General features: G+C 39.5%; 47 protein-coding genes and 1 tRNA gene (1 of these 48 only partly in view). 33 read left to right on the forward strand and 15 right to left on the reverse strand.

All coding sequences use genetic code 11. The features are described 5' to 3' along the window. Positions 1 to 120: 120 nt before the first annotated feature. The 3 genes from msrA to AC1RJ8_RS14195 all read right to left on the reverse strand — a co-directional run bounded on the left by msrA (position 121) and on the right by AC1RJ8_RS14195 (position 3,320). On the reverse strand, positions 121 to 609 hold the full coding sequence (gene msrA, locus AC1RJ8_RS14185; RefSeq protein WP_492954382.1) for a peptide-methionine (S)-S-oxide reductase MsrA: 489 nt from the start codon (positions 607 to 609) through the stop codon (positions 121 to 123). A gap of 581 nt (positions 610 to 1,190) precedes the next feature. Next, positions 1,191 to 2,069: a hypothetical protein gene (locus AC1RJ8_RS14190; protein ID WP_492954383.1), complete on the reverse strand. Its 879-nt coding sequence runs from the start codon at positions 2,067 to 2,069 to the stop codon at positions 1,191 to 1,193. A 3-nt stretch (positions 2,070 to 2,072) separates the two neighbouring features. Further along, positions 2,073 to 3,320 carry a YdcF family protein gene (locus tag AC1RJ8_RS14195; protein ID WP_492954384.1) on the reverse strand — a complete coding sequence of 416 codons (1,248 nt, stop codon included), beginning with the start codon at positions 3,318 to 3,320 and terminating at the stop codon, positions 2,073 to 2,075. A gap of 317 nt (positions 3,321 to 3,637) precedes the next feature. On the opposite strand from AC1RJ8_RS14195, the gene AC1RJ8_RS14200 reads away from it, so the two are divergent. Together AC1RJ8_RS14200 and AC1RJ8_RS14205 are read left to right on the forward strand one after the other, a co-directional pair. Continuing rightward, on the forward strand, positions 3,638 to 6,910 hold the full coding sequence (locus AC1RJ8_RS14200; RefSeq protein ID WP_492954385.1) for a SusC/RagA family TonB-linked outer membrane protein: 3,273 nt from the start codon (positions 3,638 to 3,640) through the stop codon (positions 6,908 to 6,910). 10 nt (positions 6,911 to 6,920) lie between these two features. Next, positions 6,921 to 8,450 carry a RagB/SusD family nutrient uptake outer membrane protein gene (locus tag AC1RJ8_RS14205; protein WP_492954386.1) on the forward strand — a complete coding sequence of 510 codons (1,530 nt, stop codon included), beginning with the start codon at positions 6,921 to 6,923 and terminating at the stop codon, positions 8,448 to 8,450. A 434-nt stretch (positions 8,451 to 8,884) separates the two neighbouring features. Here the strand turns inward: AC1RJ8_RS14205 and AC1RJ8_RS14210 are convergent, their stop codons facing one another. Next, positions 8,885 to 9,532: a LexA family transcriptional regulator gene (locus AC1RJ8_RS14210; protein ID WP_493008051.1), complete on the reverse strand. Its 648-nt coding sequence runs from the start codon at positions 9,530 to 9,532 to the stop codon at positions 8,885 to 8,887. Between the two features lie 99 nt (positions 9,533 to 9,631). On the opposite strand from AC1RJ8_RS14210, the gene AC1RJ8_RS14215 reads away from it, so the two are divergent. After that, positions 9,632 to 10,807, forward strand: a complete 1,176-nt coding sequence (locus AC1RJ8_RS14215) for a hypothetical protein (RefSeq protein WP_492954388.1) — start codon at positions 9,632 to 9,634, stop codon at positions 10,805 to 10,807. Next, positions 10,782 to 11,657 carry a HEPN domain-containing protein gene (locus AC1RJ8_RS14220; RefSeq protein WP_492954389.1) on the forward strand — a complete coding sequence of 292 codons (876 nt, stop codon included), beginning with the start codon at positions 10,782 to 10,784 and terminating at the stop codon, positions 11,655 to 11,657. Before AC1RJ8_RS14215 ends, AC1RJ8_RS14220 begins: the two co-directional genes overlap by 26 nt. A gap of 811 nt (positions 11,658 to 12,468) precedes the next feature. Here AC1RJ8_RS14220 and AC1RJ8_RS14225 read toward each other — a convergent pair. Further along, on the reverse strand, positions 12,469 to 16,512 hold the full coding sequence (locus AC1RJ8_RS14225; RefSeq protein ID WP_492954390.1) for a hybrid sensor histidine kinase/response regulator transcription factor: 4,044 nt from the start codon (positions 16,510 to 16,512) through the stop codon (positions 12,469 to 12,471). A gap of 200 nt (positions 16,513 to 16,712) precedes the next feature. Here AC1RJ8_RS14225 and AC1RJ8_RS14230 point away from each other — a divergent pair, with 200 nt between their 5' ends. The 9 genes from AC1RJ8_RS14230 to AC1RJ8_RS14270 all read left to right on the forward strand — a co-directional run bounded on the left by AC1RJ8_RS14230 (position 16,713) and on the right by AC1RJ8_RS14270 (position 30,159). Continuing rightward, the gene (locus AC1RJ8_RS14230; RefSeq protein WP_492954391.1) at positions 16,713 to 19,919 is read left to right on the forward strand and encodes a SusC/RagA family TonB-linked outer membrane protein; all 3,207 of its coding nucleotides are present in this window, start codon (positions 16,713 to 16,715) and stop codon (positions 19,917 to 19,919) included. 21 nt (positions 19,920 to 19,940) lie between these two features. Next, entirely contained in the window at positions 19,941 to 21,845 is a 1,905-nt protein-coding gene (locus tag AC1RJ8_RS14235; protein ID WP_492954392.1) for a RagB/SusD family nutrient uptake outer membrane protein, read from the forward strand. Between the two features lie 23 nt (positions 21,846 to 21,868). Next, a complete protein-coding gene (locus AC1RJ8_RS14240; RefSeq protein ID WP_492954393.1) occupies positions 21,869 to 22,792 on the forward strand; it encodes a DUF5017 domain-containing protein in 924 nt (307 codons plus the stop codon). A 59-nt stretch (positions 22,793 to 22,851) separates the two neighbouring features. Then, the gene (locus AC1RJ8_RS14245) at positions 22,852 to 23,655 is read left to right on the forward strand and encodes a glycoside hydrolase family 16 protein (RefSeq protein WP_492954394.1); all 804 of its coding nucleotides are present in this window, start codon (positions 22,852 to 22,854) and stop codon (positions 23,653 to 23,655) included. An 8-nt stretch (positions 23,656 to 23,663) separates the two neighbouring features. Further along, the gene (locus tag AC1RJ8_RS14250) at positions 23,664 to 25,745 is read left to right on the forward strand and encodes a polysaccharide lyase 8 family protein (protein ID WP_492954395.1); all 2,082 of its coding nucleotides are present in this window, start codon (positions 23,664 to 23,666) and stop codon (positions 25,743 to 25,745) included. 18 nt (positions 25,746 to 25,763) lie between these two features. Further along, positions 25,764 to 26,948, forward strand: a complete 1,185-nt coding sequence (locus AC1RJ8_RS14255; RefSeq protein WP_492954396.1) for a glycoside hydrolase family 88 protein — start codon at positions 25,764 to 25,766, stop codon at positions 26,946 to 26,948. Positions 26,949 to 27,161: 213 nt separating this feature from the next. Beyond that, complete coding sequence (locus AC1RJ8_RS14260; RefSeq protein ID WP_492954397.1) at positions 27,162 to 28,385, forward strand: DUF2264 domain-containing protein; 1,224 nt, start codon at positions 27,162 to 27,164, stop codon at positions 28,383 to 28,385. Between the two features lie 86 nt (positions 28,386 to 28,471). Continuing rightward, positions 28,472 to 29,311, forward strand: coding sequence for a 5-dehydro-4-deoxy-D-glucuronate isomerase (gene kduI / locus AC1RJ8_RS14265; protein ID WP_492954398.1), 840 nt, complete (start codon positions 28,472 to 28,474; stop codon positions 29,309 to 29,311). Positions 29,312 to 29,394: 83 nt separating this feature from the next. Continuing rightward, positions 29,395 to 30,159: an SDR family NAD(P)-dependent oxidoreductase gene (locus AC1RJ8_RS14270; RefSeq protein WP_492954399.1), complete on the forward strand. Its 765-nt coding sequence runs from the start codon at positions 29,395 to 29,397 to the stop codon at positions 30,157 to 30,159. A 139-nt stretch (positions 30,160 to 30,298) separates the two neighbouring features. Here the strand turns inward: AC1RJ8_RS14270 and AC1RJ8_RS14275 are convergent, their stop codons facing one another. The 3 genes from AC1RJ8_RS14275 to AC1RJ8_RS14285 all read right to left on the reverse strand — a co-directional run bounded on the left by AC1RJ8_RS14275 (position 30,299) and on the right by AC1RJ8_RS14285 (position 33,058). Beyond that, a complete protein-coding gene (locus tag AC1RJ8_RS14275) occupies positions 30,299 to 30,925 on the reverse strand; it encodes a carbonic anhydrase (RefSeq protein WP_492954400.1) in 627 nt (208 codons plus the stop codon). 563 nt (positions 30,926 to 31,488) lie between these two features. Continuing rightward, positions 31,489 to 32,097, reverse strand: coding sequence for a hypothetical protein (locus tag AC1RJ8_RS14280; protein ID WP_492954401.1), 609 nt, complete (start codon positions 32,095 to 32,097; stop codon positions 31,489 to 31,491). Between the two features lie 319 nt (positions 32,098 to 32,416). Further along, positions 32,417 to 33,058, reverse strand: a complete 642-nt coding sequence (locus AC1RJ8_RS14285; RefSeq protein ID WP_492954402.1) for a Crp/Fnr family transcriptional regulator — start codon at positions 33,056 to 33,058, stop codon at positions 32,417 to 32,419. Positions 33,059 to 33,136: 78 nt separating this feature from the next. Here AC1RJ8_RS14285 and AC1RJ8_RS14290 point away from each other — a divergent pair, with 78 nt between their 5' ends. The 6 genes from AC1RJ8_RS14290 (at position 33,137) to AC1RJ8_RS14315 (ending at position 38,341) form a co-directional block, all read left to right on the forward strand. Further along, complete coding sequence (locus AC1RJ8_RS14290; RefSeq protein WP_492954403.1) at positions 33,137 to 33,832, forward strand: HAD family hydrolase; 696 nt, start codon at positions 33,137 to 33,139, stop codon at positions 33,830 to 33,832. Beyond that, positions 33,829 to 34,473: a CatA-like O-acetyltransferase gene (locus tag AC1RJ8_RS14295; RefSeq protein WP_492954404.1), complete on the forward strand. Its 645-nt coding sequence runs from the start codon at positions 33,829 to 33,831 to the stop codon at positions 34,471 to 34,473. Before AC1RJ8_RS14290 ends, AC1RJ8_RS14295 begins: the two co-directional genes overlap by 4 nt. A 71-nt stretch (positions 34,474 to 34,544) precedes the next feature. After that, positions 34,545 to 34,751 (forward strand): hypothetical protein, encoded by a 207-nt coding sequence (locus AC1RJ8_RS14300; protein WP_492954405.1) that lies wholly within the window; start codon positions 34,545 to 34,547, stop codon positions 34,749 to 34,751. Between the two features lie 123 nt (positions 34,752 to 34,874). Further along, positions 34,875 to 34,948: transfer RNA gene (locus tag AC1RJ8_RS14305), tRNA-Ala, on the forward strand. Between the two features lie 635 nt (positions 34,949 to 35,583). Next, a complete protein-coding gene (locus AC1RJ8_RS14310; RefSeq protein WP_492954406.1) occupies positions 35,584 to 35,907 on the forward strand; it encodes a LytR/AlgR family response regulator transcription factor in 324 nt (107 codons plus the stop codon). Positions 35,908 to 35,968: 61 nt separating this feature from the next. Continuing rightward, positions 35,969 to 38,341 (forward strand): outer membrane beta-barrel protein, encoded by a 2,373-nt coding sequence (locus tag AC1RJ8_RS14315; RefSeq protein WP_492954407.1) that lies wholly within the window; start codon positions 35,969 to 35,971, stop codon positions 38,339 to 38,341. A gap of 8 nt (positions 38,342 to 38,349) precedes the next feature. Here AC1RJ8_RS14315 and AC1RJ8_RS14320 read toward each other — a convergent pair whose 3' ends face one another. Continuing rightward, positions 38,350 to 39,513, reverse strand: coding sequence for a TlpA family protein disulfide reductase (locus tag AC1RJ8_RS14320; RefSeq protein ID WP_492954408.1), 1,164 nt, complete (start codon positions 39,511 to 39,513; stop codon positions 38,350 to 38,352). Positions 39,514 to 39,747: 234 nt separating this feature from the next. Between AC1RJ8_RS14320 and AC1RJ8_RS14325 the strand changes: the two genes are divergently transcribed. From AC1RJ8_RS14325 to AC1RJ8_RS14365, 9 genes are all read left to right on the forward strand, one after another. Beyond that, positions 39,748 to 39,969, forward strand: coding sequence for a hypothetical protein (locus tag AC1RJ8_RS14325; protein WP_492954409.1), 222 nt, complete (start codon positions 39,748 to 39,750; stop codon positions 39,967 to 39,969). 201 nt (positions 39,970 to 40,170) lie between these two features. Then, on the forward strand, positions 40,171 to 40,392 hold the full coding sequence (locus AC1RJ8_RS14330; RefSeq protein ID WP_492954410.1) for a hypothetical protein: 222 nt from the start codon (positions 40,171 to 40,173) through the stop codon (positions 40,390 to 40,392). 80 nt (positions 40,393 to 40,472) lie between these two features. Further along, positions 40,473 to 41,561, forward strand: a complete 1,089-nt coding sequence (locus AC1RJ8_RS14335; protein WP_492954411.1) for a BF3164 family lipoprotein — start codon at positions 40,473 to 40,475, stop codon at positions 41,559 to 41,561. A gap of 10 nt (positions 41,562 to 41,571) precedes the next feature. Beyond that, positions 41,572 to 42,120, forward strand: a complete 549-nt coding sequence (locus tag AC1RJ8_RS14340) for a hypothetical protein (RefSeq protein ID WP_492954412.1) — start codon at positions 41,572 to 41,574, stop codon at positions 42,118 to 42,120. A gap of 32 nt (positions 42,121 to 42,152) precedes the next feature. Then, a complete protein-coding gene (gene lepB, locus AC1RJ8_RS14345) occupies positions 42,153 to 42,869 on the forward strand; it encodes a signal peptidase I (RefSeq protein ID WP_492954490.1) in 717 nt (238 codons plus the stop codon). A gap of 129 nt (positions 42,870 to 42,998) precedes the next feature. After that, positions 42,999 to 43,751 (forward strand): LytR/AlgR family response regulator transcription factor, encoded by a 753-nt coding sequence (locus AC1RJ8_RS14350; RefSeq protein WP_492954413.1) that lies wholly within the window; start codon positions 42,999 to 43,001, stop codon positions 43,749 to 43,751. Positions 43,752 to 43,977: 226 nt separating this feature from the next. Beyond that, entirely contained in the window at positions 43,978 to 44,334 is a 357-nt protein-coding gene (locus tag AC1RJ8_RS14355; RefSeq protein WP_492954414.1) for a hypothetical protein, read from the forward strand. An 81-nt stretch (positions 44,335 to 44,415) separates the two neighbouring features. Then, entirely contained in the window at positions 44,416 to 45,147 is a 732-nt protein-coding gene (locus tag AC1RJ8_RS14360) for a LytR/AlgR family response regulator transcription factor (RefSeq protein WP_492954415.1), read from the forward strand. A gap of 271 nt (positions 45,148 to 45,418) precedes the next feature. After that, positions 45,419 to 46,498: a sensor histidine kinase gene (locus AC1RJ8_RS14365; RefSeq protein WP_492954416.1), complete on the forward strand. Its 1,080-nt coding sequence runs from the start codon at positions 45,419 to 45,421 to the stop codon at positions 46,496 to 46,498. Between the two features lie 330 nt (positions 46,499 to 46,828). On the opposite strand, the gene AC1RJ8_RS14370 is transcribed toward AC1RJ8_RS14365, so the two are convergent. From AC1RJ8_RS14370 to AC1RJ8_RS14380, 3 genes are read right to left on the reverse strand one after another with little or no spacing between them, the layout of a single operon-like run. Continuing rightward, entirely contained in the window at positions 46,829 to 48,484 is a 1,656-nt protein-coding gene (locus AC1RJ8_RS14370; protein ID WP_492954417.1) for a protein-disulfide reductase DsbD family protein, read from the reverse strand. 13 nt (positions 48,485 to 48,497) lie between these two features. Beyond that, complete coding sequence (locus AC1RJ8_RS14375) at positions 48,498 to 48,947, reverse strand: protein-disulfide reductase DsbD domain-containing protein (RefSeq protein WP_492954418.1); 450 nt, start codon at positions 48,945 to 48,947, stop codon at positions 48,498 to 48,500. 28 nt (positions 48,948 to 48,975) lie between these two features. Beyond that, on the reverse strand, positions 48,976 to 50,022 hold the full coding sequence (locus tag AC1RJ8_RS14380) for a PLP-dependent cysteine synthase family protein (protein ID WP_492954419.1): 1,047 nt from the start codon (positions 50,020 to 50,022) through the stop codon (positions 48,976 to 48,978). A gap of 199 nt (positions 50,023 to 50,221) precedes the next feature. On the opposite strand from AC1RJ8_RS14380, the gene AC1RJ8_RS14385 reads away from it, so the two are divergent. Then, on the forward strand, positions 50,222 to 50,689 hold the full coding sequence (locus tag AC1RJ8_RS14385; RefSeq protein ID WP_057933797.1) for an Lrp/AsnC family transcriptional regulator: 468 nt from the start codon (positions 50,222 to 50,224) through the stop codon (positions 50,687 to 50,689). Between the two features lie 166 nt (positions 50,690 to 50,855). On the opposite strand, the gene AC1RJ8_RS14390 is transcribed toward AC1RJ8_RS14385, so the two are convergent. Together AC1RJ8_RS14390 and AC1RJ8_RS14395 are read right to left on the reverse strand one after the other, a co-directional pair. Next, complete coding sequence (locus AC1RJ8_RS14390; protein ID WP_492954420.1) at positions 50,856 to 51,575, reverse strand: response regulator transcription factor; 720 nt, start codon at positions 51,573 to 51,575, stop codon at positions 50,856 to 50,858. 8 nt (positions 51,576 to 51,583) lie between these two features. After that, positions 51,584 to 52,993 (reverse strand): sensor histidine kinase, encoded by a 1,410-nt coding sequence (locus tag AC1RJ8_RS14395; protein ID WP_492954421.1) that lies wholly within the window; start codon positions 52,991 to 52,993, stop codon positions 51,584 to 51,586. Positions 52,994 to 53,152: 159 nt separating this feature from the next. On the opposite strand from AC1RJ8_RS14395, the gene AC1RJ8_RS14400 reads away from it, so the two are divergent. From AC1RJ8_RS14400 to AC1RJ8_RS14410, 3 genes are all read left to right on the forward strand, one after another. Then, on the forward strand, positions 53,153 to 54,064 hold the full coding sequence (locus AC1RJ8_RS14400) for an alpha/beta fold hydrolase (RefSeq protein ID WP_492954422.1): 912 nt from the start codon (positions 53,153 to 53,155) through the stop codon (positions 54,062 to 54,064). Positions 54,065 to 54,228: 164 nt separating this feature from the next. Further along, positions 54,229 to 54,657: a RidA family protein gene (locus tag AC1RJ8_RS14405; protein ID WP_492954423.1), complete on the forward strand. Its 429-nt coding sequence runs from the start codon at positions 54,229 to 54,231 to the stop codon at positions 54,655 to 54,657. Between the two features lie 20 nt (positions 54,658 to 54,677). Further along, positions 54,678 to 55,097, forward strand: a complete 420-nt coding sequence (locus AC1RJ8_RS14410) for a cupin domain-containing protein (protein WP_492954424.1) — start codon at positions 54,678 to 54,680, stop codon at positions 55,095 to 55,097. Positions 55,098 to 55,267: 170 nt separating this feature from the next. Here AC1RJ8_RS14410 and AC1RJ8_RS14415 read toward each other — a convergent pair whose 3' ends face one another. Further along, entirely contained in the window at positions 55,268 to 55,858 is a 591-nt protein-coding gene (locus tag AC1RJ8_RS14415) for a GIN domain-containing protein (protein WP_492954425.1), read from the reverse strand. Between the two features lie 781 nt (positions 55,859 to 56,639). On the opposite strand from AC1RJ8_RS14415, the gene AC1RJ8_RS14420 reads away from it, so the two are divergent. Beyond that, positions 56,640 to 57,671: the 5' portion of a serine/threonine protein kinase gene (locus tag AC1RJ8_RS14420; protein ID WP_492954426.1), read on the forward strand. Its footprint extends 312 nt past the window's final position; only the first 1,032 of its 1,344 coding nucleotides appear in the window; its start codon is at positions 56,640 to 56,642; its stop codon lies off the right edge, out of view.

Consider the following 57,671-nt stretch of genomic DNA (forward strand, 5'->3'; position numbering starts at 1 on the left):
ATGGAAATGGATCTATATCGTCATTTCCTGAAGTGCAACGAAATGGATAAATCTTTTCTATGGACCTAGGTGGTCTGTGGGGACACAGACCACGGGGATTAGTCGAAATGACGATCTTATCTATAATTTCCAGTCTGGCCTTTCGAAGTGGCAGGTATAACCGTAAGGGTTTTTCTGTAAATAGTCCTGGTGTTCTTCTTCAGCATTCCAGAAATCTGTTTCTGGTACTACCTCTGTTACAATTTTGCCGGGCCATTTGCCAGACGCATCTAACTCGGTAATTAATGCATTTGCAGTGTTTTTCTGTGCTTCACTATTATAGAAAATAGCTGAGCGGTACGAGGTGCCCACATCATTGCCCTGTCTGTTGCGCGTGCTTGGATCGTGGATCTGGAAGAAATATTCCAATAATTTACGGTAGGTTAAAACAGCTGGATCAAAGGTAACTTCAATGGCTTCGGCATGTGTGCCATGGTTCCGGTAGGTGGCATTTGGAACATCACCACCGGTATAACCTACCACGGTAGAGGTAACACCCGGGTAATGACGGAGCAGTTCTTCTACTCCCCAAAAGCAGCCGCCTGCAAGAATGGCTTTTTCAGTATTCATATATCTTCCTTTTTTTTGATTAATAAAGATACAACGAAGATGTGTAAAGGGAAAGTAAAGAAGGGTAGTTGTATGGTTTAGTCGGTGAGACACCAACCGATAGGATAAGCCGCTTTTGTCATCCTGAGCGTAGTCGAAGGATCATTCTACTTCATTCGTTCAGACTGACAAATTGGGGCGGCTGCAAGCTTATGTTTTGGAGCGCAAGGCTTCTGTAAGACACTAAATTTCTTCCTGTTTTACGCTTATACGCTTCAACCGGGGCTAATAGGTTAAGACAGTTTTTCATTTGCGAGGTTGCAAAGGGCGCCAACCTTTGTTTATAAACCCGATTGTAATGGAAAGCACGTAGCGAGGAACGAACACGGACTTGTAATGAAAAGCGGGGCTACCAGCGGCCAAGAACCACAAGCCCTCCATTTCCTAATTCTGAATATACAATTTCGGTCGGTGAGAAATCGTCATTCTCGCGCAGGCGGGAACCACGCAGTGCTCAGCGGAGCTAATCTTGAAGCCTAATGCATTAAGATTCCCAATCAAGTTGGGAATGACGACGCGATTAATGAATATCTTATGGAGAACTATTGCTTGCTCCAGCTAAAATCCATAAAACTTACATTGTTTTTGCGCGAAGAACTTACGGCGATCCCTTTATCAGCCTGACCTGTAAAGGTAAACCCTTCCAGTTCATCCGGTTTTTCGGTGTCTATAACTTTGATAACAGATTCCTGACCACTGGCAAGCGATTTTTCCAGATCAAGAAAGGTCAGTCTCCATTTACGTCCTTCCACCTGGTTTTGGATTAAAACGAGTATACCTTTAGCCGCAATATAATGTAAGTTCTGTACCCATGGTGAGCAGGTGAATTTTTTAAAGAGAATTCCCTTTTCACTTGTTTTATCGGCTTTTGATAGGGTTTCGGGATTGTATAACCGTACTTCATTGGCTTTATTGCCATAATCGGCCGTTGCTACGAACCATTTCCCTTTATAATTTACATATTCTGGTCGCGTACCCTGGATACAGGCATCATCTTCAATAGATTTTACCAAATTTTCGTCCAATGTTTTCGTCTTTAAAAACCCTTCCCAGTTGATGCAATTAATTACCGCTTTCCAAATGGTGCCTGCTGCATTTTGCTTTACCGAATTACCCACAAAAGTTGGTAAGCCTTTGTGGTAAGCAATGCCTGTAGGGTGTTTAATGATATTTTCACCTTTAACGGTAAACTTGTATTCCTTATGCTGATAAATCAATGAGTCTTTCTGGAGCTGATATTCGCGCATGATGCCCACTTCTCTATCGCCGTAAAGGAAATACCTTCCGTTTTGGTAAGAAATACCCTGACAGGCACCCAATGAATCAATTGTGGTTGTTTTTGTAATCTCTCCATCGGTTTTATTGTATCTGGACACAAAAAACATCACGATCAGTACTAAAATTGGGTTTAATGTTTTCATCAACTAAGGATCTAAAGGTTCATCGAAATCAATCTGTAAAGAAGCTGTATTTAAGTAAAATTCTGATTCGGTATCACTTAAACGTTTTCCGTTTTTATAAGGATAATAGCCGAGTTCTTTTTTGCAACGCTCAGGGAGCAGATTGGTGATATTATAGCTCTGCGATTTTACGGTACAGGCTAAACCAGGTTTATCTACTGGCATTCCGTACCTAAACATCAGCCTTGCGCAGTTGCGCAGGTTGGTGGTGGTATGGCGGGCATGTGGCTCCATAATAATGGTGCTTTCGGGTATCTGAAGTACTTCCATCAGGAATTTCTTCATTTCGTAGGCTTCGCTGAATTTGGTTTTGTAGGGGTGTACACGTCCGCCCGAAACCACGATAAATGGCGCCATGCCTTTCTGATATTGCAAAGCCGCTAACCTGCAACGGATCATTCCGCCGGGGCTAAGTGCAACATCTTTTTCTTCCGGGCCAGCACCCGGAACCAGGATTACGCTGTAAGGATATTTTTTCCAGTCTGTTTTTTTGATCTGGTTAACCGCGGCAAGGTTTACGCCTTTGGCCATCGGCTCGTAATCGGCGGCCTCATTGCGTTCGTTCAGTTCTAAAGCCTCCAGGGCAAATAACATAGCGGGTTCGAAAAAGAGCTTATTATTGCCCTGCAGGGCTAATAATGCACTTGCTGAAGTAAGTTCTGCAAACGTTTTATCCTTTAAGTTAAAACTGATCGAATCTATTTTGGGGTAGTTGGGCTTGTTTCCTTCTACGTATACACCAATTGCATAATTTATGGCACTGGCATCTTGTTCCCATGCTTTTACTAAAAGGGTTTTGCGTTGTTCTTTGGCAAACATGGCATAACAACCTGATGGGATAAGATGATTTTTTACCAAATTTCCCAATGGATTATTTTCTGCATAAAGCAATGCTAAACGGTTTCCAATACGGGCTATTTCCTCATTGTTGAATTTTAAAGCTTTTGCGTAACAGCTAATATCTGTTTTACAGGTTTTAACGGCTTCATTTACCTGTGTGGTTTTTGATTTATAGATATTGCTGAATGCCGTATCTGTACTCAGCATTTTGCGCAGTTCTGGCAATTGCTCAAAAAGTGTAAGCAGGTAATAATTTTTGTATTGTACTTCGTTCCTGGTCTTAATTAACTGATAAGACTGGCTTGTTAAATCTTGTGCAGATAAGCCCTGCCAAAAAAGGCAGAACACAAAGAAGGTATAAAGGGGTTTCATCAAAGTTTTGGAAGCAAATTTAAAGATTGGTCATTAAAGGAACATTAACAAGATGTTATGCTTTGATGGTTATTAAAACGATTTATTATATATCTAATGTTGCTTAATATTAATTTAAAGTGCCAGTTCTAATTGGTGTATAGAGTTAACATAATAGATACATCGTGTTAAAAGTACACCGTTACTTTTGCCGCTGTAGAACGCTCAAAAATTACTTGTTAACCTTAAAGGATAAGCCTATGTAAATGTGAAATCTACACTTCTACTAAAAAAACAAATCCCAATTATATTTCAAAACCATTACTAAGAACAAAAAGATGACATCATTTTTTTTAACCGCAAGTATAAAAAGTGCTTGCCGGAAATTGCTTTTGCCGTTAGGCTTACTGGCCATCTGTAATTCCAGTGCAACAGCGATTAATCATGAAGTAACTGCTTCGGGCTTTAATTATAGCGCATTTGCCACGGTAAGCGGAACAGTTACCGATCAAAATAACCAACCCTTACCAGGAGTAAGTGTTTTCGAAAAGAAAACAAAAAAAACAACTGTTACCGATTCCAATGGTAAATATTCAATTAATGTAGAAGAAGGTGCAATTTTAGTATTTTCTTATATCGGTTACGATAATCAGGAAGTTGCGGTAAACGGCCGCCAAAATATTAATGTTACTTTAAAAGAAAGTAGCAATACACTAAATGAGGTTGTGGCTATTGGTTACCAGAAAATCAGAAAATCGGATGTAACTGGTGCTATCAGCAGTGTTAAAGCCAGCGAAATGAATTTAACTTCTCCTACTGTTGGCCAGGCATTGGTTGGTAAGGTTGCCGGTGTGCAGGTATCGCAAACCAGTGGTGCGCCATATTCGGGCACCAAAATCAGGGTGAGGGGCATCGGGTCCATTAACGCCAGTTCAGATCCCTTATATGTAATTGATGGTTATCCGGCAGGAAACAACGTATCCATCAATCCGGAGGATATCGAAACCATCGATATTTTGAAAGATGCGGCTTCTGCCGCCATTTATGGCTCAAGGGCATCGGGTGGGGTCGTGTTAATCACTACCAAAAGAGGTACCGATGGAAAAGGAAAGTTTGAATATGATGTTCAGGGCGGTATTTCTCAGTTGGCTAAAAAAGTAAAATTATTGGATGCCAACCAGTTTATACAGCTTTTAATCGACGGACGTAACAATGCCTATAAAGATTTGTGGGTAAACTCGGGCAAAACCTGGAACGATGCGATGTTCAGTGATAATAATACTACCCGTATTGCCAATGTGGGCAATGGAAGTAGTGTAAGCATTCCGGCCGATCTCTATAATTTCAGCACACAACAGGCTATCCCTGCAGCTTATAATACTGATTGGCAGGATGAACTCTATCGCAATGCAGCTTTTCAACGCCATAATCTTTCATTTTCTGGCGGTACCAAAGATGTAAAATACTTTTTAAGCGGTGGTTACCAGAACAACGATGGTATTGTAACCAACACCAACCAAAAAGTAATCAACTTTAGGGGGAATATTGATGGCAAGGTGAGCGAGCGGTTACGTGTAGGCGCAAACATTGCTTACACAAAAAATGATAACAGAGAGGTACAGGAGGGCCGGTATAACTTGAGTCCGATGATGTCGGCTCTGATTTATCTACCTTATCTGCCAGCAAGAGATGTAAACGGGAACCCTATCCAATTTGGAATGGGTGCACTGTCTTCTCAATACGGTATCCAGAACCCCGAAAATCCTTTGGCTACGGTTGAGCAGTTAAAGATTACCAGAAAGAGCAATAGAAGTAGTTATAATGCCAATGCTACTTATAAAATTTTAGAGGGGCTTAATTTTAAGGCTAACTTAGGAACACAAACCTACAACGAGAAATACGATTATTATTTGCCTACGAGCTTAAGTAGTGGCAATACCCCACCTTACTCTCCCGAATCGATCAGGGCCGCAAATGCCATAGCACAAACCCTGAGCCAGGTAGATCAGCTGGCAGAGTTTACATTAAACTACAATAAAACCTTTGGCAAACATAGTTTAGATGTTTTAGGCGGTTATTCTGCACAGAAAACATCAAGCGATCAGATCAGGGTAGCGGCAAGCGGATTTCAAAATGATTACATTGGTGAAATTACAGATAAAGGAGCTGATGCCGGTTTTTTTACACTAGACCGTAACAGAACAGGTAAAACAGTTACTACTTTACTTTCTTACTTTGGCCGTTTTAGTTATAATTATGCGGGCAAATACTTTTTAACCGGTTCCTTCCGTCGCGATGGTTCTTCGAGGTTTGGTCCGTTAAATAAGTATGGTATCTTCCCTTCAATAGCTGCAGGCTGGAATTTATCTGACGAAAGTTTTTACAATAACTTTTTGGGCGAACAATCGAGGATTAAACTAAGGGCCAGCTGGGGTTTGAGCGGAAACAACAATATCCCGGATTACCGTACACAGCAAGAGTTAAACGCACCAGGTGGCGCAGTTTTCGGAAGTGCGATTTCTACCGCCATTTGGCCAAGCAGTATTCAGGATGGAAGATTAGGATGGGAATCTACTTCTCAGTTCAACTTTGGTACCGATATCAGTCTGTTCAAAAACCGTGTATCGATCATGGCGAATTATTATTTAAGTTACTCTTTCAACTTATTGTTTAACAAACCGCTTTCGGCAATTGCCAGCAGTTCAACAATTTTAACCAATCTTACCGATAGTAAGGTGCGTAATAAGGGTTTCGATCTGCAGATTGATGGCAAAATTATCCAAAATGAAGACTTTACTTTGGGTTTAAGCGGAAACATCGCAGCAAACCGGAACAAGGTTTTAGACCTGGGTGGTAACAGTACAATATTTACTGCCGGTGCAGAGCGTTCGTACATTACACATGTTACACAAGAGGGGCAGCCAATTGGTATGTTTTATGGATTTAAGGTTTTGGGTAGAATTACGGCCGATAATTTAGGCAAGGTAGCGCCATCAGCTGCTTCTACCAACCCGGCAAAAATCGGCGATTTATATTTTCAGGATACCGATGGTAACGGTATTGTAAACGATGCAGATAAAACCGTAATTGGCACACCATATGCAAAATTCACCTATGGTTTCGCCTTAAACACTTCTTACAAAACGTTCGATTTAAGGGCATCATTTAATGGATCGTACGGAAACCAGGTTTTGGATGGACAGGATTATTACCTGTATAACTTTGAAGGTTCTGGAAACCAGTATGTTGATGTTGCCGATCGTTACAGAAATGAGGCCAATCCAGGCAGTGGTTTAAATTACCGCGCATCGCGTGCGGGCACGCAAAGTAACAGCACCCGTTTATCGTCTTTCTATATTCAGGATGGATCTTACTTCAGGTGTACCAATATTACTTTAGGTTACAGTTTTCCAAAACAACTGGCCAATACGCTTAAGGTGAGCAATATCCGTGTTTACGCCAGTGTAGATAATGCTTTTACCATTACCGATTATAAAGGTTATAACCCTGAGGTAGATTATAGTGCGGGCAATAATCTTGCTCCTGGTGTAGATTATGGAAACTATCCATTGGCAAGAACCTATAACCTTGGTATCAAATTGACTTTTTAGAACTAAAGAAATGAAAAAACATATTTATAAAGTATTGGCCCTAAGTGCAATTTTAAGTTTGGGTGCCTGTAAAAAAGATTTTCTAAATCAAAGTAACCCCAATGCCATTGCTGTAGAAAACTATTTTAAAACAGAAAATGATGTATTGCTGGCTGTTAATGGTGTTTATCAATCGCTTAGAAGCAGCAATACCCTGGGCGAGAACAGCGGTCTGTTTACCGATGAGCGCTCGGACGATGCGGGTAGGAATGATAACCAGAGTAATGCCGGCGAGCCTTTCCAGTTCAATGATTTTTCGCTCCTGCCAAGCAATTCTTATTTAAGGAGCCATTGGCTGGCACTTTATGAGGCCATTGGCAGAACCAATGTTGTGCTGACAAACATTGATAAAGTATCTTTTGCTAATGCGGCCACCAAAGAAAATTATAAGGCAGAAGCCAAGTTTATCAGAGCGATTATGTATTTCGAACTGGTGAGAAAATGGGGACCGGTACCAGTAGTAACCAAACAGCTTAGCACAGCCGATGAAGTAAAAGAGAACACTTTTCGTGTACCGGAAGCGGATGTATACAACCAGATTGTAACCGATTTAAAAGATGCCCTTAACAGCACATTGCCGAACTTCCAAACAGGAGCAAACATCGGTAGAACTTCGAAAGCTGCAATTAATGCTTATTTGGGCAAGGTTTACTTAACTATGGCAGCAACGTTACCGGCAAATAAAGCCGAAAACCTAACTAATGCCAATACTTACCTATTGGCAGCTTACAACATGAAAACTTTTGGAAATCTTTCAGAGATTCCATATACAGATGTTTTTGACGTGGCGAAAAAAGCAACCTGTAAAGAACTGATCTTCCAGATTTCAAATAAGCAGGGCGATATTAGTTTTAGTTCGAGCATTGCGGCAAACAACCAGGCCAAAGGCGAAACCATCAACTCGCTTAAACCTTCTACCGGTATTGGCGGCAATGTAAAACTTGATCTGATTAATGAATACGAAACAAGCGATTTAAGAAAAGATTTCTCCGTTAAATTTGCCAATGATCCGATTGTAAAAGACTGGTTTATCACTAAATTCCGCGATGCGAGCCAATTGGCAACCAATGCGGGTTATGGAGGCAACGACTGGATTTTGATGCGTTATGCTGATGTAATATTAATGCTTGCAGAAGTAAATATGCTGCAGGGCAACGATGCGGTGGCCATTCAATATTTAGATATGGTTAGGGCAAGGGCTGCTATGCCATTATACGCTGTAGCTAAAACGGACGCCAATTATGCGGCTAAATTTCCGACTTTAAAGCTTGCCATTTTACATGAGCGTAGGGTAGAGTTTGCTTTCGAACACCAAAGATGGTTCGATTTAATCAGGAATTTTACTGCTGCGGAGTTAGTTACTTATTTAAAGGCTAAACCACAGTCATCGTATGGGATTGCTAAGCTGGCTAACGTAACCTTAAAAGACAGGTATTATCCTATTCCTTTTGATGAAGTGAAATTAGATCCGGTTAAAATGTACCAGAATCCGGGTTACTAAACGGTTGGAAATATATAAGCAAAGCGGGCTGATCATCGATCGGCCCGCTTTTTTAGTTTGGAGTTTTAGGCGTGCGGATGATAGTTTTATGCGTGTGGGTGATGATTTTGATCATGCGGTCGTCATGAGTCGTCATTGCGAGGAGGAACGACGAAGCAATCTTTCATATTAGTGATCCTTGCTAGAAAGATTGCTTCGTCGGCTGAAAAAGCCTTCTCGCAATGACGGTTCATCGCAATAAATTAACCTTCAAAGTGGTACTTTTTAACACAAACTCCAATATAGCTTTTTTAAAATCTGCGGAAATCTGCTGATCTGCGGGAACCCTCTTTATTTATTCCCATGGATTCAGTTTTTAGTTGGCAATTCGCAATTTCCAGTTAACTGTAAACTATTAACTGAGAACTGAAAACCGTGAACTGAAAACTGTTCTGCTAAATAATATTCCGTGTAATTTTTCCTTTGATAATATAAAGTGCCTGGATGTTTTTCTTGCGGATTACGGTATCACCCTTAAAATTTGGGTTTGAAGAACGGAGGATTAGTTTGGTATTATCGGCGTGCTGAAAAATTAGTTTTATGGTACGTAAACTGTTACTATCTTCATCCGTCATCACCACATAAGCTTCGCCCCACTGTAGAATTTCGTAATTGGTAATTTCTTTTATGGCAATAATTTCGCCTGCGGCATATTTGGGGTACATGCTATCGCCATAAACGGGTAAATAGGCCGTACAATCGTTAAAAGGGAGGTAATTTACCAGGTATTCTGCCCGTTGTTCTTCTACCAGGAGATCTTTAGCATCCGATAGACTCATATCGAAATAGGGAACGCCCTCTTTGCTTTCGTTAACGCCTGGCTTCTTTTTAAAAAAGGGTTCGCCCGTTCCGTTTTCAAGCCATGTTAAATTTACGTCGAATTTAAGTTCGAGTTTATCTTTAATCGCATTTGATACTTTGATCCTTTCTCTTAAAATATCCGAAAGAGAGCCTTGTTGGATATTCAACGCCATAGCAAAATCTTTTTGGGTCTTAAATTTCAACAAATCCATTAGGTTTCTTAAGCGTTGGTTTTCATTCATAGCGTAAATATGTTGGTAAGTTTTATGTATTATTTATAGTTTAACTTATTTCATTTTGCTAAATTCGTTAGCTAATATAATCATTTAAAACTATACGCTATGGAAGGGAACGCAAATTTTAAAAAAGAAACTATGGCATTTATTGATGCAATTGAAAGCTTTTTTTTATCAGATGGTGTAGGTCATCATTTAAATTTTTTAAAAAACTGGTTAAACCCACCTCAAAACGAATTCGATTATTCGCCGCAAAAGCACCCGGCAAAATTATTGGGCTTTTATGAAAAACTGGTGCCGCTGTTCGATTATTCAGATTTAATTTTTAACCGGATTGAAACTGATACGGCCTTTGTAAAAGCGATTGAGCTTGATGAATGTAATCTGGAACGCGAATCGGTTGTGCTTGATTATTGCCCGAGGTTGTTGAGCAAAGGCGAAATGAAAAATCCGAAATTTACTTTTTTAGATATTTTTATCTTCTTTGAATCGGATAGCTATAAGATGGTTTACAGGGAATGGTTACTGGCCGGATTGGAAAATAAGCTCGATCTGGATTGGGATCAGTATGTTGCTGCGTTTTACGAGAATACCATGAAAATGCTGGAGGCCTGTTGGCTCATCCACGAAAGGCTCATCACTAAAAATAGTTTTAAAAGCATCGATCGCTATTACCATATGGCCATGTTCGAAAGCACATCGCCTCTGGCTTTCGATCAGGAATTATTTGATGATCCATTTAAGGCAATTGAATTTTTCTTTAGTTTGGATAACCTTGCAGGGCATAAAACATACCTGAAAAATTGGTATAAAATCGCCTTATCAGAAACGCACCGTTTAAGTGATGTTGCCGATTATTTTTTCCTTTATAACCAGTTTACGAAATTGCTTAATGCCGGTTATTTAATTGCAACCAAAAAACTGATTTATCAGGAAGCCTTGCCTGAAGGCTTAATTACAACAGATCGCTTTATTACAAATGATGTGTATAACAAAGGCCTTTGCGAAGTAAATACTTTACCCGCCGAACACATCGAAAATCCTTATCGCTTTGTAGCGTCTTTTTTTGTTCCTGAAAAAATTAAACAACTGCGCTTAGGCCTTTTAGAGTGGTTGTATGCTGCATTTAGTACCGGGAGCAGCATTAAACTGATGGATAAAGAATTTTTATTTGAGCAGTACGAAGCCATGCTGATGATTATGGAAGCCTTCTTTCTGATGATCGGTAACCCTTCATTAAGTGATGATATGAAAGATGAAAGGCGGCATTATGCGGAATAAATGCTTAAACCTTAGCCATAGGGCCATAAAAGAAGAAACCGTAATGCGCTTATTGAAGCGTATTACAGCTGCGGTACCCATTCAATATATTTATCTCCATAATAATTTTTTTGCCGGTAAAGCGGTGCAAGAAATGCTGATTATGGTTTCGTTTAAACATGTGCGTATTTTAAACGAATTAACGCCGGTATTAAATATCGTATTTAATGGGCAAACGGAATTCAGTTATCGGGTTTTCCATGTGCACGAAGTTGAGCGGGCCTTGCTAGCCGGCAGTTTGTTTTTTTACTATGCCACGGCAGCTCAAAATTGCTTATTTAGTAAATCTGGAAGTTTTCTTGCATGTGGGGCACCTGAGTTCGTTGCAGATCAGATTAGCAGCACGTACCGACGTGAAACTACTAAGGCCAAAAAATTTTTATCGGGCGCAAAGTTCTATTTTAAACAGCGGAATTTAGAGCATTGTACTTTTATGCTGCACCAGGTTTTCGATTTAATGTACCGGGCCATTGAAATTTTAGTAATGGGAAAGGATAAAAAAACGCACCGGATCAATGCCCATCAATTGTATATTAAGCCTTATGTAAAACCGCTTTCTGAGCTGTTTAATGATAATGAAGAAGAGCTTTGCCTGTTGCATTTGCTTGATGAGGCTTATCTGGCTGTTCGCTATGAAAACGATTATACGATCAGTAAGCCGGATGTGGTACGCTTGTTTGAAAAAATAGGTTTATTGTACCATTTTGCAGAACAGGTTTATCAGGATGTGATGAATAATCATTTCGACCAGCAGGTTACCGAAATGTTTTTAAACCCGAAGCTGGGGCTCTCCATAACCAGCCATCTGTAGTTCAAAGCGCTTTCCTCCGAAGGAGTTCCTTTGGAACACTCTGCGGTACTTCGGTTGAGATAACGATACTTTTTATTGGAGCCTATCAATGGTAGAGATCATTTTTTAGCCAAAAACAAAGGAGTTGGATGACAGGTTTTGGCGGTTCGTCATTCCCAACTTGATAGCTATCGGGTTGATTGGGAATCGTAATGCAAGCGCTTTAAGATTAGCTTCGTGGTTCCCGCCTGCGCCTATCGTGTGGACACAATTAATTATAATATTTTCTGCCGCTCTATGCCGCGGGGGGATGGTAGTTTTTCGCAGATCATTTTATTCTTATTTGTGCTCAAGAATGCTGGCGCATTTTGGAGCGCCAATTACCCAAAGCGCTTCGTCAATCCAGCAATGAGCCTTTTGCACCATCCCTTGCGCATCAAAAAACAGTGGCACTTCGTTTAATCAGTTTTGTTTGTGTTTTCTTTGGTCTGATTGAGCCCTTCGGGGTTTGTGTTCAATAATTTTTTCAAATTAAATCATCTTTTGAACACAAAACCACTGCGTTTCAGGTTTGTTAGTACCAATTTACCTGAGCTGCAACTGTTTTTTGATTTCCCTGGCTCTTGGGGTTGACAGCGTCCTTGGTTAAAATCCGTGCTTTATTAAAGTTGGTTAGCAAAATGCCTAAACTATTCTTAAAAAAGATTTGTCCACATGATAGGCCTGCGCGGGAAAGACGACTACTCTATTGGAGTCTGTGATTAATAGAGATTAATTTATGGGATGAATCAATATAATAACGTTTTTAAATGCTTCGCAAAGCGTTTACAGGTTAATCATTACTCATGAACTCACTCGGGGTTTTGCCGAAATGTTTTTTAAACTCTGAACTAAAATATTTCCGATCATTAAAACCTACTGAATAAGCAATTTCGGCAATATTGCCTGAACCTTGCTTAAGTAATTGGGCTGCTCTTTTTATCCGCAACGATTTAATAAAATCGTTCACCGAAAGGTCGGTCAGTGCCCTTATTTTTTTGTAGAGTACAGGTTGGCTCATGCCAATTTCTGAAGACAGGCTAGGTACATCAAAATCGGGATCGGCAATCCGGTCTTCGATAATCTGGATAATTTTATTCAAAAAGTTTTGCTCGGTAGTGTTAATTACCATGTTTTTAGGCTCGAGTACAATTACCTGTGCAAACTTTTGTTTAATGGTTTCCCTGGCATTTAACAGGTTCTGAATGTTCAGCTCCAATATTTTTAGGTTAAATGGCTTCATGATGTAGGCATCGGCACCATTTTCGAAACCATTTACCTGGTGCACGTAAGCCGATCTTGCCGTTAATAAAACGACAGGGATATGGCTGGTTCGTTCATCGGTTTTAAGTTTTCGGCATAACTCCAGGCCATCCATTACAGGCATCATTACGTCACTGATAATTAAATCAGGAATCAGCTCTAAAGCACAATCTAACCCGGTAGCTCCATTTTCGCGTTCATAAATCTGGTATGAAGGGCTTAAAGCCTGTTTAATAAAGGTTCTTACATCTTCATTATCTTCTACGAGTAAAATGCTATTTTTTCTCTTTTTCTCTAGCCCATCCGGCATTAGCTCCTCTCCCTTAAACGCTTCGGTTACCTGCGTTGTACTAAGGTTATAATTTAAAGCGTCGTCGTAATAAACATAATCAGGGATAAAATCGGATGGATTAAAATGTGCTTTCCCTGTTTTTAAACTTACGGTGAAAGCCGTATTGCCAAAAGCATTATCATTTTTAGGTGTGCTTTCGAAACTGATCTGGCCATGATGCAGTTCTACAATGCTTTTAGAGAACGATAAGCCCAAACCTGTACCAATGGTTGTAGTGGCATTGGCCTGATAGAAATTAGTGAATAAACTGGCCTGATTCTCTAAAGGGATGCCCTTGCCGTTATCACAGATCTTTATGTTAACCAATTGTTTTTCTGTTTCTATTTTCAGGCTAATTTTTCCGTTTACAGGTGTAAACTTAAAGGCATTAGAAAGCAGGTTGAACAGTACTTTTTCCATTTGAACTTTATCAAAATAAAGCTCAATTTCTGCCTGTGCGGTTTCAAACTGATAATCGATGTTTTTAGCAATGGCCATGTTCTGAAAAGCAAGAAATATTTCCCTGCAGAATTTTACCACATCGCCAGGACTTACATGTAATGCCATTTTTCCGCTTTCTGCCTTTCTAAAGTCGAGCAGTTCGGTAACCAGGTTCATTAAACGGTCGGCATTATTTTTTATAGGCTGCAGATCCCGGTTAAGGGCAGGGTCGTCCTTGGCGTTTTCAATCAATTTATCTAAGGGGCCCAGAATGAGGGTTAATGGTGTACGTATTTCGTGAGAAATATTGGTAAAGAACTCGAGCTTATGCTCGTTAATCTCTTTTTCTTTTTTTAGTACAGCTTTTATTAATAAATAGCGGATAAATACAATGGAAATGGCTGCAAAAGCGCAAAAGTAAAACAGGTAGGCCCACCAGGTTCTATAAAATGGCGGATTTACCGTAATATCAATTTTACGGATATTTGCACTCGGAATGCCATCATTATTAACCCCTCTAACCATAAAAGTGTAATTGCCCGGAGGAAGATTGGTATAAGCAGCTGTTGGGACATCTACATCGTTCCAGTTTTTCTCGAAGCCGTCTAATTTATAGGAATAGCGGTTTTTTTCAGGTTTAATAAAGTTCAGTAAGGCAAAACTTAAAGTAAATGTATTTTGATGGTTAGAAAAAAAGAGCTTATCCTTTAAGCCGATATTTTGATCCAGCAGGCCGTCATCAGCATTAATTTTTACTGATTTGTTATCAACTTTTAAACCGGTTATTACCATGACTGCAGCCTTATTATTGGTTTGTATGCGGTTAGGGAAAAAGCTGATAAAGCCGTTATAACCACCAAAAAACATTTCGCCATTGCTGCTTTTAAAAAAGGCATTGGTATTAAATTCGTTTCCCGGCAAGCCATCGGCAATGGTATAGTTTTTAAAGGTTTTGTGCTTTCTGTTAAACATGCATAAGCCGTTGGCAGTACTTATCCATAGATTTCCATTGTCATCTTCTAAAAGGCCGAGCACATTATCGTTCGGTAAACCATTTTTTACCGTGTAGTAAATTACTTTGTTCTTTTTTTGATCGTACTGCACTAATCCTCTGTTGTTGGTGCAGATATAAACCTCTTTATTTTTTGTTTCTGCAATGCCGTTTACATAATAATCTAAAGGTTTTTTGGTTTTTGCATCGCATAAGGTGTAAAACTCTTTTTTATCAATGTTGTAAATGCTAAATCCGCTTGTGGTGCCGAAGTAAACGCGATCGGTTACCGTTAAAGCTTTAACGATCGGTAAATTCGAAAAAACTGAAGGTAGCTGAAAGTTGTAAAATCTGGTTTTTTCAGGATTGGAAATTTTGACGCCGTTACGCTGAGTGGATACATATAGGTGTGCATTTTTATCTTCGGCCACTGCAGTAATTTCATCGGGTACATCTTCCTGTTTCGCACTAAAGTCGAAATGCTTAAAAGTATGGTTCTTGCTGTCGTAAAGATTAAGTCCGCCAGAGTGCGTACCTATCCAGAGTCTACCGGTTTTATCGAGTATTATTTTTTTGATGAGGTTGGATTTAATCGAATTGCTGCGGCCATCATTTTTAAAAGCGGTGAATGTTTTTGTTAGCCTGTTGAAATAATTTAATCCGCCGCCTTCGGTTCCGATCCAGAGATTTTTATGTTCATCTTCGGCAAAGGCACTTACCACATTATTGTTAATGCTTGAGGTATTTTTATTTGTGCTGTAAATGTTAAATGCTGTGGTATACGGATAGTTGATGTTCACGCCGCCAAAATAAGTGCCCACCCAGATAGAGCCGTTCTGATCTTTATACAACCGATGTACCGAATTCTGCGACAAGCTTTTTTTGTTGTCGGGATCGTACTGTAAGTTAGTGCAGTTGAAATTTTGAGTGTCCATTACGCTAATCCCATCCAATGTACCTATCCACAATTTGCCTGCATCGTCTAAAACCATGGTGCGGATGGTATTGTTTACAAGCGAATGCTGTTGACTATCTGAATGTTTAAAATTTTTAAAGGTATTGGTGGAAGGGTTATACAGGTTTAAACCATTATCCTGCGTGCTGAGCCACAGTTTGTGCTGGCTATCTTCAATTATACCAGTGATATAATTTTCACTGATATCGCCAGCTTTACCCTCATTTTTAAAAACAGCCGTTTCGTAAGCGCCATTTTTAACAGTCATTTTTAATAAGCCACTGGATGTTCCAACCCAGATATTTCCTTCACGATCCTGCTTTATGGTTCTGATGTTATGGTATATTTTATCCTTAAAAAAAACCTTAATCTTTTTAAGGTTCCCGTTTACAATTAAGTTTAACCCGTTAAGTGTGCCAAGCCATACATTTCCATTTTTATCTTCGGTAATGCAGTTAACCATATTATTGCTAATGCCTTTAGGGCTGGCGGTAATGCGCTCAAAATTATCCGTTTTTTCATTATACTTATTTAAACCTGCATCGGTACCTACCCATAAATTTTGATGCGAATCTGATAAAAGACTTACGACATAATTATGCGATATGGAAAGGGAGTCGGCCGCTGAAAACTGGTACACTTTAATGTTATACCCATCGTAACGGTTTAAGCCATTTCGGGTACCGAACCACATAAATCCTTTTTTATCCTGGCAGATGGCCAGTACCGAAGTTTGTGATAAGCCCTTCTCTATACCAAGGTGGTCGAACAAAATTGGTTGTTGACATTTTCCCGATGTTACAAATCCTAAAAACAGGGCTGCACAGCACAAAAAATTCAGGAAAGCTTTAGGCATGAGATAATTGGTTATAATTGTTATTGGCAATCTAAATTATGGTTTAAAAGCATTTTTGCCAAATATTTAGAATATTACCCCTAAATGTTTAGAAAATTATACCCCTTCGAAATGGGCTATGCTATAAGTTTGTTCTGCGGGGAATGCTTTTTAAAGCTAAACCTAACAAACAGACCTAATAACCAATTTAACCAACAATTATGAGTAAACTCTACATTCCGGGGAGAACAGGCATGCCATTGCATGCATATCTTTTCCCTAAGCTTTTATTATTACTCACTTTCTTACTACTTAGCAATGTTATTGTTTTTGCCCAAAGTAAAACCATTATTGGTGTAGTTACGGATGAAAGTAAAGAAACAGTGCCCGGCGTATCGGTTAGCGTAAAGGGGAGTAAAACCACTACACAAACAGATGCTGATGGCCGGTTTAAAATTCAGGCGTTAGCAACAGATCAACTGGTGTTTAACTATGTGGGTTATGCTTCGCAAACCGTAACTGTAGGTACGCGTAGCACGGTTAACGTGGTGTTAAAATCTTCTATTACGGGTTTGAGTGATGTAGTGGTTGTGGGCTATGGCACTACCAAAAGGGCCGACCTTACGGGTGCTGTAGGTTCGGTGAATATGAAAGATCTGGAACAGGCTCCTGTCAAATCATTCGATCAGGCGCTGGCCGGCCGTGTGGCAGGGGTACAGGTCTCAACCAGTGATGGCCAGCCAGGTGCAACAGCAAACATTGTGATCCGCGGGGCTGGATCCATCTCACAAGACAACTCGCCATTGTACGTTATCGATGGCTTCCCTTCTGAAGATGCCAATGCAAACTCCATCAACCCATCTGATATTGAAAGCATAGATGTATTAAAAGATGCTTCGGCAACTGCCATTTATGGTGCGCGTGGATCTAACGGGGTAGTGCTCATTACCACCAAAAGGGGCAAGGCGGGCAAACCACAACTTAGTTATAATGCTTATTACGGTACGCAAAAATCGCCAGAAAAAATTCCGGTGATGAATGCCTTTGAGTTTGTGAAATATGTAAAAGAACTGAATCCTGTTTTTGCTGATTCTGTGTATTTAAAGAATGGCGTTACCGTAAATGATTACCAGAATGTATCGAGCCTGGATATGCAGGATTATATTTTTCAGAACGGGCAGAACCAAAACCATGATATTGCCTTAAGGGGCGGAAACGATAAAACAACCTACTCTATTTCCGGTAACTACAATAACCAGAAAGGAATTGTGAAATACAGTGGTTTTAAGCGTTACCAGGGGCGTTTTGTACTCGACCAAACCGTTACCGATAAATTAAAAGCAGGTGTAAACGTAAATTATGCCTATAGTGAAACTTTCGGGACACCAATTTCTGCCACCAATTTTTATGCCTCTTCGGTACTGTTGTATTCTGTTTGGGGCTATCGTCCTGCTGCGGCAATTTCTGGCAGAGACCAGAATACCGACCTGCTTGATTCGTTTTACGACCCTACAAATGAGCTGGCCAATAACCAGGATTATCGTGTAAACCCGTTAATCAGTTTAGAAAACCAGAAAACCATGTATAAAGCCACTACCATGGTGGCCAATGGTTATGCTGAATATGCTTTTACACCAAAACTAAGATTAAGGGTGGCTGCAGGGATTACCAATGCCAATACGGAAACTAATATTTTTAATAACTCCCTAACACAATCGGGCAGTAAATGGAACTCATCAGGTCCGAACGGAACTTATGCCACCAGTCCGGCTTTTAACTGGTTAAATGATAATACCCTAACTTATAAAAACACTTTCAATAAAGACCATAACTTAACTGTTTTGGCGGGTTATTCTGCACAGCGGAGCAAAAGTTCTTACCGCTCGATTTATGCCTCGCAAATTACCAATGAAAGTTTAGGTATTGATGCATTAGATTTGGTGCCGGCAGCCAATACGGTTGTAAACTCAAGAAGCTCGGTTTGGACACTACAATCTTTCCTGGGTAGGTTAAACTATGATTTTAAAGGCAAATATTTATTAACGGCCAGTTTCAGGGCAGATGGGTCGTCGAAATTTGCTCCGGGCAAGCGTTGGGGTTATTTTCCTTCGGCATCGGCCGGATGGCGCTTTAGTCAGGAATCTTTCTTAAAGGGTGCCACCTGGTTATCTGATGGTAAACTGCGTATCGGTTATGGCGAATCGGGAAACAACCGTGTTGGCGATTTTGCTTACCTGCCACAACTAAACTTAGGCAATACACAATACTGGTATTCATTTAATGGTAAACCCGTAGCCATTGGCTCGGTAATCACCGCATCAGGCAATTATGATCTGCAGTGGGAAACGAATACCCAAACCAATATCGGTTTGGACTTGAGCTTTTTTAAAAACCGCCTTGGGTTAACTGCCGATGTGTATAAAAGGGTGACCAACGATTTATTGCTGAATGCCCAATTGCCCTATGCAAGTGGCGTACAAAGCGGAACAGGCTTTAAAAATATAGGAAGTTTAGAAAACCGCGGTTTAGAGATTACCTTGAACAGCACCAATATCCAGACTAAAAATTTCCGTTGGACGAGTAATTTCAACATCAGCTTTAACAAGAATAAAATTCTGGAATTAACTGAAGGGCAAAACTCTTTACTTGCCGGTTCCGGAACTTTTTTTAATACCACTTATACCAGTTTATCGCCATACATATCTGTTAAAGGCCGTTCGGTCGGTGAAATGTACGGATTGATTTTCGATGGTGTTTACCAATACAGTGATTTTGATAAAATGCCAAATGGTTCATTTTTGCTTAAGCCAAATGTAACCACCAACGGTTCTACCAGAACATCTATACAGCCGGGTGATATTAAATACAAAGATTTAAATGGCGATTTGGTGGTAAACAATAACGATTATACCATCATCGGCAGGGGGTTGCCTATTCATACCGGTGGTTTTAGCAATAACTTTAGTTACAAAAACTGGGATCTGGGCATCTTCTTACAATGGTCGTACGGTAATAATATCATCAATGCCAATCGTTATGTTTTTGAAGGGGGTATCGTAACCAACCCGAACCTTAACCAGTATGCTTCGTTCCAAAACCGTTGGACACCAACCAACCAGAACAATGATCTGTTTAGGGCAGGCGGAATGGCCGCGGCGAATTACTCATCGAGAGTGGTAGAAGATGGATCATACCTGCGTTTGAAAACCGTTCAGCTGGGTTACAATTTCTCTGGTAAAATTCTTAAAAGCATCGGCATGTCGAAACTGCGCTTAAATGCGTCGGCTCAAAACCTGTTAACACTTACCGGTTATTCGGGACTGGATCCTGAAGCTTCATCAAGGCCAAGCAATCTTACCCCCGGGTTTGATTACGGAACCTACCCGCAATCTTTCACGGTAACCTTTGGTTTAAACGCAACATTTTAATCACCATTAAAAGATAAGACAATGAAAAATAAATATATTCTGGCTTTTTTATTTGTGATGGGATTATCATCATCATGCAAAAAATTCTTAGATACTGAGCCAACAGATTTCTATAGCCCATCTAATTATTACCAAACGGCAGATCAATTGCAGGTAGCGCTTAACGGCATATACAGCAATATGATGTACGAGCGGATGTACGGACAGGTATTGAACTTTAATTTTGTGAGCGCAACAGACGAAATGTTGCCAAACAGACCTGTAAACGGCGAGGCACGTGGTCTTTATTATTCTTATGATGCCGGGCATGCTTATGTGGCCGATGTTTGGCGCTGGCCGTATTTGGGTATTAATAATGCCAATGTGCTGATTGATAACATTAATAAACCAGCAATGGATGAAAAACAACGTGGTTATATTAAAGGCCAGGCCTTGTTTTTAAGGGCTTACAATTATTTTATCCTCACCACTAATTTTGGTGCGGTGCCGATTATTCTGCATAGTCCTGGTATTGCCGAAACCAATATTCCGGCATCACCTCAGGCAGGGGTTTATGCGCAGATTGTGGCCGATTTAAAAGAAGCTGAAACTTTATTGCAAGGTAGAACAGCCACGAGCCTTGGTTATAACGATCAGGTAACCCTAACGGCTGTACAAGCCATGTTGGCGCGCGTTTACCTGTATTGGGCAGGTTATCCAACCAATGACGCCAGTAAATATGCCGATGCAGTTGCGTATGCTGATAAAGTAATCAATTCTGGCTTACACGGCTTAAATCCGGATTATAAGCAGGTTTTTATCAATTTATGTCAGGATAAGTATGATGTAAAGGAAGACATTTTAGAATGGGGATCGGCAGGTGCAGCCGCTGGCGTAACCAATAAAACCGGTAACGATATCGGAAACTTTGTGGGTATCCAATCGGCTATTCTTACCGTTAACGGAACTTTCGACCCTGCCTCTTATGCTGCGGTTGGCTGGGTACAAACCACCAAAAAGTTATTTGATAGTTATGAAGTGGAGCCCACCAGCACGTTGGTAAACAAAGCATCGTTAGATACCAGAAGAGATTGGAATTGTGCTGATTTTATCTGGACGGTAAATACAACCAGCGGTGTAAGGAGTAAAACAGAAAAGCCAAATCCATGGCAAATGATGTGTGGGAAATTCCGCCGCGAATATTGCCCGGAAGCGTCGAGGAATTTGGGTACTTATAACATCAACTGGCCTGTAATCCGTTATTCGGATGTGTTATTGATGAAAGCAGAAGCCGAAAATCAGGTTAATGGTCCAACGGCAGCGGCCTACGATGCCATTAACCAGGTAAGAAAAAGAGCTTACGGAACGATGTATGGCAATATTGTGAAAAATATTACAGTGGTTAACGGAGGTTCGGGTTATAGTGCTGCTAACCCACCGGCGGTAACCATTAGCGGTGGTGGTGGCTCGGGTGCAACGGCTGTTGCTGTGGTATCTACCAGTGGCGCAGTAACCGGGATTAAGTTAACCAGCAGAGGAAACCTAACAGCTGCAGGGCCCTATTTTACTACTGCACCAACGGTAAGCATTGCTGCGCCAACCAGTGGTGTAACCGCAACCGCAACCGCAAGCATTACCAGTGGAAGTGAATACCTGTTAACTCCAGGGCTAAACAAAGCCGATTTTCAACTCGCTATCAGGGATGAGCGTATGCGCGAATTGTGCTTCGAAGCTTACCGTAAAGCCGATCTTATCCGTTGGGGTAACTTTGTGGGTGATATGCAAACCTTTGCTAACTATGCAGTAGCTAACGGGGTTTCGGCAACAACAGGAAACGCCGTTGGTTATAGCGGAATTACCGGGATTACCCAACGACATGTACTGCTCCCCAAACCAACTTACGAGTTAAACTTAAACAAGGCTTTAACTCAAAATCCAGGATATTAATTAACCTCAAAATGGAAAAGAAGATGAAATATCTATTCAATATAGGTGCGCTTGTAGTTTTGTTTTTTACAGCATGCAAGAAAGACCTCACAACTGATGCCCCAACTGCAGGCATTAATCTGATCAATGCGCGTGCTACAATTGGCGATACCCTGGTTTTTAAACTGGGCGATACCTGTAAGTTTGCGCTCGATGGTTACGCCGATAACATTGTTTTTTGGGGCGGTACTACAGGCAATAAATACGAATATCGCGATAGGGCAATAGCACAGGGTATACCTACATTATCTTTTACAAGCACTGCCCAGTTTGGCACACAAACCAATACTTTACAGGTTTTGGCTACCAATAAGCTGCCTTCCAGAGATTCGGCAACGGTTGTAAATGCAGCCTGGACAAACATTACTGCCCGGACACCTCTGGCTACCAGCGCTACCGCAGTAAATACAGGTAATGTTGATTTGGCTGATCTGGTAAATGGTGTAAACGATTCGCTTTTTATTGCTTTTAAATATTCGGGCGTAACAGGCTCAACGCAACGCACCTGGACCATTACCAACTATACTGTAAACAATGTATTGGGCGATTACAGCTATAATTTGGGTTCATTAGCAAATGATAATGCTTACTGGACACGTTATGGTAACGTTTGGACACCGGCAAGTGCGCGATGGGTAGCCACTACCACTGCACTTACCATTGTTGGTGGTGCGGCAACGCTTCCAACAAATACCAGTTGGATAGTGAGTAAGGCTCTGTATGTTGGGCGGGTATCGCCTGATATTGCAACTGCTACAGTAAAAAATATTACAGCATCTGCCACCACATCATATGCTTATAAATATGTTGCCGTGGGTAAATACAGGGCAACTTTTGTGGCTTATAATGTTAACCCCAACGAGCGTAAAGCAACTACAAAGGAATTTAATATTAAGGTTATCCTTTAACAACAAACACAGCTGCCTAACTCATTTTAACGCAGGTCGTGTTTACATTATATCTTTTTATGAATAAACAACTATTAATCTCGATGTTTTGTATGGTTGCCCTTAACTGTTTTGCGCAAAGCGATGGCATAAAACGAAAATTGATCTGGAGTGATGAATTTGATTATACAGGTTTGCCTGATGCTAAAAAATGGAATTACGAACAAGGGTTTGTACGGAATGAAGAACCACAGTTTTATACGAAGAACAGATTGGAAAATGCCAGGGTAGAAAATGGAAACCTGGTGATAGAAGCAAAAAAGGAAGAATTTGAAGGTGCACATTTTACCTCGGCTAGTGTAATAACCTTAGGGAAGCAGCATTTTAAATACGGCCGGATAGAGGTCAGGGCGAAAGTATGTAAGGGTGTTGGTGCGTGGCCGGCCATTTGGATGCTGGGTACCAACCGTGGGCCGGTAAAATGGCCCAATTGCGGTGAAATTGATATTCTGGAATTTGTGGGCAAAGATTCTACACAGGTTTACGGAACGGTACATTATACAGATTCTACCAATAATTATAAATACCAGGGTGAAAAACCAGTGGTTGGCAAGCCTTGGCAAGACTTCCATGTATATGCCATTAACTGGGATCAGGATAAAATTGAGTTCTATTATGATGATTTAAAATATATGGTATTTGATATTAAGAAAGCAGACAACGCAGTGGGTAATCCTTTTAGGAAAGAATTTTATCTGCTGCTTAACCTGGCACTTGGCAGGCAGGGAACTTTGGGCGGGCCTTTAAAGGAAGAGATTTTACCATTGAAATATGAGGTTGATTATGTTAGGATTTATAAATCTCCTTTAAAAAGTAAAAAATGATGGCTAGCATGAAAAGTAGCGGATTGAAAATATGGTTATCAGTAGTTTTTGTTTGTTTAAGCTGCCTTTTTGCAAGGGCACAACAAAAAACCTATGCCATTATTATGGAGCGCATCAATCAGGATTTGCAAGTAGGGATAAATGATGGTGTGCTAACAAAAAGGATAACTAAAAACTTACCTGCACTTAAGTCAGATGGAAGCTGGACCGATATTAACTATGCAGATGCACAATACGATCCGCTAAACAGGATAAAAGATATGGCAAGTGCTTATATCCGTCCATCAAATAAGCTATATCAAAATGTTGAGTTATATGGCGCGATTGTTAAATCTTTGCAGCATTGGCTGGATAAAAATCCGAAGAACAAAAACTGGTGGTATAATGATATTTTTTATCCCCAGGCCATTGGCCAAACGTTGATTTTGATGCGGAATGCGAAAACGCAACTTCCTGTGGAGTTGGAAAAGGCATTGATCAATAGAATGATCAGAAAGTTAAAAACCGGCGATGGTGCCAATACCTCTGATGAGGCTTTGCACTATCTGTACCGTGCCTGTTTAACACAAAACAAGGCAACTTTAGATTCTGCCGCTAAATATTTATTTGAACCTATTGCTATTGCAGATGGAAGAGAAGGCATTCAGGTGGATGGTAGTTATTATCAGCATGGAAAACAACAGGCGATTGCCAGTTATGGGCGGGTGTTTGCCGGTAATTCGGTTAATGCAGCATTTTATTTAAGAGAAACGGAATATGCCTTGCCAAAAGCTCAGTTGACCATTTTAGTCAATTACCTTAAAAACACCTTTCTGATGACGGTAAGAGGATCGTTTTACGATTTTAATGTACGTGGACGAGGAATTAGCCGTAAAGATTCTTTAAGTAGCGGGATGGGCGGAATGGTAGGAAAGATTAAACTGTTTGATCCCGAAAATGCCGCCTATTGGGATGCATCAGCATTAAGAACAGCACGGAAAAAACCTGTTGATTATGGGATAACAGCGTCACATAGCCAATATTGGAAAAGTGGTTACACGCTGCATCTTCGTAAGGCGTATACTTTCAGCGTACAAACGGCTTCAACCCGGACTTTACGGACAGAACGCGGCAACAACGAAAACATATTGGGGAAATTTCTCCCCGATGGGGCGACCAATATCCAGCGCAGCGGATCGGAATATGCCAACCTGATGCCCGTTTGGGAGTGGGATAAAATCCCGGGAACCACCAGCAGAGATTATCCTGATGATAATGGGTCAACAGTATTAAAGGAATGGGGAATTCCGGGTACAACCAAATTTGTTGGAGGAGTTAGCGATGGCATTTATGGCGTTTCATGTTATGATTTAAATTACGACAGCGTTCAGGCAAAAAAAGCATGGTTCTTTTTTGATCGGGAAGTGGTGTGCCTGGGTGCTGGAATTAAGAGCAGTACAAAAGAAAATATCACCACAACAATTAATCAGGCCTGGTTAAGGGGCGATGTGGCTTCTTCAAATGGAGCACAGGCCAATGGTAAAGGTGAGATTTGGACAATTCATGATAGCATTGGGTATATTTTTCCCCAAGGTGGGAATTTAGAAATCAGCAGCAAAGCACAAACCGGAAACTGGTACCGCATCAATCATTTTCAAAGCAAGAACGAACTGAAACATAACGTATTTAAAATCTGGTTAAATCATGGGAAAAATCCTCAGAATGCCAGCTATCAATACCTAGTTGTGCCAGGGGTTGATGCTGCAGCTTTAAAAAAATATAACCGATCGATGATCCAGATATTGAAAAACACTGACGAACTGCAGGCTGTAAAACATACTGGACTGGACATGTTGCAGGCCGTTTTTTATAAAGCGGGAACACTGGCTGCCAATGGCCTTTCGCTTCAGGTAGATCAGCCGTGTACGGTTTACATTAAAGATTTAAACGGTAAAAACCCTATGCTATATATCGCAGATCCCGCACAGGAAAATGCAAGCATCAAGGTGTTGCTAAAGCTGCCAGGATTATCGAAATCAAAAAGTATAGATTGTAATTTGCCAACCGGTGCCTTTGCGGGTGCAACGGCGAATTTTAAAATTAAAGAATAATACACAGACTATTAAATTATGAAAAAAATCAATTTCGCTGTCGCATTGCTGATGCTTGGCAGTTCAGTTTCATTTGCCCAGACCGAGAAAAAGCCGATGGCCCAGTTAATTAACGATGAATTTAAATTCGCCGTCGATCAGTATAAAGTGCTGGGTAAAAATATTCCTGAAGGGAAAACGCCTCAGACTTTCGAAAATGGAAAACCCGTAAATTACGATATTAAATGGTGGTGCAGTGGCTTTTATTCTGGCAGTTTGTGGTATATATACGAACAGACCAAAAATGCAGATATTAAACAAGAGGCTGAGAAAGCCTTAAAAGTAATAGAACCAAACCAGACCTATACGGGAAACCACGATTTGGGTTTTATGATGTTCTGTAGCTTTGGTAATGCTTACCGTTTAACCGGCAAACCAGAATACAAGGCTGTGATTCAGCGTTCTGCAGAATCTTTGGCAACGCGGTACCGCCCGGTGGTAAAATCGATCCAATCATGGAACAAAAGCAAACTGTGGGAGTGTCCGGTAATTATTGATAATATGATGAACCTGGAAATGATGAACTGGGTAAGCGATAATGGTGGCGATAAAAAGTATAAAGAAATATCGGTTATCCACGCCAACACGGCTTTAAAAAACCATTTCCGTCCCGATTTCAGTTCTTTTCACGTGGTCGATTATAATCCGGAAACCGGAGCAGTAATCAGGAAAGCCACATGGCAGGGTGCCGCAAACTGTTCTGCATGGTCGCGTGGGCAGGGCTGGGCTTTGTATGGCTATACTATGATGTACCGTTTTACCAAAAAACCTATCTATTTAAAACAGGCAAAAGGTATTGCACACTTTATATTAAATCATCCCAATTTACCTGCCGATAAAATACCCTTCTGGGATTTCGATGCGCAGGGTATTCCTTTTGCCAAACGCGATGCTTCTGCAGGTGCGCTTATGGCTTCGGCATTGTTAGAGCTTGGTCAGTACACTTCAGGAAGCGAGAAAACTGAATTTAAATCTGCGGCAGAAACCATGATCTATTCGCTTTCGAGCAGTGCTTATCATGCTAAATTAGGTGAAAACGGAGGCTTTTTGTTAATGCACAGCACCGGAGCTTATCCATTAAACAGCGAAATAGATGTGCCTTTGGTTTATGCCGATTACTACTACTTAGAGGCTTTGGCGAGATATAAAAAATGGTATTTGTAAAGATTGATAAATGAGAGGATTTCAATAAAAAAGAGTCGTCATTGCGAGGCACGAAGCAATCTTAAAGCGCACGCTAATAGCGATCGTTGTAAGATTGCTTCGTCGGCTGAAAAAGCCTTCTCGCAATGACGACTCCCCCTCAGCTTGTCATCGTCACTTCATTGTATATCAATGGAATTTAAGCTATTTACAAAATTGATTAAAACAATTATAATGAAATACAAACTGATTTTTTCTGCCCTGCTGATTTTTTCTCAGTTGGCAAATGCACAAAAGAAACCTACAACAGGTGCTGAAGACCGTGCTTTTTGGGTTAAAACCTTAAACCGCATCGCTTACCCGGTAATCCATAACCTGGCTAATGAAACTTTAAAAAAGAATATGCCATTAGAAAAAGCCCCGGGCTATGGCTTAAATGCGGCTAAAGTGACATATCTTGAGGCACTGGGACGTACCATTGCAGGAGTTGCACCATGGCTGGCTTTGCCTGATGATGACACAGCAGAAGGTAAACTTAGAAAAACCATGCGTACCGAACTTTTGAAAGCTTTGGCCAATTCGGTAAATCCCGAGAGTCCTGATTATATCAGTTATCGCTCAGAAAGTCAGCCCATTGTTGATGCGGCTTATGTTGCACACGCTTTCTTGCGCGCACCAAAGGCACTTTGGGAACCACTTGATGAGCTGACCAAAAAAAGATTTATAGAAGAGTTTAAATCGCTACGTACCCGCAGCGGTGCTTATAATAACTGGCTTTTGTTTTCGGGCTTAACCGAAGGTTTTCTATTGAGCATCGGCGAGCAGTATGATCCTGCCCGCGTTCAGTTTTCGATCAATAAAATGAAAGAATGGTACGTTGGTGATAGCTGGTACAGTGACGGCGAAAAATTTAGCATGGATTATTATAACTCTTACGTGATTCACCCCATGCTGGTTGATCTTTTAAAGGTATTGGTAGATAAAAAAAGGGCGTCTCAAGCCGATTATGATATAGCCTTGAAAAGAATGGTGCGTTATTCTGAATATTTGGAAAGGATTATCTCACCAGAAGGTACTTATCCAGCTTATGGCCGTTCCATTACTTACCGCACAGCTGCCTTTCAGGCCCTGGCGCAAACAGCGCTAATAGAGAAATTGCCTGAATATGTAAAACCATCACAAGTTCGTGGCGGCTTAACGGCTGTAATGCATAAATTGTACGATGGAAAGCAAAATTTTGATGCTAACGGATGGTTGGTGCTTGGTTTTAACGGTCATCAACCAGAAGTGGCTGATACCTATACTTCTACCGGAAGTTTATACATGGCCACCTTAGGCTTTTTAACCTTGGGTTTACCTGCCGATAATAAATTTTGGACAGATGCACCCGCACCCTGGACCAGTTTAAAAGCCTGGAGTGGAGAAACGATAAAAAAGGATTATAAAGTTGAGTATTAATACAAATAATAAGTATCGTATAAATATATTTGCGGATAGGATCTGATATCGGTTCAGGTCCCATCGCAAAACTCAATTTTTAACCAATGAACAAATTCGAAAGCCGTTACGCGCAAAGCCCTAAAGAAGTTAAACAAATGGATACCGCAGCTTTGCGGGATAATTTCTTGATCGAAAACGTATTTGAGGCCAACCAGGTAAACCTAACTTTATCTCATTTTGACAGATATATTGTTGGTGGTGCAATGCCTGTTGATCAGAAAATAGCACTTCCAAATCCTGATGATTTAAAAGCGACCTACTTTTTAGAGCGTAGGGAACTGGGTATTATCAATGTAGGTGGAAAAGCAATCGTTACCGCTGACGGCGAAAAATACGAACTGGATTATAAAGAGGCTTTGTACATTGGTAAGGGTACAAAAGAAGTGTTTTTTGAATCTGCCATACCAGGTGAGGCGGCTAAGTTATACATTAATTCTGCCCCTGCACACCACACTTATCCTAACAAAAAAGTAAGCAAAGCGGAAGCAGAGATTGTAGAATTGGGCACGCCTGAAACTGCAAACCATAGGATAATAAATAAATTGTTAGTGAACAGTGTTTTGCCAACCTGCCAATTGCAAATGGGTATGACCGAGTTAAAGTCGGGCAGTGTTTGGAATACCATGCCTGCACATACACATGATAGGAGGATGGAAGCTTATTTCTATTTCGAAGTTCCGAAAGGGCAGAGTGTTTGCCACTTTATGGGCCAGCCACAAGAAACCCGCCACATCTGGATGCAAAGTGATCAGGCGGTTATTTCGCCGAACTGGTCAATCCATTCAGGTGCAGGCACAAGCAACTATACCTTTATTTGGGGTATGGCTGGCGAAAATTTAGATTATGGCGATATGGATCACTGTGCCATCACCGAACTGAAATAAATTTACACTCGTCATCTCGACTGGAGCACAGTCCTGAACTTTCGGGAGAGAGAGCTTTTTAAATGCATCATAGAATAAAGAACATGTCTAACATATTTAATTTAGCAGGTAAAACTGCATTAGTTACCGGTTGTAAAAGAGGAATAGGAAAAGCAATGGCTTTAGCTTTGGCCGAAGCAGGTGCCGATATTATCGGTGTTTCTGCCAGTCTTGAATTAGAAGGTAGCGCTATAGAAAAAGAAGTTTTAGCACTGGGTAGAAAGTTTTATGCTTACCAGTGCGATTTTGGTAAACGCGAAAATACACTGGCTTTCGCCGTTCAGGTAAAGGCCAATCATCCGGTTATCGATATTTTGGTCAATAATGCCGGAACGATTTTACGTCAGCCAATTGCTGAGCATTCGGATGAGTATTGGGATGAAGTAATTGCGGTAAACCAAACTGCACCATTTATTTTAACCCGCGAAATCGGAAGGGAAATGATTGCAAGAGGAAGCGGAAAAGTAATTTTCACGGCATCCTTACTGTCGTTCCAGGGTGGAATTACTGTTCCCGGTTATGCAGCAAGTAAAGGTGCAATCGCATCTTTAACCAAAGCTTTTGCAAACGAGTGGGCATCAAAAGGCGTAAATGTAAATGCAATTGCACCCGGTTATATTGCAACAGATAATACTTCTGCTTTACGCGAAGATCAGGATAGAAGCACTTCTATCTTATCGCGTATTCCTGCCGGAAGATGGGGAACACCAGAAGATTTTAAAGGACCAACATTATTCCTGGCCTCACCTGCCAGCGATTATGTTCACGGAACAATTTTGACCGTTGATGGCGGTTGGATGGGACGTTAGTCAGTCTTGAGTCGGAAGTCCTCAGTCTTGAGTCAGAAGTCCAGCGTAGTAATCCGAAGATAATAAAACCCCGTAAGTTTTAAACTTGCGGGGGTTTTTATGTCGTTAGGACTTAAGACTTCGGACTTATGACTATGGACTAATAAAGGTTATAAATCTCCTTAATATCTTTCAGAATCTTTTCGAAATCGATCTTCAGGTCAATTAAGCGACCAGTGTGGATATCAAATACCCAACCTTGAACGGTTAATCCCCGTTCGGCAATGGCCTCCTGTACTGCTGCGGTTTTTAACAGGTTAACGCATTGCTCCTGAACGTTGAGTTCTACCAATCTGTTATAACGAAGACTTTCGTCTTCAATGGCATTCAGTTCGTCTTTATGGATGCGATATACATCGCGGATATTTCTTAACCAAGGGTTTAATATGCCCAAATCTGCAGGCTGCATGGCTGCTTTAACGCCTCCACAATTGTAATGGCCGCAAACCACAATATGGTTAACTTTTAAATGGCGTACCGCGTAATTTAAAACCGTCATCACGTTTAAATCTACGTTGTTTACCAGGTTGGCTACATTTCGGTGTACAAAAGCCTGGCCTGGTTGTATACCCATTAAATCTTCTGCTGTAACCCGACTATCTGAACAGCCGATGTACAAAAACTCAGGGCTCTGACCTTTAGATAATTCAGTGAAATAATCAGGATTAATGGCCAGTTTCTCGGCAATCCATTTTTCGTTGTTCTTAAAAACTTCTTCTACATTCATGCTTTTGCTTTAAATAGAATTTTGGGATATATAAATTATGATAAGTGTTAAATAAAAGGTACCTAAACTGATATAAAACTAAAAAAAGATTTCCTGATTTCGGCAAGTTCTTCATTGGTAATTGTTAGGTCCGAATTGAAATAAACATGACCCTTAAAATCCATTGCCAAATAATTAGCTGTCATAATAAAAGGTGTTGTAAATCCATTCCTGGGTGAGTTTGTTTATAAACTGTTGTGTATTTCCGTTTAACCTGGCACTTCCATTTATAGTTAAAATATCAGACATATTTTCTTCTTATTAGTTTACACTAACAAGTTTTACGCTTAAATGTTTCATGGTTTAACGGGAGTGGAGAAGAAATCTAATATGGAGATTAAAAAAAGGGAGTGATGTAGATATCGTCACTTATCCTGTAGCTTTAAGGATAAGGGCTTATCTCCTTTAGGGAAGAATATTGATTCAGCAATTGAACTAAGGCCATTAAGAATAATCACCATAAAAAAAGCCAATATCAACAATCCTAATTGCTTAACAGGTAGTGATATTGGCTTAATTGGTTTTTAGCTCGCAACTGCTACTGCATTCTTATTGATGTGGTTTGGCAGTTCTTCAAGTGTGTATAAGTTAACCAACGATTCTCTTAATACATTTTTAGCATCATACCACATGTTTTCTTGGGTAAAATGACAAACGCCATTAGTTAGCTCGGTAATAATTGCACCGATTAAGGTTGCAAAGTGATTTTCGAAAACATCACCCGAATGATATTTTAAAGAAAATACTTTATTATAATTTTGAAGCTGAGCTTCAACCTCTGCGCTCAGTTTTACAGGTTTTGCAACCTTTCTTTTTTTCTTTTTAAATAACCCCAGTATCTTTTGTACAAAACTCTGTTTGATGATTTTGTCTTTAAAAAGCTTTTTCTTGTACTCCTTAAGGTCGAATAATTTAAGGGATACGCTAAAATTTAGTTTTAGGTTATTTTCGTTAAATATTTCCAAACTGGGTTTGTCCCATTTAAAAACGATTGGCAAGTTTCCATTCGGGTTTCTAAATGAAAAAGAGGAGTTAATATCCAGAACATTTTCATGTTCATTTAAACGTTTTAAAATTGTTGGGATAAGATCGTCTGTTAATGAATTGGTGTAAATGTTTATATAAGCACTCATGTTTTGTTAAGATTAGCTGAAATCAATTATCGCGAATGGGCAATTGCCATAGGCTTTATTAAATGATAATTAAGGATATCAATACATTGCAGAGCGATCCATTCTAAATAGATACCACTCCTCAATATCGATTAACTTGGAAATCTTAAGGTGAATTGGTAGTTGCAGTTTTTCATTTGTATATATGGTTATTTGTGTGTCGTCATATGCGCAAAAACAGCGCTTAATTTTTTACTATATAAACGGGTCGGATTACCGAAACGTTACAGCTAGTTTTAAAATTATCTTCTGAGCAATAATTATACCATAAATACGTTGATTATTTTAATCTTTCGAGCAGCTTTTTCATGTTGCTTAGCTGTAGGATGTTTTTAAATTCGGGCGTATCAAAACCACCTTTATCTATCACCTGCTTTAAGCTTCTGTTAAAGCTTCTTACGGAGATGCCCAGGTAGGCAGCCATGTCTTCTTTAGAGATGGAGATATGCTCATCCGCCTGTAGTTTAAGCAATTTTAAAAGTGCATATTCTAAGGTATATAGCTGTTGGAAGGATGCCCGTGTACTGGTTTGTATAATTCTGGTAGACAATTCCTGGAGTAAGATTGTAGTAAATTCGCTACTTTTATTAATCAGGGAAAGGAATAGGTGATTAGGGATAACGTAGGCTGTAACATCACTTATTGCTGCTACGTTACACAAACAATCCATCTTTTTTAAAGCTTCTAATTCGCCAACCACCTCGCCCTTACCTAAAAATTCGATAATAAAATCCTTGCCGTTTTCCTCAGAAATAAAACATTTGCTAATCCCATCCTTAATGATGTAAATGTTGTTTATTTTTTCTCCCTGTTCAATAAATCTATAACCCGCTTTAAAGTTTTTAAGTGTAATGGTTCCCTCTTCACTTTCGGTACAAAAACGTTCGATAAAGGATAAGAAAGTAAGATTGGTTCGTAGCATATTTTTCAGTCAAGACAAATGTCCTTTTTTAGCAGTCTTAGTTGCGTTACTTTTGTCGCATTAAAAGTAAGCATAACAATGAAAAATCAAATTACCGTAATTGCTTTTGATGCTGATGATACCCTTTGGGTAAACGAACCTTATTTCCGCGAAACGGAAGAACAGTTTGCAGGTCTTTTAGAAGATTTTATGCCCCATCATAGCGTCCTTACCGAACTTTACAAAACAGAGATTGCCAATTTACCACTTTACGGCTACGGGATCAAGGGTTTTGTTTTGAGCATGATCGAAACAGTTTTGAGAATAACTGATGGTAAAATAGATCCTATAGTGATTAGTAAAGCGATAGCACTTGGACAGGAAATGCTCAATAAACCAGTCGAACTGCTTGATGGGGTAGAAGATGTACTTAAAGCCCTGCACGGAAAATACAGATTAGTGGTTGCCACGAAAGGCGACCTGCTCGATCAACAGCGTAAGCTCACCAAATCAGGACTTGATCACTATTTTCACCATATCGAAATCATGAGCGATAAACAGGAAAAAGATTATCAAAAACTGATCAAACACCTGGATTGTAAACCCGAGGAGTTTTTAATGCTGGGCAACTCCTTAAAATCGGATGTTTTACCGGTGCTAAATATTGGCGGACATGCAGTTCACATCCCATTCCATACCACATGGGTGCATGAGCATATCGATCACACCATTGAACATGTAAATTTTTATCAGATGGAAAGCCTATCTGAGATTTTGCCAAAATTAATTGAATGAAAGAAAAAATAGATATAAACACCTGGATCAGAAAAGATCATTTTAAATTTTTTAGCGCCTTTGATGAACCTTTCTTTGGCGTAACCGTAGAGGTAGACTGTACTGCTACCTACGAAGAAGCAAAAGAAAATAACATTTCTTTTTTCCTGCTTTATCTGCACAAATCGCTGGTTGCTGCAAATCGGATAGAACCTTTTTGTTACCGCATTATTGATGGCGAAGTTTGGAAATACAATAGTGTAAATGCCGCGGCTACCATCAACAGACCAAATGGTACATTTGGATTTGGCTACATGGATTTCTACAAGGATTTTGAAGATTTTAGAACAGCAGCCAACAAAGAGATCGAAAAGGTACAGACCGGCACAGGTTTAATCCCTTCCTCATCAGGCGAAAATGTAATTCACTATTCGGCTTTGCCCTGGTTAAATTTTACTTCCTTATCGCATGCCCGCAATTTTGCTTATCAGGATAGCTGTCCTAAAATATCCTTTGGTAAGGTTAGGGATGAAAACGGAAGAAAAATAATGTCGGTTTCTATACATGTAAACCATGCCTTGATGGATGGTTATAACGTTGCACAGTTTGTAGATGCCTATCAGGAATTATTAAACAAAAAAGAGGTTAACGAATATATTTAATTCAAAACTTTAAGGAATTAAACCTAAAGGATAATTAATGTTCGGTTAATATTAGGAATTTATTTTCGGTGATGTTTATAGCTGCCGTTATTATTCCTTTTTATCTTTTGGCCATTGTAGCGATGTGTTTTATGGATACCGCTTTTAAGGCCATTATGTTTTTTGTGCTGTTACTTATTGCCACATTTGTACTTTTTCTGTTTATCAATTATCCTATGCAATCGGTTTTTACTGTAATCTGTTTAATGGCCATGTTGGCTTTTAAACCTAAAGATTAATTAAAAAAATGAATTATGATTTGCATTCGAGAAAGTATTTGCTATTTTTGCTGCTCAGGCAGGAAGCTTGTTTCAATTACTGAATGATTATTTAATTTTTTTGGTTATTGAATATTTAAAATTGGGGGATTAGCTCATTTGGCTAGAGCGCTTCGCTGGCAGTGAAGAGGTGATCGGTTCGAATCCGATATTCTCCACAGATAAATTTATCGAACTGAAAAGCAGCAATTTAGCTGCTTTTTTGGTTCAGTAACGCTGACAAGAGTCTTCCTCTAAACGCCCCAGGAACCAAAATTCACCCCGTCTGGCGCGACGAAAAAATCAATATTCTTCTAAAGAAAATCCAGAAAACATTGGGTTTCCTGAACGTCAGTCACATTTTAAGTCGAATTTAGGTAAGGGATAAGAAAGTTCTTAATCCTTACTTTTTGGATGCCTAAAGTTTTGCTAACTCTGTCTAGTGTTTGCTTTTTGTTGCCATTTTTCAGTTTTTAATGACAAGCTATAGCAGGAAGAGACACTGATAATAATCCTAATTGTATTTCACGCAGTACGAGTGTAATTACAGAAAAAATAAAATAAATAAGAATCAATATTTCAAATTAGTATCGAATTCCCTGAGTTTCACTCGCTGATATAGATAAATCACCTATATGTATAAAATATTATCATCTAAGTTAAAAACTAGATAAGTTTAATACTATGAAAACGATATGCTCTTTTACCCTACGTCTTTTCCTTTTTCCACTGATCCACGCTGTTTCAACTGGGAAAACAATTCTCAAAGAGAATTACAATAACTAATAGATTTTTAACGCTTATTTTCTATAATATGACTCAAACCCAAAGGCTTGTTGTTCCGCACAACAATGTTATCCACCTGGTTGACCCTATGGATATCATTTTCTGTAAATCCGACAATTATTATACCCACCTGCATTTGTCTGAAGGAGATCAGTATCTGCTAGTCAAATCATTAGCAAAATTCGAAAAAGATCTTGCAAGGCCTGAATTCATAAGAGTTAATCAATCTTACCTGGTTAATATGTACCATATCAAAAACATCAATAAAAAAGAGAAAAGCTTAAAGCTTCACGGTGATATGACAATACCTTTTACCATATCCCTGAAAAAATTAATTGCAATGATTTACTAATACAACAATGTTAAAAATGAAGCCCGTTAAGCAAGTCTCTGTTCTTATATTCTTGATCCATTTGACTATTATCTCTAAAGCACAACAGTCCGAAATCCGCATTCGTGGAATTATCATCGATTCTGTTTCCTTAACGCCTATCAAATTAGCAACCGTAAGGCTTATAGATGGAAAAAAAGCCACATTAAATACAACAACAACAGATCAAAAGGGGGAGTATCATTTAGTTATTAGCAGTTCAGTTTACCAATCGTTAATTATCACCATAGTGGGTTATCAGGAAAAATACGTAGATATCTCCAGGCTCCAGAAAAAGGAAGGCATTTTAAATATCGAAGATATAAAACTCAAAGCAGGTACAACAGATTTAAAAGAAGTAACTGTTAATTCCTCAAGGCCCCTCATTAGACAGGATATTGATCGCATTATCTACGATGTACAAGCTGACCCGGATAGCAAAAGTGTTAGTTTGTTTGATATAATCAGAAAAGTACCTTTACTTTCTCTGACAGCGGATGATGAGGTCCAAATGAAAGGAAATTCCAATTTTCGAGTCCTTTTAGACGGCCGCCAGTCATCTCTCTTCGTACGAAATCCAAGGGATATATTCAAGAGCATTCCGGCTGCCAACATCGACCGAATAGAAGTCATCACTGTTCCACCGGCAAAGTACGATTCAGAGGGACTTACCGGAATACTCAATATTGTTATGAAAAAAAGCTTATCGGATGGATATAATGCCAGTGTAGGTGCTAGTGTCGGAAAACTACTCTCCAATACAAATGGATCATTAAATTATCGTCAATCAAAATTTGGCGCAACGGTTTTTATCAGTGGTTCAAGTGAAAACGCACCAGAAACCGGTTTTACGAAATCATTGTTAGGAAAAGAACCAGTGTTTTCTGATCTGCAGCAAACCGGAACCGGTTCATTTACAGGGAATTCAATTTATTCTACTACTTATCTTAGCTATGCTATCGACAGCTTAAACCTTATCACTAGTTCCTTTGGTTTCACACCTAGCAGCTCCAAGAGAATCAATGATCAATCAACATCTATTTTCGACACCAATCACAATTTACTGGAGGGCTATCAGTTAGCCAATAGCAAAAAAGCACAAGATCATGGGGTCGATATCACGCTCAACTACCAACTAGGCTTTAAAAACAAAAAAAATAAACTACTGACCTTTTCTTACCGTTTTATGTCATATAGGAACAGGGAGGATATATTGAATGAATTACTCAGCGGAACAACTGGAACTGCAATCGCACCAAATCAGAGAAACGATTATGCTTCCTCTGAAAACACCGTTCAGATTGATTATGTTCAGCCTTATCGTAAGATAAATACTGAATTCGGCATTAAATACATCCGACGAGGTAGTGAAAGCATCAGTCTATTCGAAAGCTACAACACCGATCAGAATAATATTGATCCTAATGTCTCCGAAATGGGGAATTTTGATTACAGTCAGCAGATTTATAGCGCCTATAACGCTTACCGTTATAAACTGAAAAAATGGGGTTTTGGTTTAGGGCTCAGGTTTGAGGGAACTTCATTAAATGGAAGCCTGGAAATTTCAAATCAAAACTTTACCCAGGATTATTATAACCTTCTGCCAACGATTTCCATACAACGCATTTTTGCAAACAACAGTAACATTAATCTAAGCTTTAACCAACGTGTTCAAAGACCAGGGATTAGGCAGCTTAACCCCTTTGTTGACAAATCAAATTCGCGCTTTTATAGCACAGGGAACCCGATGCTGGAGCCAGTGTTGAATAATAATATTGAAATCAGTTATAGTTATTTCAAAAAAATCTCCTTAAGCCTAAATATGTCTTATTCCTTTGCAAGAAATACCATCCAAACGATCTCTTCCTACCTAATCGATACGATCAGTATATCAAGCTACAGGAATATTGGGCGCAACAAAAACCTGAACCTCTATCTTAATTTCAGTTACCCCATATCTCAGGCGCTGACCCTTACCGTTTCCGGCAGCGTTACCCACGTCAGACTTCAGGGCGAGATTGATGGAGAGACCCTGAGCAACCGAGGATTCCAAGGACTTAGTTATGGTTATCTTTCCTATAAATTTCTTAAGGACTGGAGAGCGACCGCAAATGGAGGCTACTACAGCCCCACAATTATTTTGCAAGGGAAAGCAAATGACTACTTTTATTCCTCTCTGGGCTTAAGCAGAAATTTTCTGAAGGGCGCTGGCAACATCTCGGCAAATGTAACCAACCCATTCCAAAAACTCAGGATGATTGAAACCAATACCCAAACCAATAGTTTTGCCCTTTCTTCAGTTAATTACAATTATTTCAGGAATTATTCTCTATCACTGAGTTATCGTTTCGGGAAGCTAAAAAAAGCAGTCGATAAAAGCAAAAGGGTGATTTCTAACGATGACCAAGTGAAATAATAAAAGAATCAAAGATTGTCCTTTAATACTTTTTGTAATATCGCCTTATCTAAAATTCCAGCATGAATCACCTTTCGATTGGGGCCTACCAGCACTACAGTTGGATAGGCCCCGACCCCTAATGACCTGCGAACATCATCGCCTCCGGAAACAACTGGATAGGCCACCTGATATTGTTGCATGAAATCTGCTATGCGGTTTTCGGGATCATGTATGTTGATCCCGACGATGGCAAGCTTTTCCTTTCCGTAGAGCTTTTGCATCCCATTGAGTACATCAACTGCAGAGATGCAGTAACTACAATTACGAATCCAGAACTCCATCAGAACGAATTTTCCCTTATAATCACTGTTTAAGGATACTTGACCCGCAGAGCCGATTAATGGGAGTTTCCAATCCTTTACATCACTATTGGGCAAAATCAGGTTGAACTTTTCTTCTGCCACCAATTTATATTCCTTTTGATAATTTGAATAGAACCAGCTACTATCCGGAGGCGATTGGTCTGCTTCTTTAATCTGCGTAAAAAATACTTTGACTGAATATTTATTGCGATTATTTTGACGGATAAACAAGTAAGGCAAATAATTTTGTTTATCAACCAACAACTGATACCTTGTTTCTAATCCCTTATCTATCGGTTTTATATCTCCAAGATTATCAATGAGGGTCTCCTGCATTGAAAAACTGATTCGAATCAGGGGAATGTTATCCACTATTGTGTCCCCAATTGATTTAATAATATTTTTATTTTCAATAATTCCAGGCAATGCTTTTCTTAGTGTATATAAAGAGTTATTGAGAAAACTATAGCCATTAAAGAGAGATTCTTCGGGCTTTTTTATGATCAGGGTTTTGGAAACCTTATCGCATTCAAAATCCTCGCTTCCGTTAAACACCAGTAAAAATTGTTCGTTCTGAAACTGGAACCTACAATCCAAACCGCTGCCAGGATAACGGTAGTCAAGATGTACCTCACCTTCATAAATACTGGTTTCCCTAACCATCGGATTATTGATTATTCGTTTCTGATAATAGGTGATACTTTTTTGAGTAGAAAGCTTCAAACTTAACTTTTTCAACATTTCATCCGCGGTATCGCTTTTAGCCGTCGAAAAACTGAATAAGAAGTAGACCATACTTAAAGCGATATAGGATCCCATATTTTTCATAGCGGTAAAATACTAAAAAATCAGAAGACAATAGTTAGCCTCCCTTAAAATCTTAGACCAGAATAGATTAAAAAAATGATCTTTTCATTAGTTATTTAATCTCAATGAGGCAGTATTCTGTAGGATAAGCCATAAATTCTGAAAGATTTGCCGAAATACTTAATGTATTGTAAATCAGTGATTATGGTCGTGTTCTTAAGGTAAATTTGACTACATAAAAAAACTAATAAAATTATGAAAAAGAAAACTATTTTATTGGCTGGGGGCTTATTGATGCTCTCTGGCATGGCATTCAGTAATTTATTAATCAATAACACCAGCCTAACCGAACTATCTGCAAAGGCAGCGGGGAGATGTATTCCAGACCCAAACTCGGTTTGTGTCTCGAAAGATGGAACAGGAATTTTTCCAGGCTACAAAGAGGTTTGGGATGAAACAGAAGAAACCGTCGATTAATCAGATTTGGAAGAGAAAATCAAAGAAGAATAACAACTGATGACTGTATTTTTTATACCTCTTCAAATCACATATATGAAAAATTCTGTGCAGTTTTCAAGGAATTCTGTGTATTCTCTTTAAATACTTAATATACTTTAAATCAGTATGTTTTGTGTGCTTATTCGGATAAATTTGAATATCAAAACAAAAACAATAATTATGAAAAAGAAAATTATTTTCTCAGTAGGAGGTGCACTAATGGTTGCAGCCTTAGCAGTAGGCAGTTTCTCAACAGAGGTGAGCAGCTTCAAAGAATTATCAGCTCAGGCAACTGATGCATGTGTTCCAAAATCAAATTCTGATTGTAAATCAAGTGCAACTGGTAACATCTACCAAGGTTATGCGTTTGCAACTGACCAGACAGAAGAAACAGTTGATTAGTCCAGTTTAACGAAATGCCTGCGCTGGGAATCAACTGATTCCTGTTGCAGGCATTTTTATTTTAATCGTTTACACCAGTTATGAAACTTTCAACTATCCTCACCACGCTAATAATGTTATCGGCGATTTTGCAATCCTGTATAGAAAAGCGGTCCGGAGAAAGTGCAGATGATAAGGTCAAATTTATAACACAAGCATCATTTCCTGAACAAAGAGAACTTCAGTTTGTAGAAACAAATACCCAACTGGGGGCTGTTCTGGATTTGGCAGTGATTGATACCTTTCTGGTTAAATCAGACCTTCGTGACTCGATCATTATCCATATATATGGTCTCCAGTCCAAAAAGCTGATCAAAAAACTCCTGCTGAGGGGAGTTGAAAAAAACGAATGCCTCTCTGTGTCAAGTATATTGCCGACCACTAAAAAGGATGAATTCTGGTGTACAGACATCACGTTAAGGAAATTAATCAAAATTAACATTACACAGGCGCTTAAAAATGAAGAATATATACCTGAAAAGGAGATTGTTCTCAAAAATAGTATAAAAGGAATAAAGAGCGTGTCATGGATATGTGATACCCTTTTTGTCGCGACAACATACGCTGAGCCTGTAAAAAGACTTATATATTTCAACGATCGATCCGAAATAGTCAACAAATCTGGCGAACTTCCCCTATATGATTCGGCTAATTGGCCAACCGAGAATGCGAATTCGGCCTTCTTTATCCGGGCAATGGCCTACTCGGCAAATGTCATACATAATCCAGAAAGGAACCGCTCAGTAGTCGCATGTACTACAACTGACCGGATTGATTTTTTTAATGGCACTCAACCCGTATTAAGCATCCAGGGACCTGACAAGTTTAATCCTCATTTTGTTTTTAGAAACGAAGGCAAGTCGTATACACCAGTACCGGATAAGAATACAAAATTCGCCTACATGGGAATGTCTGCCGGTAAGAATGCTATATACTTCCTCTATTCAGGCGAAAATGAAATGATGACCTGCGGCACGAGAATACTTGAATATGACTGGTACGGCAACCCCAAGGCTCTTTACACCATCAAAGAAAATTATTGTACAATTGCTATAGAAGAAGGCGATGAAAAGCGTAAGATATGGAGTGTAAATCCATCAAACGGCAAACTAATTTATGCAAACCTCTGAGAACTCTCTAATGAAAAATTTAAAAAAAATCGCATTTATCTGCTTCATTTTTTTTGCTGTATCCTGCAAAAACAGCAGTAAAGAGGATGCCCAGAGAATTATGGGCGACTGGTTTTTGAAAACAATTTTATTCCCAGATAAGATTGAACTGGTTAATAAAGCCTTGCTAAGCAAAGAAAATTGGTATGTTATCCCAAACCAAAAGAAGTACACGGTACTGCATTATTTTATGGCAGACTGCGACAAATGCATAGAGGAGCTTGCCCAAGCCCAGCAATACATAGCAAAAAAAAATGACCCTACTGTAGATTACATCTTTCTGGCGAGCGGACCGACACGGTTTTACGTCGACGAAGCAATTAAGAAATTAAACTTCAAAAGTCCTGTTTATTTCGAAAAAGAATACTGGGCATTCAAGACGAAAAATAATTTTCCCTTAAACGAGAAAACTTATGATACCATTTTATTGAATCAGAAGCGTCAGATTGTATTGTTCGGTGGCGTATTTAACAACGAAAAAGCGCAGAAGTTATTTGATCATTACGTAGCCGAAAACTAACTATGTTTAAATTAATATGTAGGCCAGGAAGAATGATATTCGCATTCTTTCTCGCCATATTTCTGTGTTTGTTTATATTAGGATCGTTCTTTTTCAAAATTTACAGGGTTAGCCATTCCTCGATGTCCAATACCCTTGCCGATGGTGACAGGGTTTTGGTCAAGATTTTCCGGATCGGTGAAATAAGTAGAAATGATATCTTAATCTTTGCTCATGCAGACAACCGATATATCAAAAGATGTGTTGCAGTTGCAGGTGATACCGTGCAGATTACGGACTGGAAAGTAAGTGTCAATTCTCACGCGCCAGAGCCTTCTAGTACCATACGGCTTACTGATGCATACAATGGCAGCCTCCCCACAAATTCAAACCAGGATTCCGGACAGCTATTTGACTTATCTGTTTTTCAGGAGTACCACCGATACTGGAATTTAAAGAATTTTGGGCCATACATTGTACCAAAGCGTGGCCTGGTAATCAAATTGGATGAAGCTAATATTAAATTGTATTCTTCATTAGTCAAAAGAGAAATTGGGGAATCAGCATTACAGAAACTAATTGCCAGAGGAACTAAAAATTACCGTTTTCGGGAAGACTATTTTTTTATGGTCGGCGATAACCGCCCAAGGTCAACTGATTCCAGAAGTTTTGGGGGCATCAAAAAGGAGCAGGTGATAGGGAAGGTAATTTATCTTTTATACCGTAAAGAACAAAAGATTGAATCTGGGCAAATGGCAATTAATAAGTAATGTTTGGTCTATGATCTCATTGAAACATCAGAATCATAACCAACAACATTTATAATCAATCTGAGTGACTTCCTTAGAAAAGACATTTGCAAATGCGGATTATTGTATATATTTAGCTATTTTTCGAATATGTACAGATGTGTAATTATTGATGATGAGCCCCACGCAATCGCAGGGTTAAGCCGATACCTGGAATCTTTTCCTGGGTTCCAGCTTGTTTCAGCGTACAGCGATCCCAGTGAGGCACTCAAAGCACTTCAGTCTGAAGCATCGGTAGATATCATTTTTTTAGATGTCGATATGCCTAAGATATCTGGAATTGAACTCTCAAGGGCAATCAGGTCAAAAACGAATAAACTGGTCTTTACAACCGGACACACAAAATACGGATACGATGCCTTTAAAGTGGATGCCGATGATTACCTTTTAAAGCCCTACACGCTTGGAGAGTTTATAATTGCGATGAACAAACTTTTTCCCGAGGCAAAAAAAGAAATGCATGGGTTATCTCAAGACTGCTTTTTGGTAAAAAGCAAAGAGGATAATAACAGGATTGTCAGCCTTAGCTACCAATCAGTAATTGCTGTGGAGAGTAAGCTGAATTATGTAACTATTCATACTAACACAAAAAAAATTACCACTTATATGTCACTGAGTGAAATGTTTGGCATATTAGATAAAAGAAAGGGTTTTTTGCAGTTTCATAGAAGTTTCATCATATCCTATGATCACATAGATTACATTGATGGCCATTCGATACGGATGAAAAATGGCTTAGAAATCACTGTTAGAGACCATTTCAAGAAAAGTTTTTCCAACTTTATCGCCTCAAATCTCCTAAAATCCCGTTACAAAGGGCATAATGAGAAAGGTAGCATTTAATTAAGTCAAATTTGGTAACTTCCTGACAAAGTGTTAAGGTCAAAAGACAGTTCAGATATCATGTTGAATATTCATATTCCATGAGAAATATATATTCATATTAGATAATAGCAGGCTCCACGGGAACAGGTCAAGCTAATCATGCTTCCCGATATTTTAAACTGCTTTACCTAGAATTTAATGCAGGAATAGTATGACATCCATAAACCCCAATAAACATGAATCCATGGCGAGGTTTCAGGATCAGATTCTTTTACGGGCAATCCTGACCATTGAAGAAAACGATTATCTTGGTCTTCTCATTGAAAAGGCGAAAATGATCATTTCTCGCGGTGGTTTGCCATTTAACAACGAGAGCGCAAATGAAATACTACGCGATATGCTCCTCACTATAGAAGAATGTAAAAAATACCGCAAACTTAACTCCATTCTGGGGCCAAAAGTATCAGCCTTCCATTTCCTGGACTTTAACCAAATGGACAATTACTTTAAATTAAGGATAAGAACAGCAAAATTAATCCTCAGAAAACTCAGCGCGTACTGCCCCGATCAGCATAACCCCACACTCAATACCAGATCTTAAGTATGTAAAGAATAATTTCACGCAAGTTTGTAAGCCTCGGAGTAATATTCTATTTTAGAAAGAATATAATTTTGGGATAATATGTACAATTGTATTATTATAGATGATGAATTACATGCAATAGAAAGCTTGACACGATACATCGAACATTTTGAAGGCTTAAACATAGTCGGTGCATACACAGATCCCATTATCGCGCTAAACTACATAGCATCATGCGAACCGCTAGACTTAATCCTTCTGGATATTGATATGCCAAAAATCAATGGAATAGAACTTTCAAAAGAGCTCATGTCAAGAACAAAAAAACTTGTTTTTACCACCGGGCACACAAAATATGGCTATGAAGCATTCAAATTGGAAGCAGATGACTACCTCCTTAAGCCCTACACATTGGGCGAGTTTCTGCTATCGATGAATAAGCTATTCCCCAGAGGACAAACCCCGGAGAATGAACAACCCAGAATAAAATCATTTTTAGTCAAGAGTACCGAAGATAAACAGAAAATGCTGAACGTGAAATTTTCGGATGTTATCGCCGTAGAAAGCAAGCTGAATTATATTATGATCCATACCACTACCAGAAAAATTCTCACCTACATGACCTTAACTGAAATAGCAGAAATACTCCGTAAACATTCGGGCTTTTTACAGTTTCAGCGAAGTTTCATTATTGCCGAAGACCACATCGATTCCATAATGGGCAACTCAATCAGAATGTCAAACGGCTGTGAGATGACAGTTGGCGCTTATTACCGTAAAGAATTTACAGTTTTTGTACAAGAGAAACTAATCAAAACCAAAAGGCGCTAGCACCTAAGATGGCGCTAACGGCTATGCAAAATGGACTATCTGATGCCTGAGACCGTTGCAGTTGAAGTGAGCAAGGTTGTCGGTTCTGTTTCTCCTAGCTTGGTTTCAAGAAATGATGTTCTTTTTTTGTAAATGAACACTGTACGAGAGGTTAATTTGATGGTTCTAAGTTTCATATAATTTGTTTTTTTTGCAACTTAGCTGCCTGTCGGAACTCAAAAAAAAAACGTACATACAAAGCCAGATAACCTACACTAAAAAGCACAATTACATGATGAAGATTTTCTCTCCAACCAGGCATAAGAACTATATACATGTTTGGATTTGGGGAATTTTTATCTTCTACGAAACAATTATTGTAGGCTTGATTTATGGAGTATTCAGCAATCCCATTACTTATGCCATTCACTACGCTGTAATCATTTACTTTTTCTATTTCCTTTCGGACAAATGCCTACCCTGGATATTCAGTGAAAGATTAGGTATTTGGTGGAAAATCCCATCCCTCTTGTTGGCACTAGCTGGCTATATCCTATTACATTATCTGGCAGACTGCTTATTGATTGCAATCGATATAATTTCCCACAAAGGAAAATATCCACTTGACCGCAATTTTCTATTAAGAAATCTATTTAGAGGTATTTATTTTATGATGTTTTCATCAGGATACTACATTTTTAAGATAAGGCAACAGGAAAGAATAGAAAAAGAAGAACTTAGACAGCAAAACTTCGATAATCAGGTTGTACAGCAAAAAATTGAGCAAGAGCTAGCAGAAACCAGAAACGCATACCTTAAAGCACAAATAAACCCTCATTTTTTATTCAATACACTCGACTTCGTATACCATTCCATATCAAGCAACCCAATAGTTGCTTCTGAGGCTATCATACACTTGTCCAGAATGATGCGCTTTGCAATCGACGCAGATAAGCAGGGACTTTTTATCAATTTAGGAGAAGAACTTGCACATGTAAAAACTTTCTTCAAATTATTCAAATTAAGAAAACCAAATGATCACTTTCCTGAACTTATTCACACAACAGAAATCACCAAGCTTGAATTCATCCCATTGATCATCCTCACGATTGCAGAAAATATGATCAAACACGGAGATTTTAGCCATCCAGAGCTACACGCTCATATCACAATCACCAAACATGAAAAACACCTCGAAATCATTTGCCGAAACCCGGTCAGTAATTCCCCGAATTCAGAATCAAACCATTTAGGGTTAGAAAATATCCATAAAAGACTAATTTTCGCTTATGGCCCTGATGTAAGTTTCCAATATCATATCGGGATAATTGAATTTGAGTTACAAATTGTAGTTCCCATGACCTTTGATTAAAGCAAACTTGGATCTTCTTTTTATAATTGTCAACTCCGGCAACTCTACGGAAGTTAGTAATTTATATTCGACTCTTGGAGGTACTTTCAGATAAATGCTTCGATTTATTTGGCTTAAACCATCAAAATGATGCTGTAATGTGGAAAAACGCATCCCTCAATCAACTCCTAAGCATGTATGATAAATAAGATCGTTTATGACCAACATGATAAGTGTGTTCTTATCACACGCATCTGGTGGTAAAAATGGGCATGCCATCCGGCAATGCCCAAGTCATCGTCTTAACTATTACTAACTGCTGGCCACACTTCTACAGTGACCAGTATGTTTTTATTTATTATGAAAAGCGTTTAATCCGCTTTCTAAGAATTTTTTATAATTTGTTACTTCATAATCTGCACCCTGTGGTTGTGCCAGTAGTGCTTCTGTTTTGGGATCGAGCAGTACATAAAAAGGCTGTGAGTTAGATTGGAATTTCCTGGCCTGCAGATCACTCCATTTTTTACCAATGGTATTGAGTTTTCTTCCCTCTGGTGTAATTACTACATCTGCTGGTGCCAGTTCAGATTTATCATCCACATATAACTGGATCAATATATAATCATCATTGATCATTTGGTACACATCCTTGTCTGGCCAAACATTAGCTTCCATTTTTCTGCAGTTTACACAGGCATGGCCGGTAAAATCAATCAGCACAGGTTTGTTTAGTTTTTTGGCTGCGGCCAAACCTTCGCTATAGTCGAAATAAGCATTCAGCTTTAACGGTGCGTGGAACTTATCAGCATATTTATGCGGGCCATCATTTGTTGATGTTTGTTTTCCTGCCAGTAACCCGGCAGTGTACAGGTCAAAATCTTGTGTTTCCTGTGGGGGAAGAAAAGCCGATACACTGCGTAACGGTGCGCCCCACATGCCAGGGATTAAGTAAATGGTAAAGGAAAGAACTATTGTTGCCAGAAAAAGTCTTGGTACGGAGATAAAAGCCAGCGGACTATCATGCGAAAACTTCAGTTTACCCAAAAGATAGATGCCCATCATCCCGAAAATAACGATCCATAAGCTTAAGAATATTTCCCTGTCAAACCACTCCCAGTGGTAGGCCAGATCTACATTGCTCAAAAACTTTAATGCGAATGCTAGTTCAAGAAAACCCAATACTACTTTTACGCTGTTTAACCAACCGCCAGATTTTGGCAGTTTGTTCATTGCCGATGGAAACAGTGCAAACAGTGCAAAAGGAATGGCCAGGGCCAGGGAAAAACCAAACATGCCTATTGCAGGCCCTAATAAAGCCCCTGTTGTTGCTGCCTGTACCAGTAACGTGCCAATAATAGGACCTGTGCAGGAGAAAGATACCAGGGCCAGTGTTCCGGCCATGAAAAATAACCCTGCAATACCGCCCTTATCAGAATTGGCATCCATTTTATTAACCCAGGAAGAGGGCAGGGTAATTTCGAATGCCCCTAAAAATGAAGCTGCAAAAACGACCAGCAATAAGAAGAAGAAAAAGTTGAAAATACCGTTAGTAGACAGGCTGTTCAGGGCATCGGCGCCAAAAATTACCGTTACCAAAAGCCCAAGCACCACATAAATGAGGATAATGAAAAAACCATACAGTGCCGCACGCCGAAAAGCCCTTCCTTTTTCAGATCCTTTGGTGAAAAAACTTACCGTAAGGGGCAGCATGGGGAAGATACAGGGCATCAGCAAAGCTGCTAGGCCGCCAACAAAACCTGCAATAAAAATTCCCCATAAGGTTTTGTGTTCTTCTTTTGGTTGGACAATGGTTTTTTGAATAGCAGCAGGAACAGGAGTGGCTATTTTAGCAACAGTATCCGTTGCTTTAATAGTACTGTCAGCCGTTTCTGGTTTAATCTCTGTAAAAGTCAGCTCTTCGGTATTGGTGCTGTCCTGTGCATATCCATTTAAGGATATTGCACAGCAAAACAGCAAACCGAGACAGATTTTCTTTAAGGATATCATATGCTCTTTGCGCTTATTTTACAGGAATACTAAAGTCGACCTGTTCTGGTGGTAAACATTGCTTATCGTCGCATACCATAAACTCTACATTGCCTTTAATGGTTGCGGTTTTGCCTTTTAGCTTCACTTTTTGCTGAAACACTACTGACTTTTCGAAGTAGCTTACATCCATTTTAAAAGTAGATTCGAATTTGGTTATGGCTTTTGGTTCGATGGTTTTTCCAACCAGGGTATAAGCACCCGATGCTGGAAAACTAAAGGTTGTTTTAACCGGACCGCCATCTTTAACAAATTGTGAATAGAGGTGCCAGCCCTGATCTACGGTGGCCTTAATGAAAACAGTAGCCGTATTTGGCCCGGTTTTTTTTGCTGCGTAACTCCAGGTTACAGGTTTCAAAATCTGGCTGTATGCGCTAAGGCCGATCAGGCAGATGGCACAGAATAAAAGGGTGATTTTTTTCATGTTGTGGTTTATTTGTTGATTGTTTTGATTAATGTAATCTGCTAAATGCCTGGTAGTCGATAAAGTCTACTTCAGGACTAATGTATCCGGTTTTAACAGGTTCTGCCTTCATTAAATCGGTACTTAAATATTTCTTGTTGCTGTCAGAAAAGATGGTCACCACACAGCTTTCAATTCCCATTTTTTGCTGTAGTTTTATGGCGCCGATTACATTAGCGCCCGATGATATGCCAACGGCCAAGCCGAGTTTTTCGGCCAGTTTTTGTGCCATGAGTATGGCATCGCCATCGTTTACCTGTACCACTTCATCCAGCTCCTTCAGTTTAACGATTTCAGGGATAAATTCATCAGAAATGCCCTGGATTCTATGACTGCCCACTTTATAACCAGTAGTTAAGGTAGGCGATTCTGCAGGCTCCAGTGGATGTACCTTAATGCCCGGATTTTGCTTTTTTAAGAAATTTCCTACCCCCATAATAGTGCCCCCGGTACCTACTCCGGCCACAAAAGCATCGGGCGATAGATTTTTCAGGCGCAACTGCTCCCAGATTTCTTTACCAGTGGTATGTTCATGTGCCTCCGGATTGGCGATATTCTCGAACTGTTTAGGCAGGAAAATATTTGGATCGCTTGCGGCCATCTGTTCTGCAAGTTTAATGCTGCCGATAAAACCGCCTTCTTCTTTGCTTACCAGAATAATCTCTGCACCTAAACTTTTAATGATGTCCATGCGCTCTTTGCTCAACCAATTTGGCATAATGATGGTAACCGGATGACCTAAAGCTTTACCTATGGCCGCAAATGCAATCCCGGTATTGCCGCTGGTGGCTTCAACAATCCGATCGCCAGTTTTGATCTTAGCTTCGGCGTATGCTTTTTTTAGCGTGTAAAGTGCCATCCGGTCTTTAATGCTGCCGGTTAAGTTGTAATGCTCGCACTTAACATAAATTTTGCCTACACTCCCCTGGTAGGTGTAGGTGAGCTCAAGCATTGGTGTGTTACCAACCAGAAGCGATAAATGTTCGAACTTTCCTTCCATGGCAGAAGTCATTTTATTTGCTGTTATTGTGGTCATGACTGTTGATTAGATCAGATAGCAATGGCTATTTGATTCATTTTTATTTCGGTAAAATTCAGTATTATAATTTTTTACGTCAATACATGTTGTTTTTTACAGAAAATTTCTGCTTTTTTGGTGAAAATTTAGTCTTTATTTTGGTTTTGACTGTTTTTTTGATGGTCCATTATATTTTTTTTCAATTTATTATCGTCCAATGACCCACGGAGATTTAGATCAGGTTGATGTAGAAATACTAAAATTGTTGCAACATGATGCCTCTTTAACCAATAAAGAAGTATCCTTAAAGCTGCATAAATCTATAGCCACTATCCATGAAAGGATAAGACGATTAAAGGAACAAGGTTATATTAAAAGGATTGTGGCCATTCTCGACCGGAAAAAGATCAATAGAAACCTGATCGCTTTTTCGCATGTACTGTTGAAAGAACATACGGCTAAAACCCTGATCGAATTCGAAACCGAAGTTTCTAAGTTTGGCGAGGTAATGGAATGTTTGCAGATGACCGGTGCGCACGATTTTATTCTCCGTATTGCTACCAGGGATATGGACGATTACCACGAATTTCTGCGGAACAAACTCGCTACACTGCCCAATATCACGACTGTTCAAAGTTATTTTGTACTCTCAGAGCCTAAAAGTGAAACGGCATATCCTATCTGATTCCGTTAGATGGTTGCGATAAAGTTTTGCTGCCCTATGCAAATGTAAACTTGGAAGCCGTTCTCTATAATCGGGTTAATGTAATTCTAATTATCAAAATATCGTTAAACAAACAATTTTAAACAATTAAGGTCGGCCGGTGCAAGGCGGCGATGCGAAAACTAAGTCATGATTTCTCCACTCCAGCCACTGAAAATATAAATCCAACGCCATAAACATTGTTGATTTTTACATTTGAAGAAACAGCAAGCAATTTCCGTAGTCTGACGATAAAAACATCAAGACTTCTTCCTAAAAAATAATCACTTTCTCCCCAGATCTGAACCAGAATCTCTTCCCGCTTGGTAATTATGTTCCGGTTTTTGTTGAGATATTCCAGCAATTCAGCTTCACGCTGTGTCAACGTTATTGGGGCTTGTCCAGATATGCTTAGCTCCAGCAAGTCTTTGTTTAGGCATAGGTCACCAATGTTCAATACATTAGATACTAATTCCTTTTCCCGCTGTGCCTGTGGGATTTGATGCCGGATAATGTTCCGGATTCTTAATACCAGCTCATCAATGTCAAAAGGCTTACAGATATAATCTACCGCGCCAAGGGTAAGTCCTTTTACCCTGTCTGGTTTCTCTTTGCGCGCAGTAAGAAAAAGAAAGTACACGTCGGGGTTGCGCTCCCTGATTTTTCCGGCTACCCCGAAGCCATCAACATCGGGAAGCTGAATATCTATGATAACCAGATTGTAATCAGCGTGATTTTTTTGGTATAGGTTAATGGCTTCTGTTCCGGAACAGCACCAATCCACCGAAAAATCCATCAGTTCAAGGTATTGCCGGGTTACATTACCCAGATCTGTTTCATCCTCCACATAAAGTAGTTTTCGCTTCAAGGCCTGCATTAAATCACAATTAAAATTTCGCTTCCCTGTCCGACGCTGCTTTTCACTTCCAACTTCCAGTTATGGATCTGGATGCATTGCTGCACATAGTACATGCCAAGTCCTAAGCCGCTAACGTGTTCCCGGCCAGGATTTTTGCCCCTGAAAAACTTGTCGAACAGATGTTCAACCGTGTATTTTTCCATTCCTATTCCATTATCTCTTATACTGATCCTCAAACCATTCGGTGTCCCATCAACGGTGATATGTATTTCTTTAGGCGTTTTATCACTATATTTTATAGCGTTATCGAAGATGTTGGATAGCATTGTGGTCACCCAGAATATATTCAGGAATACCGGCGTTTCGTTGTGTATACCCTCCGTATAAAAATATACATTTTTATCATTCGTTTTAACACGGTAATCCTGTATTACCTCAGTTAAAAATTGGCAGAAAATAACCTCTTTTTTTTCTATTTCGGTATTTATACGGGTAATGTCCATTACCTGATCAAACAAGGTCTGTAACTGCTTGGTTTGCCTTGCAATGATTTCTGTAAATTCAGTAATGCTTTCTTCGCTTTTAAATACTTTTTCATTCTGTATCGCTCTGTTAGCCACCATAATCGTAGAAATAGGGGTGTTAAATTCGTGGGTTATGCTGTTTATAAAGTCAGACTTCATATCTGAGATCTTTTTTTGTTTAGACCAGCTTTTAAATGTAAGGTAATAGACAAAAAAGATCAACAGCAGTGCAAACAGGGTAAGCAATAAAACCGGAGCGGCACTTTTTAAAATCTGAGATTGCCGGTTATTGCTGTCGGCAAATAAAGTAAAGGTGATATCATAGGAATACGGAATGGATGGACCCATTGATACCGAAGTTACTATGTTTTCAGTCCGGGGAAATTTAAGCTTTCCTCCGATAATATACCCTTGCGGAGACTGTAGGCTTGATTTTAAAAACGGATATTTCTTTAAGTGGTTATATAAAAGGATCGGCTTGTTATCGCTAAAGCGTAGGCTAATACTGTTTATTACGATGAGGTATTCAAGCTTGCTACCCAGCTGATGAAGTTTTTTTGTCTTTTCTAATAGGGAATCCGTTGGGTTTTTAACACGTAAGTCCTCAAACATAGCTGTAAGCAGCGAATCTGCGTACTGGTTGTTTATCGTACCAGATTTATGATATTCCTTTTCTAATAAACGGATATTGTTGATTAAATAGGAGTCTACTAGGGAAAGTCCGCCGGAATAGATATTTTGCTTGATGTCTTTTAGGTAAAACTGTTTCAACCTTTGTTTCAAATCAACCTGATACTGCCGATCCATTAGTTCAAACGTGTTATAGATCAGGTAGAGTAGAATCCCCATCAGAACTAAAAACCCGGTGAAGGCGGTGAGCTGATATTTTTTTATTTCGGTCATTTTGCGCTAAAATAATAAAAAATTGAAGTGGTCTGATTCCATTAACATTTCGTTATGATTTCATTAACAGGATTTGCAAGAAATGCCGGATAAATTTGCGGACCGATAGGGGCAAACCATATTGCCGTTATTAACAACTTTTAAACATTATTTATAAAAATGAAAAATTTAACTTCAACAATTGCATTGCTGATCACATTATTGACTGCCGTTACTACCTACGGACAAACAAACAGGCCTGCTGCTGCGTACGGGCGTGAGGAATACATAGAAGTTGAGAAAAATGTAAAACTTCACGTAACTGACCTGGGTGAAGGGCAACCTTTAATATTGATACATGGCTGGCCTTTAAGCGATGCCATGTACGAATATCAGTACGCTTATTTTGTAGAAAAAGGTTATAGGGTAATCGGTATTACGCTACGGGGGTTTGGCCTGTCAGACAAACCGGGAGGTAAATACAATTACGATGTTTTTGCCGACGATATTAAGGTTATTCTTGATAAATTAAATATCAAAAATGCCACAATTGGTGGATTTTCGATGGGAGGGGCAACAGTGATTCATTATGTAGCCAAGTATAACGGAGCACACGTATCTAAAATGGCCTTATTTGGAGCAGCGGCACCAATGTGGACAAAAAGAACCGATTTTAACTTTGGGCTTTGGACGAAAGATGACGTAGACGGTTTAATCAAATTGAATAACACAGACAGGCCACAATTGCTGGCCAACTTTGGTCAGATATTTCCCGCAAACCAGACAAGTGTTGCTCCAGGCTATGGTGCCTGGTTGGGTACAATCCAGGCGCAGGCCTCACCCTATGCCATGGCAGAAGGCCTTAAGACTTTAAGAGATGCGGATCTGCGTGCTGACCTGAAAAAAATTCAGTTGCCTACATTGATTTTACATGGTAAATCTGATAAAATCTGTTCTTATGAGCTGGCAGAACAAATGAGTAAACTGCTTAAAAATGCTAAACTGGTTCCTCTTGAAAAAAGCGGCCATGCCCTGTTCATCGAAGAACTGGAAAAATTCAACACAGAACTTTTAAACTTCATTAAACAGTAAAAACCGTATGACTGGAGGCCGTTTCACAAATATAGATTTGTCATCCTGAGCTTGTCGAAGGAGCTGTTTAATACACTTTAAGGTGTTTCGACAGGCTCAACATGACAGCATCTGAGCTGAAATCGCTTCTATGATACAGTCTCCTGTCTTAAACTTTAGAGGAAATGAAAAATGCATTTTGGCTGTTTCTTATAATATCCGTTTGCTCCTGTAAACCGTATGCTAGTGTAGTAAGGTATGCCTTGAGCGAAGATAATGTGCCTTATTCAAAAGCTGTCATTGCCAATGGGCTTATTTATGCTTCAGGCCAGTTAGGCATAAATCTCCAAACAAAATTGCTGCAGCCAGATCTGGAATCACAAACTAAGCAGATCATGGATAACCTAAAGATTTTGCTTAAACAGAATAATTCGGATATGCAGCGTATTATTAAAGTAAATATCTATCTAAAAGACATTACGCAGTTACAGCGGGTAAATGAAATTTATACCAGTTACCTTTCAGAAAGAAAGCCTGCCAGAACTTCTGTTCAAATTAACGCTTTACCTCTGGGGGCTTTAATCGAAATTGATTGTATAGCACTTGCCAAATAAATCTTTAAACCTCAAAAAAAATGAAAACATATAAACATTACTTCTTACACATCATTGCAGTTTTAGGCATGTTTGGCTGCTTATTGCCAAATAAAGCGATAGCACAACAATCTGGTATCAAACGTACAGATCTTCAACGACATGATCTTTCTGTGCCGGGATACGAAGCGATCCAGGTACGTGTCGATTTTGAGACAGGTAAGGCCTTTGGCCTGCATTCGCATCCGGGCGAGGAAATTATTAATGTTTTAGAAGGGGAGCTGGAATATGTGATTGAAGGAGAAAAACCTGTTGTGCTGAAAGCGGGTGGAGTACTTTTCATTCCTGCTGGAAAAAATCATTCCGCCAGGAATATTGGCAAAGTAAAAGCTTCTGAACTGGCAACTTATATCGTAGTAAAAGGGAAGCCGCTATTAACATTGAAAGTTGAGAAACCTTAACGATTTCGTGATATGCAATGGTATGTGGAATTGCCATATAGAGATCAAGGATAGGATCGATCGGTGATGAAGGCTGCATTCTTCTTTTTTTCAGATTGACCCAGAACAGACCTGTATCGATTAAACAAAAAAGGCGGTCCGTAAACAGACCGCCTAAACTAATATATATATTATTTGCTCAATGTGGCAAGTGCATTTTCAGTGTTTAAGCTGGTTTTTGTATTTGCTGCAACAAATTTATCCATGGTTAGCTTTTGTTTGTTACCCATTACGAGCACATGCTCACCGGTTGAACCGCTTAAAGTTAAATCAGCGTGATCTTCGATTACCGTATACAATCCTTCACTTTGTGCGTTTAAGTCGAGCGATGCATTTCCGCTTAAGAAAACCTGCAAATATTGTGCATTGATTTTGCCCTGTGTTTTCACTTTAGCGTTATCCGTTGCATGGATGCGGTAAATATCATTTACATAAATGGTAAGTTTTGCTGTGCTGTTATCCAATGAGGTGATCTCTAAACCATCTCCGCTCTGCACAACCTTAACTTTGCCGGTGTTTTCATCTGCATAGCTGATGCCGGTACGTTTTCCCTGTATAATGGTCAGCTCTACATTTCCCTTTACTTTAATGCGTTTAAAGCTCAATGCTTTTGAAGCGTGAACGGGTTTGATGGTTTCAGCTGCGTTAGCTGATAATACTGCTGAAGTAGATAATACCAATGCCAAAGATGATGCGAATAATGTTTTGAATAAAGTTTTCATATGCTTTGAGTTTTAATTTTTATAATGTTTTATTGATTGTTCTGATATTAAGACGTGCAACCACTGGAAACGTTTCAGCGCAAATCGCAGCATTATACCAGCCTGGGAAGCTAATCGACCAACGCCAGAAATTCAGAGACAAAAAGATGGTTGTCGCTGTGAATTTTCCAGGTTTTCTTTCCTGAGAGATGGAGTGGGTTTCTTTTTTACTTTACGGGTAAGTTTTGAACACTCCGAAAAGAATTAAAAGATAAAAGCCCTTGTCGACGTATATGATAGTGATTCTTCAATAGCTGTACTGTTTAATGATTTTGCCAAAAGCCTTTCTGGCTTTGCAACCGGACAAGGGTTCGACTCCCTTCGGCTCCACTGGAATCAGTATCAGAAATCATTGAAAAAAACTAAAAGTCTGCAAATCATCGATTGCAGGCTTCTTTTTGGTTTTTAGTTGTTTTTTTGATCAAATAACGCATATAATTCAGTAGTTGAGTCGGCTAAAGTTCAGACCCACCACTTTTTACTTCGTACTAATAACCTTGTTGCGTTACCAACCTGGGTTCTGGCATAATAATGGCTCCATAAATAAGATGAAACCTGGATACTTTATTTTAGCAACGTCAGTTATTATTTCAACCAACCGATGTTATACATCGGTGACTGCCGGTAGCAGTAGGAATTTCCTCCTGGCCAGGCAAAAAGAGGATTGGGCTGTGTAAGCCCCGATCATATTTATATTATTAATAGGCAACAAAAAATCCTTATAATTGTTATTAGGAGAAATATGAGTAAAGTATTTACAATTACAGAAGGGTTAGAGAATTTAGGAGCGCTGCGAACGGGCGGACAAGGATCGGTATATAAAGGGAAACGCATCGGTGCAATTTACTCCGCGGTGAAATTAATTCCTACTCCAATATACACCGAAAACCGCGATGATAAAAATTACCGCAATTTTGAAAACGAGGTTGCAAAGTTGCTAAAGGTAAATGAAAACCCCAGTCCGAATGTTGTAAAAATGCTCAGTTTCGGCATAACCGAGAGCGGATCCTTCCCATTTATAGAAATGGAATACATAGAAGGACCCGATCTTTGTGAGTTGCTCCAACCCCCACACCAAAAGATATTTACCGTAAGCGAAGTCATAAAAGTGGCACAACACCTCGCTGCCGCTCTTGAGCACTGCCATAAACTGGGCGTAAAACACGGCGACGTGAAGAGCAATAACGTTAAATACAATTTGCACACAGCGAACTATGTGCTACTGGATTTTGGACTCGCCATTATGAGTGAGGAGCAGCGTAGAAGTAGCATCAGGCATGCAGGTGCGGTGGAGTTTATGGCGCCCGAACAAAACGAAGGCAAAATGCTGCCGCAAACCGATGTTTACAGTTATGGCATCATCTTATATGAATTACTCGGAGGCCAGGTTCCCTTTCCCCTGTCTGGAAATAGCGATACAGGACGTAATTCGGTAATGATCGGTCATATGGAAAGTGAAGTGCCTGACGTGATTAACCTGCGCAAGACAAACTTACCAGAAAACTGGACCGAGGAACTGAAAACCCGTGAAATGCAGGTTCCGGATTGGCTCCTGAAACTAATCGATAAATGCCTGCAAAAAGATCCTGTACTCAGATACAGCGATGGAATGGCCTTGCATGAAGCGGTGCTTAGTGGAAGCTTAGCAGGCAATGCTTTACCCATAGACCATTCAGCTATGGATCTGCTCAAAACGGAGAACGAATCACTCCGTAATCAGGTATTGGCATTGGAAAGTACAGCGCAGGCCCCTGAAAGAAGAGGGATATTCTTG

It is taken from the genome of Pedobacter sp. GW822-FHT03F06 (genome assembly GCF_058801365.1).

Bases quoted from the DNA above. Each gene is read 5' to 3' on its own strand.
- AC1RJ8_RS14330 (WP_492954410.1), top strand. From the start codon at position 40,171: ATGAAAAAGAAAATTATTTTCTCAGTAGGAGGTGCACTAATGGTTGCA.
- AC1RJ8_RS14310 (WP_492954406.1), top strand. From the start codon at position 35,584: ATGACTCAAACCCAAAGGCTTGTTGTTCCGCACAACAATGTTATCCAC.
- lepB (WP_492954490.1), top strand. From the start codon at position 42,153: ATGATATTCGCATTCTTTCTCGCCATATTTCTGTGTTTGTTTATATTA.
- AC1RJ8_RS14370 (WP_492954417.1), bottom strand. From the start codon at position 48,484: ATGATATCCTTAAAGAAAATCTGTCTCGGTTTGCTGTTTTGCTGTGCA.
- AC1RJ8_RS14205 (WP_492954386.1), top strand. From the start codon at position 6,921: ATGAAAAAACATATTTATAAAGTATTGGCCCTAAGTGCAATTTTAAGT.
- AC1RJ8_RS14260 (WP_492954397.1), top strand. From the start codon at position 27,162: ATGAAATACAAACTGATTTTTTCTGCCCTGCTGATTTTTTCTCAGTTG.
- AC1RJ8_RS14215 (WP_492954388.1), top strand. From the start codon at position 9,632: ATGGAAGGGAACGCAAATTTTAAAAAAGAAACTATGGCATTTATTGAT.
- msrA (WP_492954382.1), bottom strand. From the start codon at position 609: ATGAATACTGAAAAAGCCATTCTTGCAGGCGGCTGCTTTTGGGGAGTA.
- AC1RJ8_RS14360 (WP_492954415.1), top strand. From the start codon at position 44,416: ATGTACAATTGTATTATTATAGATGATGAATTACATGCAATAGAAAGC.
- AC1RJ8_RS14415 (WP_492954425.1), bottom strand. From the start codon at position 55,858: ATGAAAACTTTATTCAAAACATTATTCGCATCATCTTTGGCATTGGTA.
- AC1RJ8_RS14230 (WP_492954391.1), top strand. From the start codon at position 16,713: ATGAGTAAACTCTACATTCCGGGGAGAACAGGCATGCCATTGCATGCA.
- AC1RJ8_RS14380 (WP_492954419.1), bottom strand. From the start codon at position 50,022: ATGACCACAATAACAGCAAATAAAATGACTTCTGCCATGGAAGGAAAG.
- AC1RJ8_RS14365 (WP_492954416.1), top strand. From the start codon at position 45,419: ATGATGAAGATTTTCTCTCCAACCAGGCATAAGAACTATATACATGTT.
- AC1RJ8_RS14195 (WP_492954384.1), bottom strand. From the start codon at position 3,320: ATGAAACCCCTTTATACCTTCTTTGTGTTCTGCCTTTTTTGGCAGGGC.
- AC1RJ8_RS14325 (WP_492954409.1), top strand. From the start codon at position 39,748: ATGAAAAAGAAAACTATTTTATTGGCTGGGGGCTTATTGATGCTCTCT.
- AC1RJ8_RS14340 (WP_492954412.1), top strand. From the start codon at position 41,572: ATGAAAAATTTAAAAAAAATCGCATTTATCTGCTTCATTTTTTTTGCT.
- AC1RJ8_RS14375 (WP_492954418.1), bottom strand. From the start codon at position 48,947: ATGAAAAAAATCACCCTTTTATTCTGTGCCATCTGCCTGATCGGCCTT.
- AC1RJ8_RS14395 (WP_492954421.1), bottom strand. From the start codon at position 52,993: ATGACCGAAATAAAAAAATATCAGCTCACCGCCTTCACCGGGTTTTTA.
- AC1RJ8_RS14280 (WP_492954401.1), bottom strand. From the start codon at position 32,097: ATGAGTGCTTATATAAACATTTACACCAATTCATTAACAGACGATCTT.
- AC1RJ8_RS14355 (WP_492954414.1), top strand. From the start codon at position 43,978: ATGGCGAGGTTTCAGGATCAGATTCTTTTACGGGCAATCCTGACCATT.
- AC1RJ8_RS14335 (WP_492954411.1), top strand. From the start codon at position 40,473: ATGAAACTTTCAACTATCCTCACCACGCTAATAATGTTATCGGCGATT.
- AC1RJ8_RS14240 (WP_492954393.1), top strand. From the start codon at position 21,869: ATGAAATATCTATTCAATATAGGTGCGCTTGTAGTTTTGTTTTTTACA.
- AC1RJ8_RS14255 (WP_492954396.1), top strand. From the start codon at position 25,764: ATGAAAAAAATCAATTTCGCTGTCGCATTGCTGATGCTTGGCAGTTCA.
- AC1RJ8_RS14275 (WP_492954400.1), bottom strand. From the start codon at position 30,925: ATGAATGTAGAAGAAGTTTTTAAGAACAACGAAAAATGGATTGCCGAG.
- AC1RJ8_RS14385 (WP_057933797.1), top strand. From the start codon at position 50,222: ATGACCCACGGAGATTTAGATCAGGTTGATGTAGAAATACTAAAATTG.
- AC1RJ8_RS14190 (WP_492954383.1), bottom strand. From the start codon at position 2,069: ATGAAAACATTAAACCCAATTTTAGTACTGATCGTGATGTTTTTTGTG.
- AC1RJ8_RS14245 (WP_492954394.1), top strand. From the start codon at position 22,852: ATGAATAAACAACTATTAATCTCGATGTTTTGTATGGTTGCCCTTAAC.
- AC1RJ8_RS14210 (WP_493008051.1), bottom strand. From the start codon at position 9,532: ATGAATGAAAACCAACGCTTAAGAAACCTAATGGATTTGTTGAAATTT.
- AC1RJ8_RS14220 (WP_492954389.1), top strand. From the start codon at position 10,782: ATGAAAGGCGGCATTATGCGGAATAAATGCTTAAACCTTAGCCATAGG.
- AC1RJ8_RS14295 (WP_492954404.1), top strand. From the start codon at position 33,829: ATGAAAGAAAAAATAGATATAAACACCTGGATCAGAAAAGATCATTTT.
- AC1RJ8_RS14250 (WP_492954395.1), top strand. From the start codon at position 23,664: ATGAAAAGTAGCGGATTGAAAATATGGTTATCAGTAGTTTTTGTTTGT.
- AC1RJ8_RS14225 (WP_492954390.1), bottom strand. From the start codon at position 16,512: ATGCCTAAAGCTTTCCTGAATTTTTTGTGCTGTGCAGCCCTGTTTTTA.
- kduI (WP_492954398.1), top strand. From the start codon at position 28,472: ATGAACAAATTCGAAAGCCGTTACGCGCAAAGCCCTAAAGAAGTTAAA.
- AC1RJ8_RS14410 (WP_492954424.1), top strand. From the start codon at position 54,678: ATGAAAACATATAAACATTACTTCTTACACATCATTGCAGTTTTAGGC.
- AC1RJ8_RS14235 (WP_492954392.1), top strand. From the start codon at position 19,941: ATGAAAAATAAATATATTCTGGCTTTTTTATTTGTGATGGGATTATCA.
- AC1RJ8_RS14285 (WP_492954402.1), bottom strand. From the start codon at position 33,058: ATGCTACGAACCAATCTTACTTTCTTATCCTTTATCGAACGTTTTTGT.
- AC1RJ8_RS14270 (WP_492954399.1), top strand. From the start codon at position 29,395: ATGTCTAACATATTTAATTTAGCAGGTAAAACTGCATTAGTTACCGGT.
- AC1RJ8_RS14320 (WP_492954408.1), bottom strand. From the start codon at position 39,513: ATGAAAAATATGGGATCCTATATCGCTTTAAGTATGGTCTACTTCTTA.
- AC1RJ8_RS14400 (WP_492954422.1), top strand. From the start codon at position 53,153: ATGAAAAATTTAACTTCAACAATTGCATTGCTGATCACATTATTGACT.
- AC1RJ8_RS14200 (WP_492954385.1), top strand. From the start codon at position 3,638: ATGACATCATTTTTTTTAACCGCAAGTATAAAAAGTGCTTGCCGGAAA.
- AC1RJ8_RS14350 (WP_492954413.1), top strand. From the start codon at position 42,999: ATGTACAGATGTGTAATTATTGATGATGAGCCCCACGCAATCGCAGGG.
- AC1RJ8_RS14300 (WP_492954405.1), top strand. From the start codon at position 34,545: ATGTTTATAGCTGCCGTTATTATTCCTTTTTATCTTTTGGCCATTGTA.
- AC1RJ8_RS14405 (WP_492954423.1), top strand. From the start codon at position 54,229: ATGAAAAATGCATTTTGGCTGTTTCTTATAATATCCGTTTGCTCCTGT.
- AC1RJ8_RS14290 (WP_492954403.1), top strand. From the start codon at position 33,137: ATGAAAAATCAAATTACCGTAATTGCTTTTGATGCTGATGATACCCTT.